Below are 50,369 nucleotides of genomic sequence, written 5' to 3' on the forward strand. Positions count from 1 at the left end.
GCGCCGGCCTGCGCGTCGGGCGGCACCCCGGCGCAGGGCGACGCGCCGCGCCTCGCCGCCGCCTTCGCGGCTCTCGCCCGGGAGGGCGCCACCGCCCACGTCTCCGGCTGCCCGAAGGGCTGCGCCCATCCCGGCCCTGCGGCGCTGACCCTGGTCGGGCGGCCCGACGGCCGCTACGGGGTGGTGCTGGACGGCCATGCCGGGAGCGACCCCGATCGCGTCCTGACTTTCGGTGCCGTGCTGGAGCGGCTAGAGAGCCTTCGCGAATTGTCCAGCCCACAGGCCGAGTCCGGCCTCAGAGACGCCTTCCGGGAGCCCGCATGACCCCGCGCCTCGACTACATCCGCGACGGCGCCGCCATCTACGCGCGCTCCTTCGCGATGATCCGCGCCGAATCCGACCTCAGCCGCTTCCACGGCGCCGCCGAGCGGGTGGCGGTGCGGATGATCCATGCCTGCGGCATGACCGACCTGCCGGCCGACATCGATCTGTCGCCGGATTTCGCCGACGCCGCCGAGGGCGCTTTGCGCCGCGGCGCCCCGATCCTGTGCGACGTCCGCATGGTCGCCGACGGCGTCACCCGGGCCCGTCTGCCGGCCGGCAACGAGGTGATCTGCACCCTGTCCGACCCGCGGGTGCCGGACCTCGCCAAGACCCTCGACACCACCCGGAGCGCCGCCGCGATGGAGTTGTGGCGCGACCGGCTCGCCGGGTCGATCGTCGCCGTCGGCAACGCGCCGACCGCGCTGTTTCGCCTGCTCGAGATGCTGGACGAGGGCGTGGCGCCGCCCGCCGCGGTGATCGGCATCCCGGTCGGCTTCGTCGGCGCCGCCGAATCGAAGGATGCGCTCGCCGCGGACGGGCGCGTGCCCTTCCTGGTGGTGCGCGGCCGGCGCGGCGGCAGCGCCATGGCGGCGGCGGCCGTCAACGCGCTCGCCAACGAGGTCGAGTGATGGACGGCCCGTCCGATTTCCCCAAGGCCGACCCGGCCGAGATCCCGTCCGCCCCGCCCGCGGCCGTCACCGGCACGCTCTACGGCGTCGGCATGGGGCCGGGCGACCCGGACTACCTCACCGTGCGGGCGGTGCGGGTGCTGGAGCGCGCCCACCACCTCGTGCATTTCTGCAAGGCGGGCAAGCGCGGCAACGCCCGCACCATCGCCGACGCGGTGGTGCACGACGCGGCCCGCGAATGGCCGCTGCCCTACCCCTACACCACCGAACTGCACCCCGAGGATCCGGCCTACGTGGCGGCGCTCGCGGCGTTCTACGACGAGGCGGCAGACGACCTCGCCGCGGTGCTGGCGGCGGGCCGCGACGTGGCGATCCTGTCGGAGGGCGATCCCTTCTTCTACGGCTCGTTCATGCATCTGTGGCGCCGCCTGAAGGACCGGTTTCCGGTCGAGGTGGTGCCGGGCGTCACCGGCATGTCTGGCTGCTGGACCCGGGCCAACACCCCGATCACCTGGGGCGACGACGTGCTGACCGTGCTCCCCGCCACCCTGCCGCACGCGACGCTGGTGGCGCGGCTGAAGACCACCGACGCCGCCGTGGTGATGAAGCTCGGCCGCCATCTGCCCAAGGTGCGCGCGGCTTTGGCCGAGGCCGGGCTGATCGACCGCGCGGTCTATGTCGAGCGCGGCACCATGGCGGGGGAGAGCGTGACGCCGCTCGGCCAGAAGCCGGACGACGCCGCGCCCTACTTCTCGATGGTGCTGGTACCGGGCGAGGGCCGCCGGCCGTGAACGGCTCCGTCACGGTGATCGGCCTCGGGCCGGGCGATCCGCGCTACCTCACGCCCGCCGCGCAAGCGGCGCTCGACGCGGCGCAGGACCTCATCGGCTATTTTCCCTACGTCGCCCGGGTGCCGGAGCGGCCGGGGCTGACGCGCCACGCCAGCGACAACCGGGTCGAGGTCGACCGGGCCCGCCACGCCCTCGAGCTCGCCGCCGCCGGCCGCCGGGTCGCGGTGGTGTCGGGGGGCGATCCGGGCGTCTTCGCCATGGCGGCGGCTTTGTTCGAGGCGCTGGAGGCGGGCGATCCGGCCTGGCGCGCGCTGTCCATCACGGTCGAGCCCGGCATCACCGCGATGCTGGCGGCGGCGGCGCGGATCGGTGCGCCGCTCGGCGGCGATTTCTGCGCCCTCTCGCTGTCCGACAACCTGAAGCCCTGGGAGGTCATCACCGCCCGGCTCGAAGCCGTGCTGACCGCCGACCTGGTGATCGCGCTCTACAACCCGATCTCCCGGGCCCGGCCCTGGCAGCTCGGCGCGGCGCTGGCGCTCGCCGCCGAGCACCGCGCGCCCGAGACCCCGGTGATCTTCGCCCGCGCCGTCGGCCGGCCGGACGAGGCGATCCGGATCCTGACGCTGGCCGAGGCCCGCGAGGCCTCCGCCGACATGGCGACGCTGGTGATGATCGGCGCGAGCGCGACCCGGCTGATCCCGCGGGAGGGCGCGGCGCCCTTCGTCTACACCCCGCGCTCGGTCGCCCGATGAACGTCGAGCCAGCCCAGCACGTCGTCGATCCGCGAGACCTGCGCCACCTCCGGCAGCGCGGGCTGGCGCACGATCACCACCGGCAGGCCGAGGCTGCGGGCCGCCGCGATCTTGCCGTAGGTCGCCGCCCCGCCGGAATTCTTGGTCGCCAGGATTTCGACGCCGTGGGCGCGCATCAGGGCGGCCTCGTCCTCGGCGCCGAAGGGCCCGCGGGCCTCGATCGCCGTCACGTCGATCCCGGGCAGCGCGTCGCCGACAGGCTCGATGGTGCGCACGAGGTAGCGGTGCTGGGGGGCGGCCGCGAAGGCGGCGAGTTCGAGGCGCCCGACCGTCAGGAACACCCTTTTCGGCACCTCGCCGAGCGCCGGCACGGCGTCGGGCACCGAATCGACCTCGCGCCAGTCGTCGCCGGGCGCGCGGGCCCAGGCCGGGCGCCGCACGGCGAGGAGCGGCACGCCGGCCTCGCGGCTCGCCGCCGCGGCGTTGCGCGAGATGAGTCTGGCGAAGGGATGCGTGGCATCGATCAAAGCCGCGATGCGGTGCTCGCGGAGATGAGCCGCCAGTCCTTCCGCTCCGCCGAATCCGCCGATGCGGGTGCGCACCGGCAGGGCGATGGGCGCCGTGGTGCGCCCGGCGAGCGACAGGGTGACGTCGTGGTCCGGCCGGTCGGCGAGCCGCCGCACCAGCGCGGCGGCCTCGGTGGTGCCGCCCAGGATGAGAATGCGCATGGCCGCCTTGTCGCCTGAGGTTCTCCCCGTGTCGAGCGTCGCTCCCTGGCTCGCCGTCGTCGGCATCGGCGAGGACGGGCGGGCCGGCCTGTCGCCGGCCGCGAGCGCCGCCCTCGATGGCGCCGGGCTCGTGATCGGCGGGCGACGCCACCTGGAACTGGCCGGCCCGCTCTCCGCCGAGACCCTGGCCTGGCCGAGCCCGCTCTCGGACGCATACCCGGCGATCCTCGCCCGGCGCGGGCAGCCGACCTGCGTGCTCGCCACCGGCGACCCGTTCCATTACGGCGTCGGCGCCGAGCTCGCCCGATTGGTGCCGGCCGGCGAGATCGTCGCCTATCCCCAGCCCTCGGCCTTCAGCCTCGCCGCCGCCCGCCTCGGCTGGCCGCTCGCCGAGGTGGCCTGCCTGACCCTGCACGGGCGGGCGCTGGAACGGGTGATCCCCCATCTCCAGCCCGGCGCCCGGCTCCTCGTCCTGTCCTGGGACGGCTCCACACCGAAAAAACTCGCGGCGCTGATGAGCGAGCGCGGCTTTGCCCGCTCGCGCCTCACCGTGCTCGAAGCGATGGGCGGGCCGCGGGAGCGCCGCCGCACCGGCCTCGCGGCGACGTTCTCTCAGGACGAGATCGACCCGCTCAACACGATCGCGGTCGAGGTCGTGGCCGAGCCGGACGCCCGGGTGATCCCGCTCAGCCCCGGCCTCGACGACGCCTGGTTCGAGAGCGACGGCCAGCTCACCAAGGCGGAGATCCGCGCCGTCACCCTGTCGGCCCTGCGCCCCCGCGCCGGCCAGCTGCTGTGGGATGTCGGCGCCGGCTCGGGCTCGATCGGCATCGAGTGGTGCCTGCGCCATCCGGCGAACCGCGCCGTCGCGATCGAGGCGCGCGAGGAGCGCGCCGGCCGCATCCGCCGCAACGCGCGCGCCCTCGGCGTGCCAGACCTCCAGGTCGTGGTCGGCCGCGCCCCGGACAGCCTCGCCGGGCTGCCGGCGCCGGACACCGCCTTCATCGGCGGCGGCGTCTCCGATCCGGCCCTGGTCGCGGCGGTGCTCGCCGCCCTGCCCCGCGGCGGGCGCCTCGTCGCCAACGCGGTGACGCTGGAGAGCGAGGCCCTGCTGCTGCGCTGCCACGCCGAGCATGGCGGCACCCTGCGGCGCCTCTCGATCGCCCGGGCCGAGCCGGTCGGCCACCTCACCGGGTGGCGCACCGCGATGCCGGTGACGCAATGGGCGCTGGCAAAGCCGTGATGGCCCCCATCCTGCACGCCCGGGTGCCGGGCTCGGCCCCGCCGCCCGCGATCCAGCACGGCCCCGGCCGCACGCCCGCTCCCGCGACGCCGCGCGCCCTCGTCGCGGGAATCGGCTTTCGCCACGCCACCACGGCGGACGAGATCCTGTCCCTGCTGGCCGAGGGCCTGCGCCAGGCCGATCGCCCCGGGGCGCACCTCGCGGCGCTGGCCACCGCCGAGGACCGGGCCGACGATCCGGCGATCCGGGCCGCGGCCGAGACCCTCGGCGTGCCCCTCGTCGCGATCGGGGTCGAAGCCCTGCGCGAGGCCGGCCGGCGGGTCGTCACCCGCTCGGTCCGCATCGAGGCCCTGCGCGGCGTCGGCTCGCTCGCCGAAGCCGCGGCCCTCGCGGCGGCCGGGCCCGAGGGCCGCCTCGTCCTGCCCCGCATCGCCTCGGCGGGCGCCACCTGCGCGCTCGCCGCCAGCGGAGACGCCCTTTCGTCATGATCCACTTCATCGGCGCCGGCCCCGGGGCCGCCGACCTCATCACCGTGCGCGGGCGCGACCTCATCGCCCGCTGCCCTGTCTGCCTGCATGCCGGCTCGCTGGTGGCACCGGAGATCCTGTCCTGGTGTCCGCCCGGCGCGCGGATCGTCGACACCGCCCCCCTGTCGCTCGACGCGATCATCGACGAGATGGCGGCGGCGCACGCGTCCGGCCGCGAGGTGGCGCGGCTGCATTCCGGCGACCTCTCAATCTGGAGCGCGGTGGCCGAGCAGACCCGCCGCCTCGACCGGCTCGGCATCCCCTACGACCTCACTCCCGGCGTCCCCTCCTTCGCCGCCGCCGCCTCGGTGCTCGGCCGCGAGCTGACGGTGCCGGAACTGGCCCAATCGGTGGTGCTCACCCGCACCAGCGGCCGCGCCTCGGCGATGCCCGACACGGAACGCCTCGCCGCCTTCGCGGCGACCCGGGCGACGCTGGCGATCCACCTCTCCATCCACGTCGTCGCGACGGTCGCGGCCGAGCTGATCCCGCATTACGGGCCGGACTGCCCGGCCGCCGTGGTCTTCCGCGCCACCTGGCCGGACGAGCGGGTCTTGCGCGGCACCCTGTCCACCATCGCCGATCAGGTCGCGGCGGCGGGACTGGAGCGCACGGCGCTGATCCTGGTCGGCCCGGCGCTCGGGGCGACGGAGTTCCGCGAGAGCGCGCTCTATGCGGTGGATTACGACCGGCGGTTCAGGACGGGCGGCGCCGTGACGGTACCCACCGGCCCTCGGTCGGCTTGACCCGGTTTCGCGACGGTTCCCGGCCGTTGCGGGTTTTGCACGCCGTCGGTGGAGTTCATTCATGCGGATGAGAATGGCCACCGACGCCGATGTAGCCGTGCTCGCCCGGATCCACACGGCGAGTTGGAGGGCCGCGTATCGCGGGATCCTCGATCCGGACTTTCTTTCCGGTCCGATCGAGGAGGAGCGGCTGGAAGCATGGACCGGCCGCCTCGGGCCGCACCAGCCGCACGTGACCGCCCTCATCGCCGAGGACGTCGACGGGCCGGTCGGCTTCGTCTGCGCGGTCGGGGCAGAGGACGAGCGCTGGGGAACGCTGATCGACAATCTCCATGTCCTCCCCACGGCGAAGGGGCGAGGCTTGGGGACGGATCTGCTCGGAGCCGCGGCCGACTGGTCCCTGCAAGGCTACCCCGATTCGGGGATCACCCTGTGGTGCTTCGAGCAGAACGAGCCGGCCCGTCGCTTCTACGAGCGGCGCGGAGGTGTCATCGTCGAGCGAAGCCGGCACTCCGTTCCCGGCGGTGGCGACCGGCCGGTGCTTCGCTATCATTGGCCCGATCCCGCCTCCGCAATCGGCCTGCAACGCCTCGCCGATCGCCTCTGACGCCCACCGAGACGATCGGTTCGATTGGGACTCGGCGCCGACTGTCCCAATAGTTGGCCTGCGACGCCCCTCACCCCACCGGATGGAACGGCGCCCGCCCGACCAGCCCGCCCTCCCGGTCGAACACCACCACCTCGAGCGAGCTGCCCGAGCCTGCCAATGCCCGCGCGGCGGTGGCCCAGGCGTAGCGGGCGACGAGGTCGGCGAGCGGCAGGGCGCTGCCTTGCGCGAGCCGCAGCACCTCGAGGGCGGTGTTGGCGCCTGCCGCCCGGCGGGCGAGGTCGGGGGCGCCCCCGGCCTCGACGACCCGCTCCGACAACCAAGCGAGGTCGACCGGGCCGGAGCGCGAATGCAGGTCGAGGAGGCCGTGGCCGAGTTTCGCCATCTTGGCGATGCCGCCCGCCACCGTGACCCGCGGCACCGGGTGGCGGCGCAGGTATTTCAGCATCCCGCCGGCGAAGTCGCCCATGTCGATCAGCGCCTGGGGGGGCAGGCCGTGCAGGCGCGCCACCGCCTCCTCCGAGGTCGAGCCGGTGGCGCCGGCGACGTGGTCGAGGGCGCCGGCCCGGGCGACGTCGACGCCGCGATGGATCGAATCGATCCAGGCGGCGCAGGAATACGGCACCACCACCCCGGTCGTGCCGAGCACCGACAGGCCGCCGAGGATGCCGAGCCGCGGGTTGAGGGTCTTCTGGGCCAGGGCCTCGCCGCCGGGGATCGACACCTCGACCACCACGTCGGGCGGTCCGCCGAGGCCGGCGGCGGCCTCGGCGATCGCGGCGGCGATCATCCGGCGGGGGGCCGGGTTGATCGCCGGCTCGCCGACCGGCAGCGGCAGCCCGGCTCGGGTCACGGTGCCGACGCCGGGCCCGGCCCGGAACGCGATGCCGGAGCCCGGCGGCCCCTTTCGGACCGTCGCCAGGACCAGGACCCCGTGGGTCACGTCGGGATCGTCGCCGGCATCCTTCACGACGCCGGCGAAGGCCCCGCCATCGACCAGCCCGCTCCGTGCCAGGGCGAAGGTCGGACGGGCGCCGCTCGGCAGCGGGATCTCGACCGGATCCGGGACGAGGCCGGTGACGAGGCCGGCATAGGCCGCCTTGGCGGCGGCCGCCGCGCAGGCGCCCGTGGTCCAGCCGCGGCGCAGGGTCTCCCGAGGTCGTGTCGCATCCATGCGGCGTGGTATCACCCCGCGGCGGCGCGGTGAATGCGCGCCGCGCGCTCGACAGATGGACGCCTTCGTGACCGTACGCCCCGCCCGTGGCCTTCTCGTCGCCGCCGCCCGCTCCGGGTCCGGCAAGACCACCGTGACCCTCGCCCTGCTGCGAGCCCTGCGCCGGCGCGGGCTGGCGGTGGCCGGGGCGAAATGCGGGCCGGACTACATCGACCCCGCCTTCCACGCCGCCGCGACGGGGCGACCGAGCTACAACCTCGACAGCTTCGCCATGGACGGCGCCCTCCTCGACGCGGTGGCGGGCCGGGCCGGCGAGGCGGCCGAGCTGGTCCTGGCCGAGGGCTCGATGGGGCTGTTCGACGGCGTCGTGGCGGAAGAGGGCCGCAGCGGCGCCAATGCCGACATCGCGGCCCGCTACGGCTGGCCGGTGGTGCTGGTGCTCGACGTCTCGGGGGCGGCGCAATCGGCCGCCGCGACGGCGCTCGGGGTGCGGGCCTACGACCCGCGCCTGCATCTGGCCGGGGTGATCCTCAACAAGGTCGCGAGCCCGCGCCACCGCCGCCTCGTCGAGGTCGGCCTCGCCCGGATCGGCGTTCGGGTCCTCGGCGCCGTGCCGCGGGAGGCGTCCCTGGTGCTGCCGGAGCGCCATCTCGGCCTGATCCAGGCCGGCGAGACCGAGGATCTGGAGGCCCGCCTCGACCGCCTGGCCGAGCTGGCCGAGGCCTCGATCGACATCGACGCGGTGGTGGCCGCCGCCGGCGGGCGGGTGCCCGACCCCGCGACCGGCATCCTGCCGCCGCCGCCCGGGCAGCGCATCGCGGTCGCGCGCGACGCCGCGTTCTCGTTCGTCTACCCGCATCTGGAGGCCGGCTGGCGCGCGGCCGGGGCCGAGATCGTGCCGTTCTCGCCGCTCGCCGACGAGGCGCCGCCGGCCGGCTGCGACGCCTGCTGGCTGCCCGGGGGCTACCCCGAATTGCATGCCGGGCGCATCGCCGCGGCGTCCCGCTTCCTCGACGGGCTGCACACCTTCGCCGGGACGCGGCCGGTCCACGGCGAGTGCGGCGGCTACATGGTGCTGGGCGAGAGCCTGGAGGATGCCGAGGGGACGACCCACCGCATGGCCGGGCTCCTGCCGGTGGCGACGTCCTACGCGCGGCGGCGCCTGCACCTCGGCTACCGGATCGCCACGCTCCTCGGAGCGGGCTCCCTCGGCACGACCGGCCAGGGCCTCGTCGGTCATGAATTCCACTACGCGAGCGAACTCACGCCGCCGCCGGGGACCGACGAGGCCCTGGCCGAGGTCACGGATGCGGAGGGGCGCCCCCTGGGGCTCGCCGGGCACCGGCGCGGCCGGGTCAGCGGCAGCTTCTTCCACCTCGTCGGGCTGCGCTGACCGCGACCGGACGAGAGTGTCGGAGGCCGGCTACTCGGCGGCGGTGGCCGTCGCCTCGACGCTCGCGGCGGCGGCGGCCGAGCGGCCGAGGCGGGCGGCCGAGCGCACGATCGCCAGCACCTCGCGGCGCAGCTGCTCGTCCTCGATCTGCACGTAGGCGCGCAGGAGTTCGATCGCGCCCTGGGCGCTCAGGAAGCCGAAGACGTTGTCGTCGCTGCCGTCACCGCCGGCCTGGTCCTCGAAGAAGGCCGAGACCGGGACCTCGAGCAGACGGGCGATCTCGCGCAGGCGGCCGGCGCCGACGCGGTTCTGGCCCTTCTCGTATTTCTGCACCTGCTGGAAGGTGACGCCGACGGCGTTGCCGAGGGCCGTCTGGCTCAGTCCCTTGGCCTTGCGCAGGGCCGTGATGCGGACTCCGACGAGCCGATCGACCTCAGTGGTTTGCTTGGGCATCGGTCCTCAACGTCTTCGTTCTGGCCTGTCGGAGGCTCCGGCCCGATCCCCGGGCTGCCGCCGTCCCGCGTCGTCCTTGCCCGCAAGGACAACCGGGGCGGTGACGCACCGGCGGCCTCGCGGCTTCCACTCGGGCCGGCGGCGAAGACGCCTCGCCTCCGGTCCGCCCTTCAATGCCTTCCGGGCTCGCGCCGGACGATCCGCCACTTGTGGCGCGTCCGGCGGGCCGATGACCAGTCATTCCGTCTGCCTAGGCCGCTTCGGTCACGGTCGAGGAAGCGGGCCTGGGTCTGACATGCAACCCAACGCACGTCTACACGCTCCGAGTGAATTCCCCAAGGGAACAGAGGTTAAAAAAATTACTGAGATCCCACCTAACCGGAGGTCGCGTGCCGGAGGTTCCGGGGCAGGCCCGAGCGGGTCACCTTGCCGGTCACCTTGCCGATAGCGACGGGGCCCCCATCTCAACGGCCGAGCCCGAGGAAGCCCGGAAGGATGCCCGCCATGTTCATCGCCATGAACCGGTTCAAGGTCTACAAGGACGCCGCGCAGGACTTCGAGCAGGTCTGGCTGGGGCGCGACAGCCACCTCGGCGAGATGCCGGGCTTCGTCGAGTTCCACCTGCTGCGCGGGCCGGAGGCCGAGGACCACATCCTCTACGCCTCGCACACGATCTGGTCCTCGAAGGCGGATTTCGAGGCCTGGACCCGCTCCGAGCAGTTCCGCAAGGCCCATAGCCGCGCCCCGGGGACGAAGCCGCTCTATCTCGGCCACCCGCAATTCGAGGGCTTCGAGACGATCCAGACCGTCGCCCGCAACGACTGAGCCGGAACCGTCCGGAGCGGGGATCCGACGGGCGGGGCCCCGAGCCCCGCCCGCGTCGTCAGGCGGCGCGGGGCGCCTCGAGCCGCGGCAGGAACGCCGCGAGCAGCCCGACCGCCGGCAGGAAGGCGCAGAGTCCGTACACGAACTCGATGCTGGTGCGGTCGGCGACCTCCCCCAGCACCGCAGCGCCGAGGCCCCCCATGCCGAAGGCGAAACCGAAGAACAGCCCGCCGACCAGGCCGACGCGCCCGGGCAGCAGCTCCTGGGCGTAGACCAGGATCGCCGGCATCGCCGAGGCCAGGATCAGGCCGATCGGCACCGTGAGCGCCACGGTCCAGAACAGGTTGGCGTGCGGCAGCGCCAGGGTGAAGGGCAGCACGCCGAGGATCGAGCCCCAGATCACCACCTTGCGGCCGAACCGGTCGCCGATCGGGCCGCCCGCCACCGTGCCGGCCGCGACCGCACCGAGGAACACGAACAGGTAGAGCTGCGATTCCTGCACCGACACGCCGAAGCGGTGGATCAGGTAGAAGGTGAAGTACGAGCTCAGGCTCGCCATGTAGAAGTACTTGGAGAAGATCAGCACCAGCAGGACCGCGATAGTGGCGACGACCTTGCCTCGCGGCAGGTCGCGCCCGCCGGCGCCGGCCTTGCGCGGGCGCGCCGCCCCGGTGCGCAGCCGCTCGCGGTACCAGCGCCCGACGAGGGACAGCACCACGAAGCCGGCCAGCGCCGCGACCGCGAACAGCGCGACGCTGGCCTGCCCGAGGGGTACGACGATGAAGGCCGCGAGCAGCGGCCCGAGGGCCGAGCCGGCATTGCCGCCGACCTGGAACACCGACTGGGCCAGGCCGTAGCGCCCGCCGGAGGCGAGGCGGGCGACCCGCGACGCCTCCGGGTGGAAGATCGCCGAGCCGAGGCCGACGCAGCAGGCGGCCAGGATCAGGAGCCCGTAGGTCCCGGCATGGGACAGGAGCAGCAGGCCGCAGAGCGACAGCAGCATGCCGGCGGCGAGGGAGAACGGCATCGGCCGCTTGTCGGTGACGAGGCCGACCACCGGTTGCAGCAGTGAGGCGGTGAGCTGGAACGCCAGGGTGAGCACGCCGATCTGGGCGAAGTCGAGCGCGTAGCTCTGCTTCAGGAGCGGGTAGATCGCCGGCAGCAGCGACTGGATCATGTCGTTGAGGAGGTGCGACAGGCTCAGGCCCCCGAGCACCAGGGCCGCCGGCCCGGTCGCGGCCGGAGCGACGATGGCCGTCGCCGGCGCGGCCTGCGGCGGCCCGGTCACCGGCGCCGCGACGGCCTCGATCGCCGCATTCTCCCCCGTCGCATTCACCCGCGCGCCGCTCGCCGTCGCATCCATCGCCTGACGCCTCCCCGGGCGGCCATCGAGCCGGCCGCCTCCCGCCGCGCCGCCTGTCGAACCAGGGGTTACGGCCGAGCGTCCCATACACCCGCCCGGCGCCCCCGTCCCGTCGCGGGCCGCAGGTCTGGAATGCCCGCGGTCCCGGGCTTGCTCACGCTTTCTGCAACCGCCGGTGACGGGATAGGGAATGTGCGATAACGGCACGCTCCCACCCGGCCCGTTCCGAGGCGGCACAGACGCGGTCACGGGTCATCTCGCCATGCGACACGAACGGTTCCCGGAGGACGGCGGCGCCAACCTCGCCTCGTCGGAGGCGCGCGCGGTCTGGAACGCGCTCCTCCCCCGGCGCGGACGGGCCGCCCTGCGCCTCGCGATCGCCGCCGCCGCCGCGCTGGCCGAGTTCGCCGCCGTGGCCATCACCGGGCTCGCCTGCGAGATAACCTACCATCTCGTCACCTACGAGCGGCAGCCCGAGCTCGGCCCGTCGCTCGCCGTCGGGCTGTTCCTCGGCCTGTTCGTGGTGCTGCCGAACGTCGCGCGCGGCGAGTACAGCATCGAGAACTACCTCGCCCGCGCCCCGCATTTCCGCCGGGTCGTGAGCCTGTGGCTCGCCGCCTGGGCGGTGGTGCTGGTCCTCGGCTTCCTCAGCAAGACCACCGGCGACCATTCCCGCGCGGCGGCGCTCGCCACCTTCCTCACCGGCCTGCCGGCCCTCGTCGCCACCCGCCTCGTCACCGTCGGGCTGGTGCGCCGGCTGATCACGCCGCGCTCCGATTCGGCCCGCCGCATCCACCTGATCGGCTACGAGGAGGACGTCGCGAGCTTCTACGCCACCCACGACACCGCGGCGCTCGGCCTGCGGGTGATCGGCGTCAGCACCCTGCGCAACGCCCCCGAGGGCGGCGACCAGGAGGCGCGCCGGACCCAGCTCGCGGAGGATCTCGACCTCAGCGTCTCGGTGGTGCGCTTCCTGCGGCCCGACGACGTGTTCGTGCTCGTGCCCTGGGCCGAGGTCGAGGATCTCGAGGCCTGCGTCGACGCCTTTTTGCGGGTCCCGGTCGCCCTGCACCTGCGGCCGGGCCGGGTGATGGACCGCTTCAGCGACGTCCGGGTCGGCCGGGTCGGCCTCCTCACCGGCATCAATGTCGGCCGCGCGCCGCTCTCCCCGGTCGAGATCGCCGCCAAGCGCACCTTCGACGTCGTGGTGGGCTCGCTCGCCCTGGTGGCGCTCTCCCCGCTGCTCCTGCTGATCGCGATCCTGATCCGCCTCGACAGCCGCGGCCCGAGCCTGTTCCGCCAGAAGCGCTACGGCTTCAACCAGGAGGCGTTCTGGGTGTTCAAGTTCCGCAGCATGCGGACCGATGCCGGCAGCGCCTTCCGGCAGGCGACCCGGGACGACGACCGCATCACCCGGATCGGCCGCATCCTGCGCCGCACCAACCTCGACGAACTGCCCCAGCTCCTCAACGTGATCCGGGGCGACATGTCGCTCGTCGGGCCCCGCCCCCACGCGGTCGCCCACGACCGCAGCTTCGAGCGCCGCATCGCCCTCTACGCCCGCCGCCACAACGTGCGGCCCGGCATCACCGGCTGGGCCCAGGTCAACGGCCTGCGAGGCGAGACCCTGACCGACACCGACATGCAGCGGCGCGTCGAGCACGACCTGTTCTACATCGACAACTGGTCGCTGTGGTTCGACCTGCGGATCCTGGTGATGACCGTGGTGGCGCGGAGCGCGTTCCGGAACGCGTATTGAAATCTCGGCCCTCAGGCTGGATATCATCGCACCGTGTTTTACGTTGGGTAAAATGCCTCCAGGCCGGAGGAACGACGGTTCGCGATGGACGATCACGAACCCTGCCGAGTGGAGTGGGATGTCGCGACGGGGAAAGGCCCTCGATTAGTCTCGCCCTCGCCCGACGAAAGGGGCCGATCGCCGGCCGCGCCTGCCCCTCTCTTCATGGGGTCAGCTCGTGAGATTCGTACCGCCAGTCCGGCCGACGAGGTGGTCTGACGAGGTGATCCATGGTCGTGAGAACCACCGCAGCTTTCGTTGCCGTCGCCCTGCTCGCATCACCCGCATGGGCCGACCCGTCGCCCGCGCCGAGTTCCGAGCCGAGCGCCGCGCCAAGTCCGGCGCCAAGTCCGGCGCGAAATCTCCCGCCGAGTCCCGCGCCCGCCGACTCGGCGTCGGCCCCGGCCGCCCCATCCCTCGGCGAGGCCTGCGATCAGGTCGCCGGCCTCCCATCGGAGATCGACGTCGCCACGCCGGACCGAACCCTCCTCGAAGGCGTGACGGAGCGGCGGCCCGACGCGCTCGCCGCGGCCGTGCGGGCCTGCGAGGCCGCCGCCCGGGAGGAACCGGACACGGCACGCTTCCCTCATCGGATCGGCCTCGCCCTCCTGGCGCTCGGGCGGCCCGCCGAGGCCCGGGCGCCGCTCGCCCGCGCAATGGAGCACGGCTATGCCGGCGGCTACCGGGAGATCGCCCTCGGGCGGGCGGAAGGGACCTTCGCGCCGGCATGGCCGAAGGACGAAGCCGATGCGATTTCGATCGCGAGCGAGGGCGTCGCCCGCACGGGAAGTCCCGAACTCAAGCGGGTCCTTGGCAGCCTGCTGCTCCGGGTCGCTCCGTCGAGCGGCGGCGATGCGGCGCGGGGCGAGGCCCTGCTCCGCGATGCCCTCGCCGCCGGCAATCAGGCCGCCGCCGCCGACCTCGCCGAGATTCGCGCCAGCCGCGTACCCGACGGTATCGAGAGCAAACTCGATAGCGCGGGGCTGCGCCCGCTCCTCGAAGGCGCCGTCGCGGCCGGAAGCAGAACGGCGGCCTACGTTTACGGCCGGCTCCTGGATCACGGTACCGGGCTGCCGCAGGATCTCCCGGCCGCGCGGCGTCTCTACCTCCTGGCTGCGGAGCGCGGAGACATGCGGGCGATGCAGGAGCTCGCCGCCATGATGCGCTTAGGTGACGGAGGCGAGAAGGATATCGACGGGCAGCGGCGCTGGCTCGCTCGGGCGAGCGCGCTCGGAAGCCTGAAGGCGCGACAAAACTTGGCCAATTCCTTCCTCGACGAGACACCGACGCGAAGCGACGCAGGAATCGTCCTTCTGGAGCGACTGGCCGATGACGGCTCGGTCGACGCGGCTCGTGGGCTCGGCATCCGGTTCCAGGAAGGCCATGGCGTCATGCGCGACTATGCCCGGGCGCTCGTCTGGTTCCGTCGCGCGGCCGATGCGGGTGACGGCCGCGCCATGAAGCAGATCGGGCAGGCCTACGACGACGGCGAGGGCGTGCCGGTCGATCATGCCGAGGCCCGTCGCTGGTACGATCGCGCGCGCGAGAAGGGCGTGGCCGAAGCCTATACGGCGATCGGCATGCAGTACGACCACGCCCAGGGCGTGCCGCGCGATTACGCCCGCGCTTTCGAGTGGTACCGGCAGGGCGCCGAGCACGGCGCGTCGGCCGCGATGAACAATCTCGGCTACGCCTACGCCAACGGGCGCGGCGTTCCGGTCGACCTGAAGCAGGCGGTGCGGTGGTATCAGGCCGCGGTCGATCAGAACGACAGGACTGCGCAACTCAACCTCGCGAACCTGTACTTCAAGGGGCGCGGCGTCGCACAGGACAAGGTCCGAGGCCTGAAGCTCCTGCAGCAGGCGGCGGAGCAGGGCCTACCCCAGGCCCTCAACGACCTCGCCCTGATGGAGTACCGGCGTCCCGGCGGAAGCGGGGCCCGCGCGGTCAATCTCCTGCGGCAGGCCGCGGCCGCAGGAGCGGCGGTGGCCTACAACAACCTCGGCATGGCGTTGACGCAGGGCTGGGACGGCGCGCCGGACTACGTCGAGGCCAGCTACTGGTTCCGCCAGTCAATCGATCACCGGTCCGACCTCAATCCGCTGGCCTTCTCGGAATCGCAGTTCCAGCTCGGCTACAACCTCCTCACCGGACGGGGCGGCACCGAGGACGTGCCGGCGGCGCGCACGCTGATCCTCTCGGCCGCGCAAGCCCGCAACCCGACCGCGCTCGCCTTCCTCACCCACGCGAGCAGGGCGATGAAAGCCATGCCCGGGAAGCGGACGGCACCGGGCAAGGTCGTCCGGAAGGGCGGCGCGGGGCCGCGGTCGCGGCACAGGTGAAGCCGGACGGCCCGCGGCTCCCCGCGGCCGGCCGGTCTCCTGGAGCCGGTTCCGCCCGTCGAGCGGCCGGGATCCCGCCACCGCGGCGGGTCCCGCCTGGGCGTCAGCTCACCAGACGTCGGCCTTGGCGGCGGCTCTCCTCGAAGGCCTGGAGGTCGAGGGCGAGGGCGACGACCTGCTCCGACTTGAGCCGGGTCGGGTCGATCGGGCCGCCGAAACCGTGGGCGAGATAGATCTCCTGGACGTCGGGTGTGCGCATCGCGCCGCCCATGGTCCAGTTCGGGAAGAGCCGGGCGGGGACGTCGCGGACGTTGAGGATCGTCGCGCTCGCGTGGCGCGGGTCGCGGGCGATGCGGTTGTAGGTCTCCGTCACCTTGCCGCGCTCGCCCTCCAGGATCTGCACGAACCACTGGGTGTCGAAGATCAGGAAGCCCGTGATCGCGTCGCGGGCATTGTTGCGCTGGGACACCGAGAGGATCTCGCGCATGTTGGTCAGCATGGCGCGGTCGCCGCCCGGCACGGTGTTGTGGCTGTAATAGACGAGCTGATGGATCATCGACGCTTCACTCCACCGGCCCGAGGGCGGAGCGCTCGGGTGAGCGTCCGGGGCCGTCATCGCGGGCCGGTCACGATGTGCGCGTCCGGCATGAGTGGGAACATGGGGCGGGACGATCGAGTGACGACAGGAAGTCGTTCGACAGCATTAACGGTTCCTGCCGATCGACGAACGAAGTCGATTGGGCGAACTTAACATGGAGCAAACAGCGCGAGAACTGGGGATGAGGTGCCGGATTACCCGGCCTCCGACCGCCCCTGGCATGCCCCGCACTCGCCCTCGATCTCGACGATCCGGCTCGCCGGCTTGAACCCGGCCTCGGCCAGCGTGCGGTCGAGGCTGCGCTCGATCTCGGCCGAGATCGTCTCGTCGACGCTGCCGCAGCTGCGGCAGATCAGGAAGACCGCGCTCTCGCCGGCGCCGTGGCCGTGCTCGCAGGGCACGAAGGCGTTGCGGCTGGCGATGCGGTGGACGAGGCCGTGCTCGGTGAGGAAGTCGAGGGCACGGTAGACCGAGACCGCGGCGACGCGCTTGCCCGGGACGCTCAGGCGCTCGGCGATGTCGTAGGCGCCGAGCGGCCGGCCCTCCTCGGCGACGACCTCCAGGGTGCGCCGGCGCAGGGCGGTGAATTGCAGGCCGAGGTCCTGCGCCAGCCGCTCGGCCCGGGCCACGAGGTCGGCCGTGCGGGCCGGGCCGTGAGCGTCGTGCGCGTGGCCGTGATGCCCGCAGGTTTCGTGCTCGTCCATGCGCTTCCCCGCCTCCATGCGCTTCCCCGCCGCGTTCCCCGCCCCCGAGCCGCCGCGTGCGGCTGGCCTACCGCAACCCGGCGGCGGTTGACAGGCCCTGCCTGTTACAGTGTAACGCTCGGCGCTTGGGCGGCACCCGGCCGTCCCCCATATGGGGTCCGCGACGACGCCCGCCGAGGGCGCGCCCCGGACCCGAAGCGACGAATCGCCGATGCCGCACGATCATGGCCCCGCCGCGCCGGCCGACACTGCCGTCCCGCGCCGCCTGCCGGCGCCGTTCTCCCTGCTGCGGCAGGGACTCGGGCCGCGCCTCGCCCTGGCAACCCTGCCGGCCCTCGCGGTCTGGGGCCTGATCGGCTGGGCGACGGCGTGATGGCGCCCCTCCCCCGCCCCGCGCCCGGCGGCGCCCTCGCCTTCCGCGGCCTCACCCTCGGCTATGCCCGACATCCGGCGGTCCACCACCTCGACGGCACGTTCCGCCCCGGTTCGCTCACGGCGGTGGTCGGGCCGAACGGCGCCGGCAAGTCGACCCTGCTCAAGGGCATCATGGGCGAGATCGGCCCGCTCGAGGGCGAGGTCGTCCGTTCGGGCCTGTCCCGCCAGGACATCGCCTATCTGCCGCAGGCGGCCGAGATCGACCGCGCCTTCCCGATCAGCGTCTTCGACCTCGTGGCGATGGGGCTGTGGCGCCGGGTCGGGCCGTGGCGCTCGCTCGGGCGGCATCGCGGCGCCGTCGAGGCGGCGCTGGCGGCGGTCGGTCTCACCGGCTTCGAGCGCCGGCCGATCGGCACCCTGTCGGGCGGCCAGCTGCGCCGGGCGCTCTTTGCCCGGGTCCTGCTCCAGGACGCCCGGGTGATCCTGCTCGACGAGCCCTTCGCGGCGATCGACGCCCGCACCACCGACGAATTGCTCGCCCTGGTCCACGGCTGGCACGGCGAGGGCCGCACCGTGGTGGCGGTGCTGCACGACCTCGACCAAGTCGCCCGCCACTTCCCCGAGACGCTGCTGCTCGCCCGCGAGGCGGTGGCCTGGGGCGCCACCGCCACCGCGCTCACGCCCGAGAACCTGCGGCGGGCTCGCCGGCTCTGCGAGGCCTGGGACGAGGAGGCGCCGGTCTGCCGCGCTCCGGCGCAGCCCCATGCCCACGGGCCGCAAGACCACGGATCCCACGATCACGCATCCCACGACAACGGCCCTCACGGCCGCCACAACCACGGGCACGCCGCGTGATCGACCTCCTGACCGCGCCCTTCGTCGAGTTCGCCTTCATGCGCCGGGCGCTCGCGGGCTGCGTCGCCCTGTCGGTGGGGGCCGCCCCGGTCGGGGTCTTCCTCACCCTGCGGCGCATGAGCCTGATGAGCGAGGCCATGAGCCACGCCATCCTGCCGGGCGCGGCGGTCGGCTTCCTGTGGGCCGGGCTGTCCTTGCCCGCCATGACCCTCGGCGGCCTCGTCGCCGGCCTCGCGGTGGCGATGCTCTCGGGCCTCGTCGCCCGCTCGACGGTTCTGCGCGAGGATGCCAGCCTCGCGGCCTTCTACCTGATCTCGCTGGCTGGCGGCGTACTGCTGATCTCGGCCCGCGGCTCGTCGATCGACCTCCTGCACATCCTGTTCGGCACGGTGCTGGCGCTCGACGACGATGCGCTGGTGCTGCTCGGCGGCATCTCCACGGTGACGCTCATCGGCCTCGCGGTCGCCTACCGGCCGCTGGTGATGGAATGCGTCGATCCGCTCTTCCTGCGCTCGGTCGGCCGGGCGAGCGGGCCGGTGCACTACGCCTTCCTGGCGCTCGTGGTGCTCAACCTCGTCGGCGGCTTCGCGGCGCTCGGCACGCTGCTCGCCGTCGGGCTGATGCTGCTGCCGGCGATCACCGCCCGGTTCTGGGCCGTCGACCTCAGCGGCCTCCTGCCGGCCTCGGTGGTCCTGGCGCTGATGGCGAGCGTCGCGGGGCTCCTGGTTTCCTACTACGCCAGCCTGCCGACCGGTCCGGCGATCGTGCTCGCGGCCGGCGCGCTCTATCTCGCCTCGATGCTGCTCGGGCCCCGCGGCGGCCTCGTCTGGCGGCTGATCCCGGCCCGCCACCTGGAGGCGTGAGCGGCGCTACCGGTCGCCTTGCGGCGCCTTCGCCGGCTCGCCCCGGTGGGCGGCGCGCCGGCAGGCGTCGGAGCAGTAGCGGACCTCGTCCCAGACCCGCTCCCACTTCTTGCGCCAGGCGAAGGGCCGGCCGCATCGGACGCAGACCTTCTGCGGCAGGTCGCCCTTGCGGCGCATCTTCGGCATCGGTTCAGCGCCCGGTCTTGCCGGCATCGGCCAGCGGAATCGCGCTCCAGCGGGTGATCTGCACGTAGCCGTCGCGGGCCGCCACCAGGATCTGGCGGCGGTAGGAATGCACCACCGTGCCGGGGGCGTGGCGGTGGGCCTCGGTCCAGCCCTGGGCCTCCTGGACGAAGACCCGGCCGTCGTTGATCCGCGCCAGGGTCTCGATGGCGCCGAAGGCCCGGACGCGGCGCAGGATCGCCTCGACCGGCTGGCGGAAGTCGAGGGTGCGGTCGAGGTCGCTCACCCGCGGCCAGTAGGCGCCGTCGCCCTGGGGCTCGGCCCGGCGCCACAGGGCGGGCAGGTCGCGGGCGATCGGCCCGCGGGCGAGCCGCACCGCCGCCATCTGGCAGCGGGCGAGCAGGGTCTCGTGTGTCTCGGCGCCCGAGATCGGGAAGAGATCCTGGGCCAGGATGTCGCCGGTGTCGAACCCGTCCTCGGCCAGCACGTGGACGGTGACGCCCCAGCTCTCGTAGGAATCCAGGATGGCGCGAAACAGCGGGTAGGGCCCGCGCCCGTCCGGCAGCGGCGAGGGATGGAAGTTGAGGGCGTAGCGCACCCGGCCCGGCCAGCCGGTGATCAGCCAGGGGTAGCCCGCCACCACCAGCGCCCAGTCGCGGCCGTGCTCGGCCGACAGCGCCTCGATGTCCGACACCCGCAGGCGGGAGAGCTGCATTGGCACCCGGTGGCGCCGCGCCAGGGCCACCACCGCGTCGTTCTGGTCGTAGATCCCGTCGCAGGGGCGGGTGAACAGCTTGATCGGCTGCCAGCCCGACGCGACCAGGGCCTCGAACACCCCGCCGAGGAAATCGATGCCCGCGAAGGCGAATTTCACGTCACGGCTCCTTCCGATCCGCAGGCCCGCGCCGCCCGCCGCTCCCTGCGTCAGTTCGGCCCGGCCCCGGCGCCCCCGAACGCCCTAGCTAGCGTTATGGGCAGGCGGAAGGGAGCCGCAATGGCGCGCGAGACGATTCACGGTGCGGCCCGCCGCCGCCGATCTCCCGTGCGCCACCTGCGCCTCGTCCTCGGCGACCAGCTCCATCCCCGGCTCGCCACCCTCACCGACCTCGATCCCGACGCCGATACGGTGCTGATGGTCGAGGTCATGGACGAGGCGACCTACGTGCGCCACCACAAGCAGAAGCTGGTGCTGGTGTTCTCGGCCATGCGCCATTTCGCGGCCGAGCTGCGCGAGCGCGGCATCCGGGTCGATTACGTGGAGCTGGAGGACCCGGACAACACCGGCTCGTTCACCGGCGAGGTCGCCCGCGCGCTCGCTCGCCACACGCCCGACCGGATCGTCGTCACCGAGGCCGGCGAATGGCGGGTCGAGGCGATGATGCGCGACTGGGAGGAGACGTTCGGCCTGCCCGTCGAGATCCGCGACGATACCCGCTTCCTGTGCCCGCGCCCGGTCTTCGCCCGCTGGGCGGAGGGGCGCGAGGCCCTGCGGATGGAGACGTTCTACCGCGCCATGCGCAAGCGTACCGGCTTCCTGATGGAGGGACGCGACCCGGTCGGCGGCCAGTGGAACTTCGACCACGACAACCGCCGCCGCCTGCCCGCCGGCCACGCCGTGCCGGAGCGCCGCCGTTTCGCGCCCGACGCCGTCACCCGGGAGGTGATGGCCCTCGTCGCCCGCCGCTTTCCCGACCATTTCGGCGACCTCGACGGCTTCGAATGGCCGGTGACCCGCACCGAAGCGCTCGCGGCCCTGCGGCACTTCCTCGACGACTGCCTGCCGGAGTTCGGCGACTACCAGGACGCCATGCGTTCGGGCACGCCGTTCCTCTATCACGGGCTGATCGCGCCCGCGCTCAACCTCGGCCTCCTCGACGCCGAGGAGGTCTGCCGCGCGGCGGAAGACCGGTGGCGCGACGGCGCGGCGCCGCTCAACGCGGTCGAGGGCTTCATCCGCCAGATCCTCGGCTGGCGCGAATACGTGCGCGGGCTCTACTGGGCCCGGATGCCGGACTATCCCGAGACCAACGCGCTGGAGGCGACCCGCGACCTGCCGTGGTTCTACTGGTCGGGCGAGACCGCTATGGCCTGCCTCGCCGAGTGCGTGCGCGACACCAAAGCCCATGCCCACGCCCACCACATCCAGCGGCTGATGGTGCTCGGCAACTTCGCGCTGCTCGCCGGAATTGCGCCGCGCCAGGTCGAGGAATGGTTCCTGGTGGTCTATGCCGACGCCTACGAGTGGGTGGAGCTTCCCAACGTCCACGGGATGGCGCTCTGGGCCGATGGCGGGCTCCTCGGCTCCAAGCCCTACGCCGCCTCGGGGGCCTATATCGACCGGATGTCGGATTACTGCCGGTCCTGCACCTACGACGTGAAGGCGAAGAGCGGCGAGACGGCCTGCCCGTTCAACTACCTGTACTGGAACTTCCTGATCACCCACGAGGAGCGGCTGGGCCGCAACCCGCGCATGGCCATGCCCTACCGGACGCTCGCCAAGATGGCGCCGGCGCGCCGGTCCGAGGTTGTGGCGGATTCGGCCCGTTTCCTCGACGGCTTGAGCGCTTCAGAGGGGGAGCCAGGCGGTCAGCGTGCCGTAGACGCCCGGGCGCCGGATCTGTTCCTCGTAGACCCAGCCGGCTGAGACCCGCAGGCGCAGGTCGGCCGGGAGCGCGGCGGGCAGCACGACGTCGGTGGCGTGCAGGCCGAGGCTCCATTTCCGGTAGCCGGCAAGGTCGGCGTAGAGTGCGGCCTCCGGCCTGAGATAGGCCGCGCCGAGGCCCGCCCCCTGCAAGGCAACGACCTGCATTCCCCAGGACACCCGGCCCCAGGCGCTGCCGCGGGCGGTGCCGGCGATGAACGTGGCCGTGACGAGGGTCGCCTCGCTCGGCCGGGCCCACAGCTCCGCCTGGACCCTGGCCCCGAGCCGCGGCGCCGGCAGCCGCTTCGTCCCGGGACTGTCCAGCACCTCGAAGGCGAGTTCCGGCCCGGCGAACACCGCGACGACGCCCCAATCGTGCATCCATTGCCGGCCGGCCACGGCGCCGGCCAGGACGGTGTGGCGAGAGACCCGGGGCGGGCGCCCGCCCGCGGCGGCGCGCGGATCGCCCCACCAGTCGCGTTCGGTCCGCGTCCCGTAGCCGAGGGTCGCCAGGGCGACGACGCCGTCCCGGTCCACGCCGTCGGGGGCGTACTTGGCGCCGGCACTGACGAATGTGGAGCGACCGGCATCCAGGCTGCCGAACAACACCGTCCGGACCTCGTCCCGTTCGTCCGCACGCACCCCGCCGGCGCAGCCGAGGCACGCCGCCGTGTAGATCAGGGCGGGGCGAGCCGAGGGAAATGGCACGGCGACCGGGCGATCGTTGCGAAGATGGAAATATCTTTTCCATCGAACTCAGCGTCAACCACGAATGCTCGCCGCCGCACAGGCAAGCGCCGACCACCTCTCGTCCATCCTCGACATCCGGGATGCAGGCCTGCTTGGGGGATCGCAGGCCTATCGCCCGAGCCGTGCCCCACGGGACGGCCGAGGAACTGTCAGCACTCGTCGAGTTCGGCTGCCAATGCTTGAAAAAACAACGGTTTAGCGGTCATTTCCGCTTGAGCTTAACCATCGATTAACCGCACCATCGGACGCTTGGCCGGCAAAGCGCTTCGCATCCCGAGAAGGATCTTCGACACACGAGGAGGTTCCATGGTCTCGAAGGAGTTCAAGCAGCAGATCGAGGGTTACGGCCTGACCACGGCCCACATCCTCTACCGCATCCCCGATCACCCCGGCGTCCTCCAGACCTTCATCTGGCAGGAATACGACCTCGCGCCGCGCTTCCCCGTCCTCACCGGCTTCCTCGAGTTCTGGAAGCGCGAGCTCGACGGTCCCCTGCACTCGGTCCGGGTGGCGCATTCCCGGCTGATCAAGCCGGCGGAATTCCGCGCCGTGAACGGCGTGCTGACGCTGCATTGAGCCCGGGACGGGCCGAAGAATTTTCGGCCCCTGCCCTACGATTGCCGCCTTGGCCGTGTGTGAGACCCGCTACGGCCGCACCCTCACGGGCGCGGCGCTCACGTCGGTGAACCATGCACAGGCGCCTCCTCTCCGCCGCCGGCCCGCTTCGACGGCGGCTCGCGCCCCTTGCCGCCGGTCCGGCCCATCCGGACCGGGCCACGGCCTCCCACGCACGCGGGTTGGCCCGCGCGGCGGAGTGGGCTAGAGGGGGCCGCGCGACCCCGGCCAGGGCCGCAGCGACTCCGCCGGCGAGCGTCGCGCCCTCGATCGAGGAGGCCGCGATTTCCCCCGGGAGCGCCTCCCCGGCACCGGACGACCAGAGCCCCGTGACGCAATCCGCCCGCACCTCCGAGATCCTGACGGTCCTCGCCGCCCAGGACACCGAGCGGCTGACCGTCGGCGAGATCGTGGCGGTCCTGCGCGACCGGGCCTTCGCGCTCCTCGTCGTGCTGCTCGGCCTGCCCAACTGCCTGCCGATGCCGCCGCCGATCCCGCTGATCTGCGGCCTGCTCCTCGCCCTCGTGGCGGCGCAGATCGCCGCCGGCATGTCGGCGCCGTGGCTGCCGCGCTCGCTCCTCGGCCGCTCGATCGCCCGCTCCGACCTGCAACGGGCGGTCTCCCGCGCGGTGCCGCTGCTGCGCCGGCTCGAGCGCTGGTCGCGGCCGCGGCTGCGGGTGTTCGAGAACGACATCGGCATGCGCACCATGGGCGTGCTGATCCTCGCCCTGTCGCTGGTACTGATCGTCGCCGCGCCTCTGGTCGGCCAGATCCCGCTCGGGCTGGCGGTCACGCTGGTCGGCCTCGGCCTCGTCGAGCGCGACGGCGTCGTGGTGGCGGCCGGCCTCGGCATCGGCGTGCTCGGCGTGCTGCTCAACCTCGGCTTCGTCTACGCGGTCTTCACCGCCGTGGTGGGCCTCCTCAACCTCGGGGCGGCCGCGGCGGCGTGAGGTCCTCTCACATCCAAGTGAGGGACGGTGCCCGGCGCGATCCATGCCGGGACCCGCGCCGAGGGCGGCGCGGGCGCCGGGATGCCGTCGGAGCCCGGCGTTACGGCCAATCCAGGCGCAGGCGGACGGTGCGATGTCCCTCTCGATCAACCTTCCGCTGATCCTCTCGGCAGCCTTCGTCGCCAGCGCGAGCCCCGGGCCCGCGACCCTCGCGATCGCCGACACCGCGATGCAGGCCGGGCGCCGGACCGGCCTTGCGCTTGCGCTGGGCGTCGTGACCGGCTCGCTCGCCTGGTCGATCGCCGCGGCCCTCGGGCTTGCGGCCGTCATGGCGTCGAGCGCCTGGATGCTCGAGGCGATGCGCTATTGCGGCGGCGCCTACCTGCTGTATCTCGCCTACCGGTCGGCCCGCAGCGCGATCCGCGGGTCCGTGGCGCGGACGCCCGAGGTCGCCGACCTCTCCGCGCCGCGGGCCTACGCCAAGGGCCTCGCCCTGCACCTCACCAACCCGAAGGCGATCCTGTTCTTCGGCTCGCTCTACACGCTCGGGCTGTCGCCGCGGACCTCCGCCGCCGAGCTGATCCTTGTGATCGCCGCCGTCGGCCTGCAGAGCGCCGCGATCTTCACCGGCTACGCGCTGCTGTTCTCGCACGGCCGCATCGCCCGGGCCTACCTGCGCCTGCGGCGCTGGTTCGAGGGGGCCTTCGCCCTGCTCTTCGCCGGGGCCGGCCTGAGGGTGCTGACGACGCGCCTGCCGGTCTGACCGGCTCAGACGAGACCGGCCAGGGCCGCCGGCGTATCGACGTCGATCAGCACCCCGGCCTCGTCCACCGCCAGTTCGAGCACGTCGTCGCGCCGCGCCAGCAGCGGGCCGGCGCCGCGGTCGCCGGTGAGGCCGGCGATGCCGGCCGAGAGGAGACGGCGGTTGAGCAGGACCGGGTTGCCGCGCCGGCCGTCCTTCACCGGCACCACCGCCGCGGGCGCGACCGGGGCGGCACGGAATGCCTCGGCGAGCCGGACGGGCAGGCCGGATCCGACCCGGGGCATGTCGCCGAGGAGCACGATCGCCCCCGTGACGGCCTCCGGCAGGGCCGCGAGCCCGGCGCGGAGCGAGGTGGAGAGGCCGGCGGCGTAATCAGGGTTGTCGACAATGGTCAGCGGCAGCCCGGCCAGCGCCTCGCGCACCTGCGCGCCGGCGTGACCCAGCACCGCCACGACCGGGCCGAGGCCGGCCTGCACCGCCGCCTCGGCGGCGTGGCGCACCAGCGGCTTGCCGTCGAGGACGCTCAGGAGCTTGGGGCTCGCCCCGAAGCGGGTGCCGCGCCCGGCGGCGAGCAGCACGGTGCCGACCGGGTCACGCATCGTCGGCGCTCTCCCCGCCGTCCCGCGGCTGGGGCCGCGACACGATCTCCATCAGGAGCCCGCCGACCCCGAACCCGACGATGTCGTCGCGGGTGACGGGCAGGCCGGCGAGCAGCCGCTGCAGCACCCAGTCGAAGCCGTTCTCCTTCGGGGAGCGGGCGCAGCCCGGCGCCCCGATCACCGGCACGGGGTTCGCCGTACCCGGGCCGAGCCGGCCGAGCAGCAGCAGGTTGCCGGGATCGACCGGCATGCCGAGATGGTCGACCGTGCCGCCGGCGGCCTCGATTCCCGCCGGGATCACGTCGCGCCGGTCAGCGATGGCGGAGGCGCCGAACACCACTGCCAGTTCCGCACCGTCGCGCTCCACCGCGTCCCGCAGGGCGTCCGCCACCGCGCCGGCCTCGTGCGGCACCCGGGCCTCGCCGACGATGCGGGCCCCGGCGGGGGCCAGGCGCGCGTCGAGGGTCCGCAGGGTCTTGTCGACGACGCTCGGCTTCAAGCCCGGCAGCAGGGTCGAGATCGCCGCCACACGGCTCCGGCGATAGGGCGCAACCCGGATCGCCGGGGCGGCGACGGCGAGCGCCCGGTCGAGCACCTCGCCCGGCACCGCGTAGGGGATGATCTTGACGGTCGCCACCATCTCGCCGGGCACCACCGGCTTGAACGGCACGAGGGTCGCGAGGGTGACCGCCTCGTCGACCCTGTTCACCGCGCCGATCACGCCTTCGTCGAGGCAGAGCAGGCCGGCCTGCGCGGCATGGAGGTTGGCCCGGCCGGTGAAGGGCGGCTCGGCGCCGACGCCCGGTCCCGCGACGGCCGCGGCGAGCCTTTGCGCCGCCTCATCCTCGCCGACGTCGCCCGGCTCGAGGACGACCGCCACCACCTCGCCGACGCCGGCGGCTTCGAGGCGCGCGGCGTCGTCCGGGGCGATCGGCCGGCCCTTCCTCACCACCGCGTCGCCGGCCCGCACGGAGTGCGCCGCGATGAGGCCGGCGGCCTCTCCGATCGGGACCGGGCCGAACCTCATGCCGGGGCCCGGCGGCGATCCTGCCGCAAGGCCGCGATCACCTGGGCCAGCACCGAGACGGCGATCTCGGCCGGGCTGACCGCGCCGATGTCGAGGCCGATCGGCGCGGCGATGCGGGCGATCCGCTCCTCCGTGAGACCGGCGGCGGTCAGGCGCTCGACGCGCCTGCCGTGCGTCTTCCGAGAGCCGAGCGCCCCGACATAGAAGCACTCGGCCTTCAGCGCCGCGATCAGCGCCGGATCGTCGATCTTCGGGTCGTGGGTCAGGGCCGCGACCGCGGTGTAGCGGTCGAGGGCCGGCAGCTGCGCCAGGGCGTCGTCGGGCCAGAGCGGCAGCAGGGCGACGTTCGGAAAGCGCTCCGGCGTCGCGAAGGCGGTGCGCGGGTCGATGATGGTGACGTCGAGGTCGGTCGCCTGCGCCATCGGCGCCAGCGCCTGGCTGATGTGGACGGCGCCGATCACCACGAGCCGCGGCGGCGGCACCTGCACGGTGAGGAACAGCGAGCGGCCGTCCGCCTCGACGATCCCGCTCTTGCCCGAGCGGAATCGGGCGCCGAGTTCGGCAGCCAGCGGATCGGCCGCGGCCTCGGCCTCGCGCACCAGGCGCTGCGTGCCGTCGACCGTGTCGGTGACCAGGATGACGGCGCGGCGGGCGGCGCGCTCCCGGTTCATCTCCCGCAGGATGTCGAGCTTCACGCGACCGGCTCGACCAGCACGCGGATGCGCCCGCCGCAGGACAGGCCGACCCGCCAAGCGGTCTCGTCGGCGACGCCGAACTCGAGTACCCGGGGTTGGCCGTCCTCGATCACGTCGGCGGCCTCGGCGATGACCGCGCCCTCGACGCAGCCGCCCGAGACCGAGCCGAGGAAGTTGCCCTCCTGGTCGATGATCAGGTGCGAGCCGACCGGGCGCGGGGCCGAGCCCCAGGTCTCGATCACGGTGGCGAGCGCCACGCCGCGGCCGGCCTCGCGCCAGGCCTCCGCGGTGGCGAGGATGTCGGTGTCGGTCGAGAGCATCGGACAAACGTCTCCAGGGCCGTTAGCCCCTCACAGGAGGTAGGATCTAGCCGGCCTCGCGCAACCACGTCTTCGGCGAGCGGCCGCGCGGCTGCTGCGCACTGAGCGCGCGGCAGAGGTCGGCCATCGCCGACAGGCTGTGGATCGGCCGGAAATCGTCGACATGCGGCAGCATCGCCCGGATGCCGCTCGCTCGCGCGGAAAAGCCCTCGAAGCGCAGGAGCGGGTTGAGCCACACCAGCCGCCGGCACGAGCGCCGCAGCCGGTCCATCTCATGGGTCAGCTCCGGCGTCACCTCGCGCTCGAGCCCGTCGGTGAACAGCAGCACCACCGCGCCGCCGCCGAGCACCCGGCGCGACCAGTGCCGGTTGAACAGGTGCAGCGCCTCGGCGATGCGGGTGCCGCCCTCCCAATCCTGCACCCGGGCGCTGGCGCGCGACAGCGCCTCGTCGGGGTCGCGGCGTGTCAGCTCGCGGGTGATGTTGGTGAGCCGCGTCGCGAAGACGAAGCTGTGCACCCGGCGCTGCTCGCTCATGGCGTGCAGGAAGTGCAGGAACAGGCGGGAATACTCCGCCATCGAGCCCGAGATGTCGCAGAGCGCCACGATCGGCGGCGGCCGCTCGCGGGGTGCCCGGAAGGCGAGATCGATCGCGCCGCCGGCCCGCACCGTACGCCGGAAGCTGCGGCGCGGATCGATGCGCCCGCGCGGCCGGGCCTCGAACCGCCGGGTCCGGGTGGCGTCGTCGGGAAGCCGCAGGCTCGCGATCAGGCGGCGGGCCTGCGCCACCTCCTCCGCGCTCATCTGGGCGAAGTCCTTTGCCTTCAGCACCTCGGCCTGCGACACCGACAGGGTGACGGTGGTGAGGTCTTCCTCGGCGATCTTGGGCTTGGGCTTCTCCGTCTTCGGCGACAGCGCCTCCTGCACCCGCAACGCCCCGGCATTCGGGGGTTTGGGCGGCGCCTTGTCGGGGGCGACCGGCGACATCTGGGCGATCATCTTCTCGATGAGGTCGCGCCGGCGCCAGAACAGCCGGAAAGCCTCGGCGAACAGGGCCGAATGCTCGCGCCGGCGCACCAGCACGGCGTGCAGCGTCCAGTAGAGATCCTCGCGGGTGCCGATGGCGGCGGCCTCGACCGCCGCGACGGCGTCGATCACGTCGCCGGGCCCGACCGGCACCCCGGCCGCGCGCAGGGCCCGGGCGAAGTAGGCGATGTTGTCCGGGAGCCGGCCGGAGCCCGCTTGCGCCTCGCTCATCCGGCGGAGGACCGCACCTCGTCGAGGAGCGCCTTCGCCCGCCCGCCCTGCATCGCCTGGATGTCGTCCTGGTACTTCAGGAGAACGCCGAGCGTGTCGATGACGAACGCCGGATCGAGGGCGACGGCGTCGAGTTCCACGAGGGCGGTCGCCCAGTCCAGCGTCTCGGCGACGCCCGGCGCCTTGAACAGGTCCTCCTTGCGGATCGCCTGCACGAAGGCGACGACCTGGCGCGACAAGGCCTCCGGCGCATGCGGCAGGCGGGTGCGCAGGATCTGCAATTCACGCTCTGCGTCCGGGTAGTCGACCCAGTGGTAGAGGCAGCGGCGCTTCAGCGCGTCGTGGATCTCGCGGGTGCGGTTCGAGGTCAGGATCACCAGCGGCGGCTCGGGCGCGCGGATCGTCCCGAGCTCGGGGATCGTGACCTGGAAGTCGGACAGCACCTCCAGCAGGAACGCCTCGAAGGCCTCGTCGGTGCGGTCGAGCTCGTCGATCAGCAGCACCGGCGCCCCGCCCTCGCCGGGCTCCAGCGCCCGGAGCAGCGGCCGGCGGATCAGGTAGCGTTCGGAGAAGAGGTCGGATTCGAGCCGCTCGCGGTCGACGCCGCCGCCGGCCTCGGCCAGCCGAATCGCCATCATCTGGCCGGCATAGTTCCACTCGTAGACCGCGGCCGCGACGTCCAGCCCCTCGTAGCATTGTAGGCGGATCAGCGGCCGGCCGAGAGATTTGGCCAGCACCTTGGCGATCTCGGTCTTGCCGACGCCCGCCTCGCCTTCGAGGAAGAGCGGACGCTGCAGCTTGAGCGACAGAAAAACCACCGTGGAGAGCGCCCGGTCGGCGACGTAGCCGGCCGACGTGAGCATCGCCTGGGTGGCGTCGATGGAGGGGGGCAGGGTCATTCGGCGGAGGGGGCTTCTCGCGGGTGATGGATGGCTTCCGCCAGCTTGCTTTGACGATAGCTATTTGGAGCGGAACGCCGCCGATCAAACCCTCCCCCCTCTGCGGGGGAGGATGGCCGCCGCTTCAGCGGGGATCGGGAGAGGGGACGCCGCTTCCGGAGAGGCCGCGCGCCTCATGACAGTCGCCAGCTGGAGCAGCGTCGCGCTGCCCCTCTCGGCGGGACTGCGTCCCGCTGCGCCTACTCCGTAGGCCACCCTCCCCCGCAGAGGGGGGAGGGTTGGGGTGGTGCCCTACCGATCCGCCGCCTTCTGCACCGCGCGGCGCGCCATCACGCCGATCAGGTGGGCCCGGTAATCGGCGTCCGCGTGGATGTCGCTGTTGAGCCCGCTCGCCGACGGCGACATCCCCTCCAGCGACTTCGCGGCGAAGCGCTTGCCCAAAGCCTCCTCGGCCTCGGTCCAGCGAAACACGCCGTTGGACCCGGAGCCGGTCACCGTGACGCGGATGTCGCTCGGGCGCTTGGCCACGAACACGCCGACGAGGGCGTAGCGCGAGGCCGGGTTGCGGAATTTTTCGTACGCCGCCTTGTGGGGGATCGGGAACGAGACGCCGGTGACGATCTCGCCCTCCTCGAGCGCGGTCTCGAACAGGCCGGTGAAGAACTCTTCCGAGCTGAGCTTGCGCTTGTTGGTGCTGATCGTGGCGCCGAGCGCGAGGCAGGCGGCCGGGTAGTCCGCCGCCGGATCGTTGTTGGCGACCGAGCCGCCGATCGTGCCGCGGTGGCGCACCGCCGGGTCGCCGATCAGCGCCGCGAGCTCGGCGAGCGCGGGGATCGCCTCCTTCACGTCGGCCGAATCGGCCACCGCGCCGTGGGTGGTCATCGCCCCGATGGTGATCGAGCGCGGGCTGCGCTCGATGCCGACGAGGTCCGGCACCTTGCCGAGGTCGATCAGCGTGCCGGGGGCGGCCAGGCGCTGCTTCATCGTCGGGATCAGGGTGTGGCCGCCGGCGACGAGCTTGGCGTCCTCGCCGGCGAGCAGGCTCGCGGCGTCCTTGAGGCTGGTCGGCTGGTGATAGGCGAAAGCGTACATGATGCTCTCCAGACTTGATCTTATTCGGCGGCTTCCGGGCGCAGGTGGGGGCTGGCCTGCGCCGCCCGCCACACCGCCAGCGGGGTCGCCGGCATCGCGATGTTCTCGTGGCCGAGCGCGTCGGTGAGGGCATTCATCACGGCGGCAGGCGCCGCGATGGCGCCGGCCTCGCCGCAGCCCTTGATGCCGAGCGGATTCGACGGGCACGGCGTCACCGTCATGCCGACCTCGAACGAGGGCAGGTCGGCCGCCCGCGGCATGCGGTAATCCATGAAGCTCGCGGTGACGAGCTGGCCGTCGGAATCGTACAGCGCGCCCTCGAACAGGGCCTGGCCGACGCCCTGCGCGATGCCGCCATGGACCTGGCCCTCGACGATCATCGGGTTGATGACGTTGCCGAAATCGTCCACCGCCGTGAACTTCTCGATGGTGACGACACCGGTATCGGGATCGACCTCGAGCTCGCAGATGTGCATGCCGGCCGGGAAGGTGAAGTTGGTGGGATCGTAGAACGCTCCCTCCTTCAGGCCGGGCTCGAGCTGCGCACCGCTGAACTTGTGGGCGACGTAGGCCTGCAGCGCCACCTCCCCGAAGGCGAGCGACTTGTCGGTGCCGGCGACCGAGAAGCGGCCGTCCTTGAACTCGATGTCGTCCTCGCCCGCTTCCATCGCGTAGGCCGCGACCTTGCGGCCCTTGGCCACCACCTTGTCGATCGCCTTGGCGATGGCCGACATGCCGACCGCGCCGGAGCGCGAGCCGTAGGTGCCCATGCCGAACTGCACCTTGTCGGTGTCGCCGTGCACGATGGTGACGCTCTCGATCGGCACGCCGAGCCGGTCGGAGACGAGCTGGGCGAAGGTGGTCTCGTGCCCTTGCCCGTGGCTGTGCGAGCCGGTCAGCACCTCGATCGACCCGGTCGGGTTCACCCGCACCTCGGCCGATTCCCACAGGCCCACGCCGGCACCCAGCGACCCCACCGCCTGCGACGGAGCGATGCCGCAGGCCTCGATGTAGGACGAGAACCCGATGCCGCGTAAGCGGCCGTTGCGGGCGCTCTCGCGCCGGCGGCGGGGAAAGCCCTTGTGGTCGGCGATCTCCAGCGCCTTGTCGAGGGAGGCGGCATAGTCGCCGCCATCGTACATCATGATGACGGGCGTCTGGTGCGGGAAGCTCTTGACGTAGTTCTTGCGCCGGAACTTCGCCGGGTCCTGGTTCAGCTCGCGCGCCGCGACCTCGACCAGCCGCTCGATGACGAAGGTCGCCTCCGGCCGACCGGCGCCGCGATAGGCGTCGACCGGCGCGGTATTGGTGTAGACGCCATCCACCTCGCAGTAGATCGCCGGGATGTTGTACTGGCCCGACAGCAGCGGCGCGTAGAGGTAGGTCGGCACCGACGACGAGAACGTCGACAGGTAGGCGCCGAGATTGGCGATGGTGTGGACCTTCAGCGCCAGGATCTTGCCGCCCTCGTCCATCGCCATCTCGGCGTGGGTGACGTGGTCGCGGCCGTGGGCGTCGCACAGGAAGGCCTCGGTGCGGTCGCTCGTCCACTTCACAGGCCGGCCGACCTTCTTGGCCGCCCAGACGCAGACCGTCTCCTCGGCGTAGATGAAGATCTTCGAGCCGAACCCGCCGCCGACGTCGGGCGCCACCACCCTCAGCTTGTTCTCCGGCGCGATGCCGATGAAGGCCGAGAGCACGAGGCGGGCGACGTGCGGGTTCTGGCTCGTGGTGTAGAGGGTGAAGGCTTCTTCCGCCTCGTCGTACTCGCCCACCGCCGCGCGGGGCTCGATCGGGTTCGGCACCAGGCGGTTGTTGACGATGTCGAGCTTGGTGACGTGCGCCGCGCGGGCGAAGGCCGCCTCGACGTCCGACGGGTTGCCGAGATGCCAGTTGAAGACGGTGTTGTCCGGGGCGACGTCGTGCACCACCGTGCCGGCGCCCGCGGCCTTCGCCGTCTCGACCACGGCGGGCAGCACGTCGTAATCGACCGTGATGGCCTCGGCGGCGTCCTTGGCCTGGGCCAGGGTCTCGGCGATGACCACCGCGACGTGGTCGCCGACGTAGCGCACCTTGCCCTGCGCCAGCGCCGGGTGGGCGCCGGCCTTCATCGGCGTGCCGTCCTTGGAATGGATCATCCAGCCGCAGATCAGGCCGCCGACCTTGTCGGCCGCCAGGTCCTCGCCGGTGAGGATGCCGACGACGCCGGGCATCTCCGACGCGGCCGCGGTGTCGATGCCGCGGATCGTGGCATGGGCATGGGGGGAGCGCAGGAAGTAGGCGTGGGCCTGGCCCGGACGGTTGTAGTCGTCGACGTAGCGGCCCTTGCCGGTGATGAAGCGCTGGTCTTCCTTGCGGCGCACCGAGGCGCCGATACCCGTGGCGGTCATGGCGTTGAGTCTCCCGGATCTGGCCTGGTGGGCCGGCGCGTCGGGGCCGGCCTCGTTCTTGGATGGCGTGTTGTTGGTCCGGATGGCGCGGACGATTTTTGTAGAGCGCAGGTTGCAAACCCTCCCCCTCCGCGGGGGAGGGTGGCGAGCGCAGCGGGACGAAGTTCCGCCGAGAGGGGCTGCGCGATGCTGAGACAGTGGGCGCCCTTCATAGAGCGCGCGACCTCCGCGGAAGCGTCGCCCCCTCTCCCGCCCGGCTCCGCCGGGCACCCTCCCCCCGCGGAGGGGGAAGGGTTCAGGGCAGTGCTACTCCGCCGCGACCTTCTGCGGCTCGGCCGCCATGTTCTCGGCGCCGGCCGCGATCGCCTTGACGATGTTGTGGTAGCCGGTGCAGCGGCAGATGTTGCCCTCCAGCTCGTGCCGGATGGTCTGCTCGTCCAGCGCGTTGCCCTTGCGGCGCACCAGGTCCACGGCGGTCATGATCATGCCGGGGGTGCAGTAGCCGCACTGGAGGCCGTGGTGCTCGCGGAAGGCCGCCTGCATCGGGTGCAGCTCGCCGCCGGAGGCCAGGCCCTCGATGGTGGTGACCGACCGGCCGTCGCACTGCACGGCGAGCACGGTGCAGGCCTTGATCGCCTCGCCGTCGAGGTGGACCACGCAGGCGCCGCACTGGCTGGTATCGCAGCCGACATGGGTGCCGGTGAGGCGAAGGGTCTCGCGCAGGTACTGCACCAGCAGCGTGCGCGGATCGATGTCGGCGGTCACGGCCTTGCCGTTCACCGTCAGGCTGACAGCGCTCATGGGTGACGTCCTCCTCCTGGACCAGGACACCTTGGCCGAAGACCCGCGGGCCCTTCTGGTGGACCCTGTCGCTCGTGGTGGCCGGGCCGGCCGTGCCTCTCTGGAATCGCTCGAATTCGAGTGTCGACCGCCCGCAAGCGCCGGTCAAGGCGCGACGCCCCGGCTTTTTGGCGCCCAAACCGGCCGTTTCCGGCCGATTCCGGTCACGGTGCCCATTCGCCTCGCAACAAGTTGATCGCGGACGATCGAAAACCGCCTCAGGCCGCCGAGGTCTCGTCCGCAGCGCCGCCCTGGACCTCCTTGGCGAACGTGTCGAAGAAGTTGTCGGCGTACTTCTTCGCCACGCCGTTGATCAGGCGTCCGCCGAGCTGGGCGATCTTGCCGCCGACGCTGGCCTCGACGTCGTAGGTCATCTTGGTCTGGCCGCCCTCGGCGGGCTCCAGCCGCACCACCGCCCCGCCCTTGGCGAAGCCCGCGACGCCGCCCTGGCCCTCGCCGCTGATGCGGTAGCCGTTCGGCGGGTCGATGTCGGTGAGCGTCACCTTGCCCTTGAAGGTCGCCTTGACCGGGCCGACCGCGATCTTGGCCGACGCCTGGAGCTCGTTGTCCCCAACCTTCTCGAGCGTCTCGCAGCCCGGAATGCAGCGCTTGAGCACGTCCGGATCGTTGAGCTTCTCCCAGACGGTCTGCTGGTCGGCGGGCAGCACGACCTCGCCGGTCATCGTCATCGCCATGGCGGCGTCCTCCTCCCCAATGTGGTTGCCGGTCTCGTAACCGGGCGTCGCCGGGAAGGGTAGCGGAGCCGTAGCGTCAGGACCAGCCGATCAATCGCACACCTACCCGGCGGCACCGGATTGTAGAGTGGTGCGGTGCTTGCTAAGCCTCGCCGCAAGGGACGGCCGTGACACCCGGATGACGGGGCGCGGCTCGGGGAGGTCCGGGCCGCGAGGCCCGCGAACGGAGAACGTGACCGCATGGAGGTCTTCGCGCAGCAGCTCATCAACGGGCTGACGCTAGGGTCGATCTACGGCCTCATCGCCATCGGCTACACGATGGTGTTCGGCATCATCGGCATGATCAACTTCGCCCACGGCGACGTGTTCATGCTCTCGGCTTTCATCGCGCTGATCACCTTCCTGATCGTCACGACCTGGCTCGGCATCTCGTCGATCGCCCTGGCGCTGCTGATCGTGCTGATCGTCGCGATGGCGCTCACCGCCCTGTGGGGCTGGTCGATCGAACGGATCGCCTACCGGCCGCTGCGCGGCTCGTTCCGCCTGGCGCCGCTGATCTCGGCGATCGGCGTCTCGATCTTCCTGTCGAACTTCGTCCAGGTGGTGCAGGGCGCCCGCAACAAGCCGACCCCGCCGATGATGCGCGACGTGATCACGCTGTGGACCGGCGAGAACGGCTACGCCGTGGCGCTGTCCTACAAGCAGATCATCATCATGCTGACGACGGTCGTGCTGCTCGCCGGGTTCTGGTACCTGGTGCAGAAGACCCCGCTCGGCCGCGCGCAGCGCGCCTGCGAGCAGGACCGCAAGATGGCGGCGCTTCTCGGCATCGACGTCGACCGCACCATCTCGCTTACCTTCGTGCTCGGTGCGGCGCTGGCCGCGGTCGCCGGCACGATGTACCTCCTCTATTACGGCGTCGTCTCGTTCTCGGACGGCTTCACGCCCGGCGTGAAGGCCTTCACGGCCGCGGTGCTCGGCGGCATCGGCAGCCTGCCCGGCGCGGTGCTCGGCGGTCTCCTCATCGGCCTGATCGAGACCTTCTGGTCGGCGTACTTCTCCATCGAGTACAAGGACGTCGCGGCGTTCTCGATCCTCGCGATCGTGCTCATCTTCATGCCCTCCGGCATCCTCGGCCGGCCCGAGGTCGAGAAGGTCTGATGGCGAACCCGGCCAACACCCTGGCGGCTACGCCCGCCGCCGACCGCACCGCCCCCGACATGGCGGCGATCGTCAAGGACGCGGCGCTGTTCGCGCTCGTCACCTTCGGCCTGTGCGTGCCGATCATCGCCTTCCGCACCGATCTGAGCCAGACGGCGGCCCTCGACCTCGTGCCGCGCTGGGGCCTCGTCGCGATCCTGTGCGGGCTCGTGTTCGCGGCGCGGCTCGCCCAACGGCTCATCGTCGCCAACCGCGACGCCCGACGGGCGCTGACCCCCTCGCCGACCCAGGCGACGGAGGCGGTCCACGCCGAGCCGAACGCCTCGCAGAAGGTCTCGTCCTACGCGCTGCCCGCCTTCCTCGGCGTGACGCTCGCCTTCCCGCTGCTGGCGGTGCTCGGCACCGGAGGCCTCGGGGAGTCGCGCTACTGGATCGACCTCGGCATCCTGATCCTCACCTACGTGATGCTGGGCTGGGGCCTCAACATCGTGGTCGGGCTCGCGGGCCTCCTCGATCTCGGCTACGTCGCGTTCTACGCGGTGGGCGCGTATTCCTACGCCCTGCTGTCGACGGTGTTCGGTCTGTCGTTCTGGGTCTGCCTGCCGCTCGCCGGCCTGTTCGCGGGCCTGTGGGGCATGGTGCTGGGCTTCCCGGTCCTGCGCCTGCGCGGCGACTACCTCGCCATCGTGACGCTCGCCTTCGGCGAGATTATCCGGCTGGTGCTCATCAACTGGACCGATTTTTCCGGGGGCGCCGCCGGCATCTCGTCGATCCCGCGCGCCACCTTCTTCGGGGTCCCGTTCACGGCGGACGAGGACGGGTTCGCGGCCAAGTTCGGGCTCGACTTCAGCCCGATGCACCGGGTGATCTTCCTCTACTACCTGATCCTGGCGCTGGCGCTGATCACCAACGGCGTCACCCTGCGGCTGCGCCGCCTGCCGATCGGCCGGGCCTGGGAGGCGCTGCGCGAGGACGAGATCGCCTGCCGCTCGCTCGGCATCAACACCACCAACACCAAGCTCACGGCCTTCGCGCTCGGCGCGATGTTCGGCGGCTTCGCCGGCTCGTTCTTCGCCGTGCGCCAGGGCTTCGTCAGCCCGGAGAGCTTCAACTTCCTCGAGAGCGCGATCATCCTGGCGATCGTGGTGCTCGGCGGCATGGGCTCGCAGATCGGCGTCGCCATCGCCGCGGTGGCGATGGTTGGCGGTCCCGAGCTCCTGCGCAACCTCGGCTTCCTCAAGGCGGTGTTCGGCGACGGGTTCGATCCGAGCGAGTACCGCCTGCTCCTGTTCGGCCTCGCCATGGTGGTGATGATGATCTGGCGCCCCCGCGGCCTGATCTCGGAACGCGCGCCCTCGATCGTCCTCAAGGAGCGCAAGCGCATCTCGGGCTCCCTCGTGAAGGAGGGCCACGGCTGATGTCGGCCCCGATGTCCTCCTCGTCCCTCGCCTCCCCCCGCATGGCCGACCCGGTCCTGACGGTGGACCACGTCACCATGCGGTTCGGCGGCCTCGTCGCCGTCAACGACCTGTCGTTCAAGGTCGGCCGCGGCGACATCACGGCCTTGATCGGCCCGAACGGCGCCGGCAAGACCACGGTGTTCAACTGCATCACCGGCTTCTACAAGCCGACGGAAGGCATGATGACCCTTCGCCACCGCGACGGGTCGGAATACCTCCTGGAGCAGCTGCCGGGCTACGCGGTGAACCGGACGGCGCGGGTCGCCCGCACCTTCCAGAACATCCGGCTGTTCACCGGCATGACCGTGCTGGAGAACCTGCTGGTGGCCCAGCACAACCCGCTGATGGTCTCGTCGGGCTTCACGATCGGCGGGCTGCTCGGCCTGCCGTCGTACCGGCGGGCCGAGGCGGCGGCGGTGGAGCGGGCCAAGGACTGGCTGACGCGCATCCACCTGATGGACCGGGCCGACGATCCGGCCGGCGCCCTGCCCTACGGCGACCAACGCCGGCTCGAGATCGCCCGCGCCATGTGCACCGACCCGGTCCTGCTCTGCCTCGACGAGCCGGCCGCCGGCCTCAACCCGCGGGAATCGCTGCTGCTCAACGACCTGCTGCGGGCGATCCGCGACGACCACGACACCTCGGTCCTGCTGATCGAGCACGACATGTCGGTGGTGATGGAGATCTCCGACCACGTCGTGGTGCTCGATTACGGCACCAAGATCGCCGATGGTACGCCGTCGGAGATCCAGAGCGACCAGAGCGTGATCGCCGCCTATCTCGGCGTCGAGGACGACGAGGTGGAGCAGGTCGACGCGGAGGTGGGAGTATGAGCGTCGCCGGCATCAACGTCCTTCAGGACGAGACCCGCGCCCGGGCCGCCGGCACCCGGGCCCCGCTCCTCACGGTGCGGGGGGTCAAGACCTATTACGGCAACATCATCGCGCTCAAGGGCGTCGACCTCGACGTCAACGAGGGCGAGATCGTTACGCTGATCGGCGCCAACGGCGCCGGCAAGTCGACCCTGATGATGACGATCTTCGGCAGCCCCCGGGCGCGCGAGGGCACGATCACCTATGCGGGCCGGGACATCACGAAGATGCCGACCCACGAGATCGCCCGCCTCAACCTGGCGCAGTCGCCGGAAGGGCGGCGGATCTTCCCGCGGATGACCGTCTACGAGAATCTGCAGATGGGGGCGGCCGTCAACGGCGGCGCGCATTTCGAGCAGGACCTGGAGCGGGTATGCGTGATGTTCCCGCGCCTCAAGGAGCGGCTCTACCAGCGCGGCGGCACCATGTCGGGCGGTGAGCAGCAGATGCTGGCCATCGCCCGTGCCCTGATGAGCCGGCCGCGGCTGCTCCTCCTCGACGAGCCGTCGCTGGGGCTGGCCCCGCTCATCGTCAAGCAGATCTTCTCCGCCATCAAGGAGCTCAACGAGCGCGACGGCATGACGGTGTTCCTCGTCGAGCAGAACGCCTACCACGCCCTCAAGCTCGCGCATCGCGGCTACGTCATGGTGACGGGCACCATCACCATGTCGGGCACCGGCAAGCAGCTCCTCGACGACCCGTCGGTGAAGGCCGCCTATCTCGAGGGAGGACGGCACTGATGCAGGGGATCCTCTACGAGGAGAGCACGATCTGGCTCTTCCTCCTCGTCACGGTGGTGATGGGCGGCTGGATGGCCTGGATGATCGGGCGCGGCATCGCGCTCGGCTGGAAGCCGTACTGGCAGGCGATCCTGTCGCTGCTGCTGCTGGGCGTCGCCGTGCGCTTCATCCACCACGCCCTGTTCGAGGGCTCGTTCCTGTCGCCGCACTACTACGTGGTCGACACGATCGTGCTCCTGCTCATCGGCTCGGCCGGCTACCGCGCCACCCGCGCCCGGCAGATGACGACCCAGTACCGCTGGCTCTACGAGCGCAGCGGTCCCCTCTCCTGGCGGGCGAAGGCCTAGGGCGCTTCACGATCGCGCTGCAATCGGGAAGCTCTCTAAGTCTTTGTCTTGTCGCATTTTTTCGACGAACCGGTTTCCACTTCGTCGGGAAATGCTCCGGGAGCCGGAGCCCCGCGCCCCGCACGGGGCGCGCCGCCATAGATCCGGGACGCGCCGCGTCGTCCCGGCACCACGATCCGGGGTCCCCACACCCCGGTCTTCCGGCCGAAAGGGCCCGAAAGCCCGACGTTACCGTCGATCCAGAGGAGTACTGAGATGAAGCGCACGCTGTTGGCCGGCTTCGCCCTCGCGGCCACCTTCGCCTTTGCCGGATCGGCGCAGGCGCAGATCAAGATCGGCGTGGCCGGCCCGATCACCGGCAACAACGCCGCCTTCGGCGCCCAGCTCAAGAACGGTGCCGAGCAGGCGGTCGCCGACATCAACAAGGCCGGCGGCATCAACGGCCAGAAGATCGTCCTCGTCATCGGCGACGACGCCTCCGACCCCAAGCAGGGCGTCTCGGTCGCCAACAAGTTCGCCGCCGACGGCGTGAAGGCCGTGGTCGGCCACTTCAACTCCGGCGTCTCGATCCCGGCCTCCGACGTCTACGCCGAGTCCGGCATCGTCGAGATCACCCCGGCCTCGACCAACCCGAAATACACCGACCGCAAGCTGTGGAACACCTTCCGCACCTGCGGCCGCGACGACCAGCAGGGCGCGGTCGCCGGCGCCTGGCTTGCCGAGAAGTTCAAGGGCAAGAACATCGCCTTCGTCCACGACAAGACCCCGTACGGCCGCGGCCTCGCCGACGAGACCCTCAAGGCCCTGAAGGCCAAGGGCGGCAAGGACGTGGTGTTCGAGGGCATCAACCCGGGCGAGAAGGACTATTCGGCCCTGGTGTCGAAGCTGAAGCAGGCCAAGGCCGACGTGGTCTATTACGGCGGCCTGCACACCGAGGCCGGCTTGATCGTGCGCCAGATGCGCGACCAGGGCCTCAACGCCCCGCTGATGAGCGGCGACGGCATCACCGACAAGGAGTTCGCCCAGATCGCCGGCCCGGGCGCCGACGGCACGCTCATGACCTTCTCGCCGGACGCCCGCAAGAATCCGAACGCCAAGGACGTGGTCGCGGCCTTCAAGGCCAAGAACATCGATCCCGAGGCCTACACCCTCTACTCCTACGCCGCCGTCCAGATCCTGAAGGCCGCGATGGAGGCCACCAAGTCGACCGACGGCAAGAAGGTCGCCGGCTACATGCTCGAGGGCAAGCCGTTCAAGACCGTGATCGGCGACATCTCGTACGACAAGAAGGGCGACATCACCCGTCCCGACTACGTCATGTACATGTGGAAGAAGGGTGCCGACGGCCGGATCGACTACACCGGCAACGAGCAGACCCAGTAAAGTCCGGTCTCTCCGGACCGGCCCGGCGCGCCCGCGCGCCGGGCCTTTTTCCGTTGACGAAGCCGTGCGTTCGTCACGTCCACGGCTTGCGCGTCCCAACGCCTCACCTTACATGCACGGGTAAGCGTTAGAAGGCCATCAGCGCGCCCGGCACCTCGGCCGAGCACCCGTACGGCCGGCCGCGTCGCGACCCAGTTTCGAAGATGTGCTCCCGGCGGCGCCGACCGCGACGGCGACCCGGGTGGAGAGTGTGAATGGCGAAAGAAGAGTTGATGCAGTTCGACGGTCTCGTGCTCGAGATCCTGCCGGACGCGCGTTACCGCGTGCAGCTCGACCAGGGCCACGAGATCGTGGCCTACACGGCCGGCAAGATGAAGAAGAACCGCATCAAGACTCTGGCCGGCGACCGCGTCACCGTCGAGATGTCGCCCTACGACCTCGAGAAGGGCCGTCTGGTGTTTCGCCACAAGGACGAGCGTTCCTCGGGCCCGCGTCCGCCCTTCCGCGGCGGCAGCCAGTTCCGCCGGCGCTGATCCGTCCATCCATAGACCTGTGTCTGCGCTGGGCTGGGGTGTGAACCCTGGCCTTTTGCGCGTTTGCGTCCCTGCGTCCCTACCCTTGCGAGGCCCGCCATGACCCGTCCCCTGGTGATCGCCCCCTCGATCCTCTCGGCCGACTTCGCGCGGCTCGGCGAGGAGGTCCGCGACGTGGTCGCGGCCGGGGCCGACTGGGTTCATATCGACGTGATGGACGGGCATTTCGTGCCCAACCTCACCTTCGGCCCGGTCGTGGTGAAGGCTCTGCGCCCGCACACCAGCGCGGTGTTCGACGTCCACCTGATGATCGCCCCGGCCGACCCCTACCTCGCGGCCTTCGCGGAGGCCGGCGCCGACATCATCACGGTCCATGCCGAGGCGGGCCCCCACCTGCATCGCTCGCTGCAGACCATCCGGGCGCTCGGCAAGAAGGCGGGCGTGGCCATCAATCCGGGCTCGCCGGCGAGCCTGATCGAGCCGGTGCTCGACATGGTCGACCTCGTGCTGTGCATGACCGTCAATCCCGGCTTCGGCGGCCAGAGCTTCATCGGCTCGGTCTGCGAGACCGTCTCGCGCGTGCGCGCGATGGTCGGTGGCCGGGACATCGACATCGAGGTCGATGGCGGCGTGACCGCGGAGACCGCGCCGGCCGTCGTGAAGGCGGGCGCGAACGCGCTGGTCGCCGGCTCGGCCACATTCAAGGGCGGGCGCGAGGCCTACGGCCCCAACATCGCGGCGATCCGCCGAGCGGCGGAGGGGGCCATGGGGCAGTGGGTGTGAAGCCGGCTCGCGGGCGGATCGTCACTGGCCGCAGGTAATCGCCGGCTCTCGGTTTCGGACTGCGCCGTGACGATCCGGTTCATCGCACTCGATGCCGTAGCGGAATGTCCGCCTGGCATGCTCGATCGAATCGTCGGGTGCCTGGACACCGCAGCCGCCGGGATCGTCCCACATCTCGGCCTCGACCGGGTCGATGTCGTCATCGCTCCGACCCACTGGCTCATCCCGGGCTGGAACCTCAATGCCTACGCGCATGGCATCGCGCGCCTGACGATCGGCGTCGATACGGCGGACCTGGACGCCTGGACTCCCTCCTGATCGGAACAGCTGACGACGACGCTGGCCCACGAACGGCATCACCTGCGCCGATTCCCTGGGCCGGGTCCGCCCGGCACGCTCGGCGCCAATCTCCTGGCCGAAGGGCTGGCGCAATGCTTTCAGGAGGAGATCGGTTGCCCGATACAACTACGCCCTCGCAGTGCGCGGTCCTCGCCTGGCGGCACATGCCGGCCTCGCACGCGAGGGGTGGGCTAGGTCCAGGCACGATTACGACCCTAACCGCTGCTTCTACGGCGACCGTTCCGATCCCGCCCGGCCGTGGAGCGGCGGCTACTCGCTCGGCTACGAGCTGGTCCGGCGGTACCTCGCTACACGAGGCATGACCGCCTCGGAGGCCGCGACGCTATCGGCCGAGGAGGCGTGGCCGGTGCTCGCGCCGATCTTGGTGCTCGTGCCGATCTTGGAAACGCTGGCGGTGGAGCAGCGGGACCTGCACTGGCTGCGTCGTGAACGGTGCTGAGACGGACGAAGATTCGACTACGCCGACGATGCCTTGGTCCGCTGCCAGCGTCGCGCGAGTCCGGCTAGCAGGAGCGGCGTGAGGAGCAATGCCGCGGCCATCGCTCCGCTCTCCCAAAGCAGAGCCGACTCCCCTTCCCGCCTGATCTCGCCGGACCATTCCCAAACCGTCCAGAACACGATCGAGCTCCAGATCGCGGTGACCGGCCATAGCAGCAACGCCCGGCGCCATCCGCTCGCTGCCGCAACCGCGGTCATCGCGAGAAGGGCCCAAGTGACGTTCCACTGACCCGCGCGTGTCTCCTCAACTTTGTCCGAGACTTCGGCGAATGCCGTCGCGACCGGAAGGACGACGGCCAGGACGGCCGCTGCGAGACGGGCCGTCCGCATCCCGACGGTCAGCGCCCGATCGCCCGCCGGACTGCCCCCGGATTCACCCGCGGGGTCCGGGGCGGGGCGGCCTCCACCGCGACCTTTGCCGCCCGCCGGTCGAGCCGGGCGGCGGAGCGGCGGAGCGTCATCAGGCCGAGCGCCGCGGTGCCTGCAACGAGGCACGGCACCAGGACCAGGGCGTAGGTCGTCAGGCTCATCATCGCAGGGTCGTCAACGTCAGCCTCGCACCGAAGTGTAGACCAACGCCGAGCACGAACCAAACGGCCATCAGCGCCAGGGCGGGCGCAGTGACGCGGCCCGTCGCCGCCATGGCGGCGGTGAGCGGGGCGACGATGCCCGTGATGGTGAAGCCCGCCGCTCCGATATTCATCAGGTTGGCGGTCAGCTTCACCTGCTCGTTGTGGACGAGGATGTCGCGGGCGAGCTCGGCCCTCTCGCGCGCCTCGTCGGATTCCGGGTCACCCTCCCGGTCGCCGTCCCCTCGGGGTCGCGGTCCACCCACCATGCGCGATCCGGGCCTCCGTCACGGACGACCGGCCTTGCTCGGATCGACCTTGGGATAGCCCCGGGGCGCCATCGTCCCGGCGCCCCCGCGATGGCCGATCCACTTCGCCAGCTCCTCGCCCGCCACAGTCCGGGTGCGCCCGGCGCTGTCGGGCCAGGTGAGGCCGTCGGCGAGGCGGAAGATGACGACGGAGTCGAGGGCGCCGTCGCGGTACTTCTGCAGCCGCACGCCCTTGCCGCGGACCATCTCGGGAATTTCCGCCAGCGGGAACACCGTCATGAGCCGGTTGGTGCCGCAGGCGGCGACGTGGTCGCCCTCCCCCACCTCGACGACGAGGCTCGCGGTGGCCGGCTCGTCGAGGCCGATCACCTGCTTGCCCTTGCGGGTGTTGGCGACGAGCCCGTCTGCCGGGGTGACGAAGCCGCGCCCGTCGGTGGTGCAGAGCAGGAGCTTCACCCCGGGCTTGTGGGCCCAGACGGTGACGATCTCCGAGCCCTCGTCCATGTCGACCATCAGGCGGACCGGATCGCCGAAGCCGCGCCCGCCCGGAAGCTTGGCGGCCTCCAGCGTGAACACCTTGCCGTTCGAGGCCAGCACCAGGATCTTGGCGGTGGTCTCGGTCGGGAAGCTCACCTTCAGGGTGTCGTCACCCTTGAACTGCACCGCCGAGAGGTCGGCGACGTGGCCCTTGAGCGCGCGGATCCAGCCCTTCTGCGACACGATCACGGTGATCGGCTCGCGCTCGACCATCGCCTCGGAGAAGTCGATGCCCGAGGTGTCGGGCGGGTTTTCGAGCGTGGTGCGGCGCCGGCCGAGTGGGGTCTCGGGACCGTAGGTCTTGCGCACGCCGCGGATCTGCTTGGTGATCGCCTTCCACTGCAGGTCGTCGGAACCGAGCAGGCCGTCGAGGTCGGCCTTCTCGGCGGTCAGCGTGTCGAACTCACGCTTCAGCTCCATCTCCTCGAGCTTGCGCAAGCTGCGCAGGCGGGTGTCGAGGATGGCGTTGGCCTGCAGCTCGGTGAGTTCGAAGACCCGCATCAGCTCGGCCTTCGGCTCGTCCTCCTCGCGGATGATCTGGATCACCCGGTCGAGGTCTAGATAGACGATGAGCAGGCCGCCGAGGATCTCGAGCCGCCGCTCGATCTGGGCGAGGCGGTGGCGCGAGCGGCGCTGCAGCACGACACGGCGATGGTCGAGCCACTCGCGCAGCGCCTCGGCGAGGCCGATCACCCGCGGCACCGTCCCGCCGACGAGCACGTTCATGTTGAGCGAGATACGGCTCTCCAGCTCGGTGAGCCGGAACAGCGATTCCATCAGCACCACGGGGTCGACGGTGCGCGAGCGCGGCTCGAGCACCACCCGCACGTCCTCGGCCGATTCGTCGCGTACGTCGGCGAGCAGCGGCAGCTTCTTCTCGTGGAGAAGCTCGGCCATCTTCTCGATCAGCCGGGCCTTCGGCACGCCGTAGGGAATCTCGGTGACGACCACCACCCAGGTGCCGCGGCCGAGATCCTCCTTCTGCCAGCGCGCCCGGACCCGAAAACCCCCGCGCCCGGTGCGGTAGGCCTCGGAGATCGAGGCGGCGGAATCGATGACGATGCCGCCGGTCGGGAAGTCCGGTCCCTTGACGAAGGTGGTCAGCTGCTCCGACGTCGCGTCGCGGTGGCCGATGAGGTAGAGCGCCGCGTCGCACAGCTCCGCCACGTTGTGGGGCGGGATCGAGGTCGCCATGCCGACGGCGATGCCCTGCGAGCCGTTGGCGAGCAGGTTCGGGAAGGCCGCCGGCAGGACCACCGGCTCCTCTTCCTGCCCGTCGTAGTTCGGGCGGAAATCGACCGCGTCCTCGTCCATCCCCTCGAGGAGGAGGCGGGCGACCTCGGTCATCCGGCACTCGGTGTACCGCTGCGCCGCCGGGTTGTCGCCGTCGATGTTGCCGAAATTGCCCTGGCCGTCGACCAGCGGGTAGCGCTGGGCGAAGTCCTGCGCGAGGCGCACGAGCGCGTCGTAGACCGCGACGTCGCCGTGGGGATGGTACTTGCCGATCACGTCGCCGACGACGCGGGCGCACTTCTTGTAGGCGCTGCCGGGATCGAGGCGCAGCAGCCGCATCGCGTGCAGGATGCGCCGGTGCACGGGCTTGAGGCCGTCGCGGGCATCCGGCAGCGCCCGGTGCATGATGGTCGAGAGCGCGTAGGCGAGGTAGCGCTCCTCGAGCGCCGCCTTCAGGTCGACGTTCTCGATCCCGTCGCGATCGGAGGGTGGCTCGAAGGGCTTTCCCATGGGCGCAGATCAACTCACGATTTCGGCGGTCTCAAGACCAGAACATAACACGAACATCGACCGATGGCCAGGAACGCGGCCAGGGTCGGGACTGCGGGTCAGTCCGCCCCGGCGGTCCCCAAGGCCACGAACCGCACCCGCTCTTCCGGCTCGGCGAGATCGTTCGGCCTCCAGATGTGCTGGTCGAGGAAATAACCCGTTAAGGTAAAGCCTTGCTTGACCTCCCGGGGCGTCGGCACGTTGAGGCCGCGCCGGTCCGGCCGGTCGACCAGGAAGTCGGGCAGCGCCAGGAGCCGGTCGCGCCAGGGCTCGCCGGCCGCCGCGCTCACCGCCCGCCCGCTCCGCGGCGAGACATAGGCGAGGTACTCGTTGGCACCGGTGGCGGCGCAGGCCGACAGGTCGAGGCCGAAGCCGAGTTCGGCGAGCATCGCCAGTTCGAAGCGGACCATCAGGGCGGGGGCCAGCTCGGGTTCGTGCAGATGCTCGATCAGCACGCGCGCGGCGGCGAACAGGGCCGGGTGCGGATCGCGCTCGGGCAGGAGCCGCATCAGCCCGGCGGCGTAACCGACCCCGTAGAGGGCGATCCGCGAGCCGATCAGCCGGGCGCTGGCGCTCTCGATCGGCTCGACCGCGTAGGCGCCGAGCGACTCGTCGAGCCGCGCCCGCCACACCGCCCGCACGAGGTTGCCGGGCTGGAGCACCGGTTGCATCCGGCGCGAGCGCCCGCCATGGACGAGCCCGAGATGGCGGCCGTGCTCGGCCGTCATCAGTTCGAGGACGACGCTGGTCTCGCCGTGCCGCCGCGCCCCGAGGACCAGCCCGTCATCCGTCCACTGCATCGACGCTAGATAGCGTCTCGCGGGCGAAAAGCCGAACGGGCTTCATGCGGGCGCCCGTCTTCGATCCACATCGGCCGTCAGGCCGGCGGCAGCATCACGGCGAACCAGATGCGGGTGCCGCGCCCGGGCTCGCTCGCGACGTCGATCCGGCCGCCCATCAGTTCGACGAGGTGGCGGCAGATCACCAGGCCGAGGCCGCTGCCGCCGTAGCGGCGCCGGATCGACTCGTCGCCCTGGCCGAAGGGCACGAACAGCCGCTCCTGCTGCGCCGCCGACATGCCGATGCCGGTGTCGCTGACCGCGAACAGGATCCGCCCCTCCCCGCTCCGCCCGGTCTCCGGGCTCACCGACAGGACGACCCGCCCGGCCGGCGTGAACTTGACCGCGTTGGTCAGGAGGTTGAGCAGCACCTGGCGCAGGCGCCCGACATCGCCGAGCACCATGGGCGGGGTCGCGGGGTCGCGCACCACCTCCACCGCCACGCCCTTGCGGGCGGCGGCGCCCCGAGCCACGGCGGCGGTGCCCTCCAGCAGGTCGGCGAGCAGGAAGGCTTCCGGGTCGAGGACGACCTGGCCGGCCTCGATCTGCGCGACGTCGAGCACGTCGTCGACGACCCGGATCAGGATCTCGCCGGCCTCCTGCACGGCGGCGAGGTGGCGCAGGGTCTCGGGCTCGCGCGAGCGGGTGAGCATGTGCTCGGTGTAGCCGAGGACCGCGTTGAGCGGGTTGCGGATCTCGTGGCTCATCATCGCCAGGAAATCCGACTTGGCGCGGTTGGCCTGCTCGGCGCCCTCCTTGGCGGTCGAGAGGGCCTGCTCGGCCCGCTTGCGCGGGGTGATGTCGAGGGTGAGGCCGACGATGCGCCCGCTCATGCCGTGGGCGTCGTCGAGAACGCGACCGAGGCTCTGGATCCAGCGGGTGCCACCGAGCTCCGAGGTCACCCGCACGTCGACCGAGAACGGGGTGCGGGTGGTGACCGCCCGGGTCACCGCGTCCCACAGCATGGCGCGGTCGTCGGCGTGGACCAGCCCGGTCCAGGCCGAGGAGGTGATGGTGCAGGCCTGGGCCGAGAGGCCGTGCAGCCGGGCGCCCTCGGCCGAGAGGGAGAGCGCGCCGGTGCGCATGTTCCAGTCCCACAGCCCGACGCCGGCGGCCTTGTGGGTGAGGAGCAGCAGGTTGGTGGTGGCCTCGAGCGCCTGGTTGTCGGCCACGACGTCGTCGACGTCGGCGGCGGTCATCATCCAGCCGGTGACGGCGGCGCCCTCGCGGACCGGCACCAGGTCGGTCTGGTGCCAGTGCCAGCGCCCGCTGGCGTCGCGCAGGCGGATCGTGAGGTCGTAGGGCTGGCCGGAGCGGATCGCCGAGGCGCGGGCCGCCGCGACGCGGTGGCGGTCCTTGGGATGGACGGCGCCGTCCCAACCGTCGGGCTCGCCGTGGCCGGACCCGATCTCCCGCGCCGCCCGGTTGGCGAAGCTGACCGCACCGGCCTGATCGAGCACCCAGACCTTCTGCGGCAGGGCGTCGAGCAGCGCGTGCGACGCCGGGGAGGCTGGTCCCGGCGGGCGCTCCGGCGGCGCACGGCCGAGGGCGTCGTCCGGTCCGGCGACCGGTACGCCCTCGATCGGATGCGCGGTGCGCGCCGTCATCTGCTCTCCTCTCCGATCGCCCGCGGTGGGGAGACCGGCGTCCGCCTCGGCGGCTGCCACGCGGCCGGACGCCTTTCGCGTCCCGCCGAATCGGGTAAATCCCGACACAGGCTTCTGCTAACCTAGGGGCGCGTTTTGTCCAAGAGCATTACGGAGACTCCCAAAGCTTTCCCGGGTAAATTCGCCGCGATGTCATGACCTGTCGCCGGGGCTCCGACATCACGCGGGCACTTGCGGCCCTCCTGCCGGAAATAGGCTGGGCGAGCGAGGTCCGAACCAGGCTCTGCAGTCTCCGGGCGGCGCCCGGCAGGCAACGGCGCACCCGTTGAAGTAGAGGCGGGGCCTGTCATGGCCTCGCTGCTTGCATCCTGCCCGGTTACGGCGCGCGGGCGGCGAGCCCCGGGCAGGCGGCGGTCTCGATCCGCCCAGCGACGCGGTCGCGGGACCGCGCATCGAGGCCGAGATGGACCCCGTCCGGCGACAGCCGCATCCCGGCCGGGTCGCGCAGGTCCGCGAAGGCGTCGACGAACCGGCAGCCGGCCCGGCGGCACTCCTCCTCGATGATGCCCGAATAGGTGCCGGCGGCGGCGACGTCGTAGAAATGCGTCACGCCGGGGCGCCCGGCATCGAGGGGCGGGATCGGCGTCGCCACGACGGCCTGCGCCCGGGGCGCCAGCTCGGCGAACAGCGCCCGCACCTCCGCCCGGAACTGCTCGGCCGCCCCGGGATGGCCGGCGCGCTGGCGCTCGGTGAGGTCGTTGGTGCCGATCGTCACCACGATCGCGTCCGGGGGCCGCGGCAGCGTGATCCAGCCGGCCACGGCCCGCAGGCCCGAGGTCCGCGTGCCCGCGATGGCGCCGTTGACGGCGGGGTGCCCGCACAGGGTCGGCAAGTAGAGCCGCTCCATCTGCGAATCCCCGAGGAGCAGGCTGTAGGGCCCCACGATCTGCTTGAGCACCCCGGAGACCGCGAAGGCCCGCGCCTCCCGGAACGCGGCCACGCCCTGGCCGCCATCGGACCGATGGCCGACCAGCAGGTATCCGCCGAGCCCCACCGCCACCAGGACGGCCGCCGCGGCGACTCCCAAAATTCTTTTTCGCACCCGCCGCGTCCGATCCCGACGCCCCCGATGCGGGCGCACAAGCGCTGACGGACGCGGGCCTGTCAATCGCGACGCACGCCGGCTGCCGGCTCGTCATCCGCCGGTTATCCACAGGCACGGCGTTTTCCCCCGACATCTTCACGCCTGATTCGGTGGTTCAGATCATGGTTGAGGGCAGGTCAACGGAGAGCCCGCGCCATGAAGCCTGTGGAGATCGACCCGTCCGAGGTGCGCGCACCCCGCCAGGACGCGTCCGGGCGCGCGATGCCGCGCCTCGGGCGTCCGGCGGTGCTGGCCGCCCTGGCCGTGGCCGGGATCGGCGGCTGCGCGGGGCTGGCCGTCGCGTCCTATCCGACGATCAGCGCGCTGCTGCGGCCCAAGCCGACCGAGGTCCATTTCGGCCGCGTCGCCGACATGCCCGAGATCAAGGACGGCATCCCGGCCCTGCGGACGGGCCCGGCTCCGACCGTGCGCAAGGTCGAGATCCCGCCGGCGACGCCGCCGGCCGCAGCCGTCGCCCTGCTCGATCCGAAGCCGGCCGCGCCGCCGGCCTCCCTCTCCGTTCCGGCGTCCTCCGCCGACGTGGCCGCGACCGGGACCGCCCTGGTCGCGCCGCCCCCGGCCCCCGCCAAGGTCCCGGAGACGCCCCGTCCGGTGCCGGCGGCCAAGCAGGGCGTCGCGGCCCGGGAGGTGGCGACGCCCCGCGAGACCCCGGCGCCGGTG

53 protein-coding genes and 2 pseudogenes are annotated in these 50,369 nt (G+C 71.8%); 30 read left to right on the forward strand and 25 right to left on the reverse strand.

Annotated features, from left to right (window positions below):
• The 4 genes and pseudogenes from HPY23_RS17990 to cobJ form a co-directional block, all read left to right on the forward strand.
• A pseudogene (locus HPY23_RS17990) lies at positions 1 to 324 on the forward strand (nitrite reductase); the annotation flags it as partial.
• A complete protein-coding gene (locus HPY23_RS17995) occupies positions 321 to 953 on the forward strand; it encodes a precorrin-8X methylmutase (RefSeq protein WP_060846555.1) in 633 nt (210 codons plus the stop codon). The pseudogene HPY23_RS17990 and the gene HPY23_RS17995, both read left to right, overlap by 4 nt.
• Positions 953 to 1,744, forward strand: a complete 792-nt coding sequence (locus HPY23_RS18000; protein ID WP_060846556.1) for a precorrin-2 C(20)-methyltransferase — start codon at positions 953 to 955, stop codon at positions 1,742 to 1,744. The genes HPY23_RS17995 and HPY23_RS18000 overlap by 1 nt, the downstream gene beginning before the upstream one ends.
• A complete protein-coding gene (gene cobJ / locus HPY23_RS18005) occupies positions 1,741 to 2,496 on the forward strand; it encodes a precorrin-3B C(17)-methyltransferase (RefSeq protein ID WP_091888677.1) in 756 nt (251 codons plus the stop codon). The genes HPY23_RS18000 and cobJ overlap by 4 nt, the downstream gene beginning before the upstream one ends.
• On the opposite strand, the gene HPY23_RS18010 is transcribed toward cobJ, so the two are convergent.
• Positions 2,469 to 3,224 (reverse strand): cobalt-precorrin-6A reductase, encoded by a 756-nt coding sequence (locus HPY23_RS18010; protein WP_091888675.1) that lies wholly within the window; start codon positions 3,222 to 3,224, stop codon positions 2,469 to 2,471. The genes cobJ and HPY23_RS18010 overlap by 28 nt on opposite strands.
• Between HPY23_RS18010 and cbiE the strand changes: the two genes are divergently transcribed.
• From cbiE to HPY23_RS18030, 4 genes are all read left to right on the forward strand, one after another.
• Complete coding sequence (gene cbiE / locus HPY23_RS18015; RefSeq protein ID WP_091888673.1) at positions 3,223 to 4,467, forward strand: precorrin-6y C5,15-methyltransferase (decarboxylating) subunit CbiE; 1,245 nt, start codon at positions 3,223 to 3,225, stop codon at positions 4,465 to 4,467. The genes HPY23_RS18010 and cbiE overlap by 2 nt on opposite strands.
• On the forward strand, positions 4,467 to 4,955 hold the full coding sequence (locus HPY23_RS18020) for a cobalamin biosynthesis protein (RefSeq protein WP_082742449.1): 489 nt from the start codon (positions 4,467 to 4,469) through the stop codon (positions 4,953 to 4,955). Before cbiE ends, HPY23_RS18020 begins: the two co-directional genes overlap by 1 nt.
• A complete protein-coding gene (gene cobM / locus HPY23_RS18025) occupies positions 4,952 to 5,740 on the forward strand; it encodes a precorrin-4 C(11)-methyltransferase (protein ID WP_091888671.1) in 789 nt (262 codons plus the stop codon). The genes HPY23_RS18020 and cobM overlap by 4 nt, the downstream gene beginning before the upstream one ends.
• A gap of 73 nt (positions 5,741 to 5,813) precedes the next feature.
• Positions 5,814 to 6,347, forward strand: a complete 534-nt coding sequence (locus HPY23_RS18030) for a GNAT family N-acetyltransferase (protein WP_175540020.1) — start codon at positions 5,814 to 5,816, stop codon at positions 6,345 to 6,347.
• 70 nt (positions 6,348 to 6,417) lie between these two features.
• On the opposite strand, the gene HPY23_RS18035 is transcribed toward HPY23_RS18030, so the two are convergent.
• Positions 6,418 to 7,521, reverse strand: a complete 1,104-nt coding sequence (locus HPY23_RS18035) for a cobalt-precorrin-5B (C(1))-methyltransferase (RefSeq protein WP_060846561.1) — start codon at positions 7,519 to 7,521, stop codon at positions 6,418 to 6,420.
• Positions 7,522 to 7,576: 55 nt separating this feature from the next.
• Between HPY23_RS18035 and HPY23_RS18040 the strand changes: the two genes are divergently transcribed.
• On the forward strand, positions 7,577 to 8,914 hold the full coding sequence (locus HPY23_RS18040; RefSeq protein WP_091888668.1) for a cobyrinic acid a,c-diamide synthase CobB: 1,338 nt from the start codon (positions 7,577 to 7,579) through the stop codon (positions 8,912 to 8,914).
• 30 nt (positions 8,915 to 8,944) lie between these two features.
• Here HPY23_RS18040 and HPY23_RS18045 read toward each other — a convergent pair whose 3' ends face one another.
• Entirely contained in the window at positions 8,945 to 9,367 is a 423-nt protein-coding gene (locus tag HPY23_RS18045; protein WP_060846563.1) for a helix-turn-helix domain-containing protein, read from the reverse strand.
• 504 nt (positions 9,368 to 9,871) lie between these two features.
• Here HPY23_RS18045 and hmuQ point away from each other — a divergent pair.
• Positions 9,872 to 10,192, forward strand: coding sequence for a heme-degrading protein HmuQ (gene hmuQ, locus HPY23_RS18050; protein WP_048425756.1), 321 nt, complete (start codon positions 9,872 to 9,874; stop codon positions 10,190 to 10,192).
• 58 nt (positions 10,193 to 10,250) lie between these two features.
• Here hmuQ and HPY23_RS18055 read toward each other — a convergent pair whose 3' ends face one another.
• Entirely contained in the window at positions 10,251 to 11,555 is a 1,305-nt protein-coding gene (locus HPY23_RS18055) for an MFS transporter (protein WP_091888666.1), read from the reverse strand.
• A 262-nt stretch (positions 11,556 to 11,817) separates the two neighbouring features.
• Between HPY23_RS18055 and HPY23_RS18060 the strand changes: the two genes are divergently transcribed.
• Positions 11,818 to 13,314 carry an undecaprenyl-phosphate glucose phosphotransferase gene (locus HPY23_RS18060; protein ID WP_200601745.1) on the forward strand — a complete coding sequence of 499 codons (1,497 nt, stop codon included), beginning with the start codon at positions 11,818 to 11,820 and terminating at the stop codon, positions 13,312 to 13,314.
• Positions 13,315 to 14,009: 695 nt separating this feature from the next.
• On the forward strand, positions 14,010 to 15,695 hold the full coding sequence (locus HPY23_RS18065; protein WP_200601746.1) for an SEL1-like repeat protein: 1,686 nt from the start codon (positions 14,010 to 14,012) through the stop codon (positions 15,693 to 15,695).
• Positions 15,696 to 15,798: 103 nt separating this feature from the next.
• Here HPY23_RS18065 and HPY23_RS18070 read toward each other — a convergent pair whose 3' ends face one another.
• On the reverse strand, positions 15,799 to 16,251 hold the full coding sequence (locus HPY23_RS18070) for a BLUF domain-containing protein (RefSeq protein ID WP_091888660.1): 453 nt from the start codon (positions 16,249 to 16,251) through the stop codon (positions 15,799 to 15,801).
• A 236-nt stretch (positions 16,252 to 16,487) separates the two neighbouring features.
• Entirely contained in the window at positions 16,488 to 16,997 is a 510-nt protein-coding gene (locus tag HPY23_RS18075) for a Fur family transcriptional regulator (protein ID WP_091888737.1), read from the reverse strand.
• A 211-nt stretch (positions 16,998 to 17,208) separates the two neighbouring features.
• Between HPY23_RS18075 and HPY23_RS18080 the strand changes: the two genes are divergently transcribed.
• Genes HPY23_RS18080 through HPY23_RS18090 form a run of 3 tightly spaced genes read left to right on the forward strand, consistent with a single transcriptional unit; the run spans position 17,209 to position 19,090 of the window.
• A complete protein-coding gene (locus tag HPY23_RS18080; RefSeq protein WP_167543864.1) occupies positions 17,209 to 17,370 on the forward strand; it encodes a hypothetical protein in 162 nt (53 codons plus the stop codon).
• A complete protein-coding gene (gene aztA, locus HPY23_RS18085; protein WP_091888658.1) occupies positions 17,370 to 18,227 on the forward strand; it encodes a zinc ABC transporter ATP-binding protein AztA in 858 nt (285 codons plus the stop codon). Before HPY23_RS18080 ends, aztA begins: the two co-directional genes overlap by 1 nt.
• A gap of 38 nt (positions 18,228 to 18,265) precedes the next feature.
• A complete protein-coding gene (locus HPY23_RS18090; RefSeq protein ID WP_091888735.1) occupies positions 18,266 to 19,090 on the forward strand; it encodes a metal ABC transporter permease in 825 nt (274 codons plus the stop codon).
• Between the two features lie 6 nt (positions 19,091 to 19,096).
• Here HPY23_RS18090 and HPY23_RS18095 read toward each other — a convergent pair whose 3' ends face one another.
• Both HPY23_RS18095 and HPY23_RS18100 read right to left on the reverse strand, forming a co-directional pair.
• Positions 19,097 to 19,276 (reverse strand): DUF2256 domain-containing protein, encoded by a 180-nt coding sequence (locus HPY23_RS18095; RefSeq protein WP_091888656.1) that lies wholly within the window; start codon positions 19,274 to 19,276, stop codon positions 19,097 to 19,099.
• A gap of 4 nt (positions 19,277 to 19,280) precedes the next feature.
• Positions 19,281 to 20,147: a methionyl-tRNA formyltransferase gene (locus HPY23_RS18100; protein WP_091888654.1), complete on the reverse strand. Its 867-nt coding sequence runs from the start codon at positions 20,145 to 20,147 to the stop codon at positions 19,281 to 19,283.
• A gap of 120 nt (positions 20,148 to 20,267) precedes the next feature.
• On the opposite strand from HPY23_RS18100, the gene HPY23_RS18105 reads away from it, so the two are divergent.
• The gene (locus HPY23_RS18105) at positions 20,268 to 21,917 is read left to right on the forward strand and encodes a cryptochrome/photolyase family protein (protein ID WP_175540018.1); all 1,650 of its coding nucleotides are present in this window, start codon (positions 20,268 to 20,270) and stop codon (positions 21,915 to 21,917) included.
• Here the strand turns inward: HPY23_RS18105 and bcsS are convergent.
• Entirely contained in the window at positions 21,840 to 22,622 is a 783-nt protein-coding gene (gene bcsS / locus HPY23_RS18110) for a cellulose biosynthesis protein BcsS (protein WP_091888649.1), read from the reverse strand. The genes HPY23_RS18105 and bcsS overlap by 78 nt on opposite strands.
• Before the next feature lie 348 nt (positions 22,623 to 22,970).
• On the opposite strand from bcsS, the gene HPY23_RS18115 reads away from it, so the two are divergent.
• The 3 genes from HPY23_RS18115 (at position 22,971) to HPY23_RS18125 (ending at position 24,992) form a co-directional block, all read left to right on the forward strand.
• Positions 22,971 to 23,240 (forward strand): usg protein, encoded by a 270-nt coding sequence (locus tag HPY23_RS18115; RefSeq protein WP_091888647.1) that lies wholly within the window; start codon positions 22,971 to 22,973, stop codon positions 23,238 to 23,240.
• Positions 23,241 to 23,608: 368 nt separating this feature from the next.
• Entirely contained in the window at positions 23,609 to 24,229 is a 621-nt protein-coding gene (locus tag HPY23_RS18120) for an exopolysaccharide biosynthesis protein (protein ID WP_091888645.1), read from the forward strand.
• A 133-nt stretch (positions 24,230 to 24,362) separates the two neighbouring features.
• Complete coding sequence (locus tag HPY23_RS18125; protein WP_091888643.1) at positions 24,363 to 24,992, forward strand: LysE family translocator; 630 nt, start codon at positions 24,363 to 24,365, stop codon at positions 24,990 to 24,992.
• Positions 24,993 to 24,997: 5 nt separating this feature from the next.
• Here the strand turns inward: HPY23_RS18125 and HPY23_RS18130 are convergent, their stop codons facing one another.
• The 10 genes from HPY23_RS18130 to HPY23_RS18175 all read right to left on the reverse strand — a co-directional run bounded on the left by HPY23_RS18130 (position 24,998) and on the right by HPY23_RS18175 (position 34,804).
• Positions 24,998 to 25,591, reverse strand: a complete 594-nt coding sequence (locus HPY23_RS18130; RefSeq protein ID WP_091888641.1) for a nucleotidyltransferase family protein — start codon at positions 25,589 to 25,591, stop codon at positions 24,998 to 25,000.
• Positions 25,584 to 26,618: a molybdopterin-binding protein gene (locus tag HPY23_RS18135; protein WP_091888639.1), complete on the reverse strand. Its 1,035-nt coding sequence runs from the start codon at positions 26,616 to 26,618 to the stop codon at positions 25,584 to 25,586. Before HPY23_RS18135 ends, HPY23_RS18130 begins: the two co-directional genes overlap by 8 nt.
• Positions 26,615 to 27,313 (reverse strand): XdhC family protein, encoded by a 699-nt coding sequence (locus HPY23_RS18140; protein ID WP_091888637.1) that lies wholly within the window; start codon positions 27,311 to 27,313, stop codon positions 26,615 to 26,617. Before HPY23_RS18140 ends, HPY23_RS18135 begins: the two co-directional genes overlap by 4 nt.
• Positions 27,310 to 27,633 carry an XdhC family protein gene (locus tag HPY23_RS18145; protein ID WP_091888635.1) on the reverse strand — a complete coding sequence of 108 codons (324 nt, stop codon included), beginning with the start codon at positions 27,631 to 27,633 and terminating at the stop codon, positions 27,310 to 27,312. Before HPY23_RS18145 ends, HPY23_RS18140 begins: the two co-directional genes overlap by 4 nt.
• Before the next feature lie 46 nt (positions 27,634 to 27,679).
• Positions 27,680 to 28,888 (reverse strand): vWA domain-containing protein, encoded by a 1,209-nt coding sequence (locus HPY23_RS18150; RefSeq protein WP_091888633.1) that lies wholly within the window; start codon positions 28,886 to 28,888, stop codon positions 27,680 to 27,682.
• The gene (locus tag HPY23_RS18155) at positions 28,885 to 29,787 is read right to left on the reverse strand and encodes an AAA family ATPase (RefSeq protein ID WP_091888631.1); all 903 of its coding nucleotides are present in this window, start codon (positions 29,785 to 29,787) and stop codon (positions 28,885 to 28,887) included. Before HPY23_RS18155 ends, HPY23_RS18150 begins: the two co-directional genes overlap by 4 nt.
• A gap of 291 nt (positions 29,788 to 30,078) precedes the next feature.
• Positions 30,079 to 30,879 (reverse strand): FAD binding domain-containing protein, encoded by an 801-nt coding sequence (locus HPY23_RS18160; RefSeq protein ID WP_091888629.1) that lies wholly within the window; start codon positions 30,877 to 30,879, stop codon positions 30,079 to 30,081.
• Between the two features lie 20 nt (positions 30,880 to 30,899).
• Positions 30,900 to 33,269 (reverse strand): xanthine dehydrogenase family protein molybdopterin-binding subunit, encoded by a 2,370-nt coding sequence (locus HPY23_RS18165; protein WP_091888627.1) that lies wholly within the window; start codon positions 33,267 to 33,269, stop codon positions 30,900 to 30,902.
• Between the two features lie 306 nt (positions 33,270 to 33,575).
• Positions 33,576 to 34,070, reverse strand: coding sequence for a (2Fe-2S)-binding protein (locus tag HPY23_RS18170; RefSeq protein ID WP_091754170.1), 495 nt, complete (start codon positions 34,068 to 34,070; stop codon positions 33,576 to 33,578).
• Positions 34,071 to 34,327: 257 nt separating this feature from the next.
• On the reverse strand, positions 34,328 to 34,804 hold the full coding sequence (locus HPY23_RS18175) for an SRPBCC family protein (RefSeq protein ID WP_091888625.1): 477 nt from the start codon (positions 34,802 to 34,804) through the stop codon (positions 34,328 to 34,330).
• 240 nt (positions 34,805 to 35,044) lie between these two features.
• On the opposite strand from HPY23_RS18175, the gene HPY23_RS18180 reads away from it, so the two are divergent.
• The 10 genes from HPY23_RS18180 (at position 35,045) to HPY23_RS33620 (ending at position 42,882) form a co-directional block, all read left to right on the forward strand.
• Positions 35,045 to 35,965: a branched-chain amino acid ABC transporter permease gene (locus tag HPY23_RS18180; protein ID WP_048429299.1), complete on the forward strand. Its 921-nt coding sequence runs from the start codon at positions 35,045 to 35,047 to the stop codon at positions 35,963 to 35,965.
• The gene (gene livM / locus HPY23_RS18185; RefSeq protein WP_091888623.1) at positions 35,965 to 37,383 is read left to right on the forward strand and encodes a high-affinity branched-chain amino acid ABC transporter permease LivM; all 1,419 of its coding nucleotides are present in this window, start codon (positions 35,965 to 35,967) and stop codon (positions 37,381 to 37,383) included. Before HPY23_RS18180 ends, livM begins: the two co-directional genes overlap by 1 nt.
• The gene (locus tag HPY23_RS18190) at positions 37,383 to 38,258 is read left to right on the forward strand and encodes an ABC transporter ATP-binding protein (RefSeq protein ID WP_276530191.1); all 876 of its coding nucleotides are present in this window, start codon (positions 37,383 to 37,385) and stop codon (positions 38,256 to 38,258) included. Before livM ends, HPY23_RS18190 begins: the two co-directional genes overlap by 1 nt.
• The gene (locus tag HPY23_RS18195) at positions 38,255 to 39,037 is read left to right on the forward strand and encodes an ABC transporter ATP-binding protein (RefSeq protein ID WP_091888621.1); all 783 of its coding nucleotides are present in this window, start codon (positions 38,255 to 38,257) and stop codon (positions 39,035 to 39,037) included. The genes HPY23_RS18190 and HPY23_RS18195 overlap by 4 nt, the downstream gene beginning before the upstream one ends.
• Positions 39,037 to 39,384, forward strand: a complete 348-nt coding sequence (locus HPY23_RS18200) for a DUF6867 family protein (protein WP_060846586.1) — start codon at positions 39,037 to 39,039, stop codon at positions 39,382 to 39,384. The genes HPY23_RS18195 and HPY23_RS18200 overlap by 1 nt, the downstream gene beginning before the upstream one ends.
• Positions 39,385 to 39,639: 255 nt before the next feature.
• Positions 39,640 to 40,767, forward strand: a complete 1,128-nt coding sequence (locus HPY23_RS18205; RefSeq protein ID WP_060846587.1) for a branched-chain amino acid ABC transporter substrate-binding protein — start codon at positions 39,640 to 39,642, stop codon at positions 40,765 to 40,767.
• Between the two features lie 254 nt (positions 40,768 to 41,021).
• The gene (gene infA, locus HPY23_RS18210; protein WP_048429304.1) at positions 41,022 to 41,300 is read left to right on the forward strand and encodes a translation initiation factor IF-1; all 279 of its coding nucleotides are present in this window, start codon (positions 41,022 to 41,024) and stop codon (positions 41,298 to 41,300) included.
• A 99-nt stretch (positions 41,301 to 41,399) separates the two neighbouring features.
• On the forward strand, positions 41,400 to 42,083 hold the full coding sequence (gene rpe, locus HPY23_RS18215; RefSeq protein WP_091888619.1) for a ribulose-phosphate 3-epimerase: 684 nt from the start codon (positions 41,400 to 41,402) through the stop codon (positions 42,081 to 42,083).
• Positions 42,084 to 42,149: 66 nt separating this feature from the next.
• A complete protein-coding gene (locus tag HPY23_RS18220; RefSeq protein WP_139234995.1) occupies positions 42,150 to 42,401 on the forward strand; it encodes a hypothetical protein in 252 nt (83 codons plus the stop codon).
• 160 nt (positions 42,402 to 42,561) lie between these two features.
• Positions 42,562 to 42,882 (forward strand): DUF2268 domain-containing putative Zn-dependent protease, encoded by a 321-nt coding sequence (locus HPY23_RS33620; protein ID WP_200601747.1) that lies wholly within the window; start codon positions 42,562 to 42,564, stop codon positions 42,880 to 42,882.
• Positions 42,883 to 43,279: 397 nt separating this feature from the next.
• On the opposite strand, the gene HPY23_RS18235 is transcribed toward HPY23_RS33620, so the two are convergent.
• The 6 genes from HPY23_RS18235 to HPY23_RS18260 all read right to left on the reverse strand — a co-directional run bounded on the left by HPY23_RS18235 (position 43,280) and on the right by HPY23_RS18260 (position 49,631).
• Entirely contained in the window at positions 43,280 to 43,474 is a 195-nt protein-coding gene (locus HPY23_RS18235) for a hypothetical protein (protein ID WP_060846591.1), read from the reverse strand.
• A complete protein-coding gene (locus HPY23_RS18240) occupies positions 43,471 to 43,779 on the reverse strand; it encodes a hypothetical protein (protein ID WP_060846592.1) in 309 nt (102 codons plus the stop codon). The genes HPY23_RS18235 and HPY23_RS18240 overlap by 4 nt, the downstream gene beginning before the upstream one ends.
• A gap of 18 nt (positions 43,780 to 43,797) precedes the next feature.
• Complete coding sequence (gene parC, locus HPY23_RS18245) at positions 43,798 to 46,059, reverse strand: DNA topoisomerase IV subunit A (RefSeq protein ID WP_060846593.1); 2,262 nt, start codon at positions 46,057 to 46,059, stop codon at positions 43,798 to 43,800.
• 98 nt (positions 46,060 to 46,157) lie between these two features.
• Complete coding sequence (gene recO / locus HPY23_RS18250) at positions 46,158 to 46,898, reverse strand: DNA repair protein RecO (protein WP_091883302.1); 741 nt, start codon at positions 46,896 to 46,898, stop codon at positions 46,158 to 46,160.
• A 77-nt stretch (positions 46,899 to 46,975) separates the two neighbouring features.
• Positions 46,976 to 48,544 (reverse strand): PAS domain-containing sensor histidine kinase, encoded by a 1,569-nt coding sequence (locus tag HPY23_RS18255; RefSeq protein WP_091883305.1) that lies wholly within the window; start codon positions 48,542 to 48,544, stop codon positions 46,976 to 46,978.
• A gap of 376 nt (positions 48,545 to 48,920) precedes the next feature.
• Positions 48,921 to 49,631 carry an SGNH/GDSL hydrolase family protein gene (locus HPY23_RS18260; RefSeq protein ID WP_091883308.1) on the reverse strand — a complete coding sequence of 237 codons (711 nt, stop codon included), beginning with the start codon at positions 49,629 to 49,631 and terminating at the stop codon, positions 48,921 to 48,923.
• A 213-nt stretch (positions 49,632 to 49,844) separates the two neighbouring features.
• Between HPY23_RS18260 and HPY23_RS18265 the strand changes: the two are divergent.
• Positions 49,845 to 50,369 (forward strand): annotated as a pseudogene (locus tag HPY23_RS18265) (hypothetical protein); the annotation flags it as partial.

The sequence above is a fragment of the Methylobacterium ajmalii genome (genome assembly GCF_016613415.1).
GTDB classification, from domain to species: domain Bacteria; phylum Pseudomonadota; class Alphaproteobacteria; order Rhizobiales; family Beijerinckiaceae; genus Methylobacterium; species Methylobacterium ajmalii.

Coding starts and splice junctions, on each gene's coding strand:
- HPY23_RS17995 (WP_060846555.1), top strand. CDS start 321: ATGACCCCGCGCCTCGACTACATCCGCGACGGCGCCGCCATCTACGCG.
- HPY23_RS18000 (WP_060846556.1), top strand. CDS start 953: ATGGACGGCCCGTCCGATTTCCCCAAGGCCGACCCGGCCGAGATCCCG.
- cbiE (WP_091888673.1), top strand. CDS start 3,223: ATGGCCGCCTTGTCGCCTGAGGTTCTCCCCGTGTCGAGCGTCGCTCCC.
- HPY23_RS18010 (WP_091888675.1), bottom strand. CDS start 3,224: ATGCGCATTCTCATCCTGGGCGGCACCACCGAGGCCGCCGCGCTGGTG.
- HPY23_RS18020 (WP_082742449.1), top strand. CDS start 4,467: ATGGCCCCCATCCTGCACGCCCGGGTGCCGGGCTCGGCCCCGCCGCCC.
- cobM (WP_091888671.1), top strand. CDS start 4,952: ATGATCCACTTCATCGGCGCCGGCCCCGGGGCCGCCGACCTCATCACC.
- HPY23_RS18030 (WP_175540020.1), top strand. CDS start 5,814: ATGGCCACCGACGCCGATGTAGCCGTGCTCGCCCGGATCCACACGGCG.
- HPY23_RS18035 (WP_060846561.1), bottom strand. CDS start 7,521: ATGGATGCGACACGACCTCGGGAGACCCTGCGCCGCGGCTGGACCACG.
- HPY23_RS18040 (WP_091888668.1), top strand. CDS start 7,577: ATGGACGCCTTCGTGACCGTACGCCCCGCCCGTGGCCTTCTCGTCGCC.
- HPY23_RS18045 (WP_060846563.1), bottom strand. CDS start 9,367: ATGCCCAAGCAAACCACTGAGGTCGATCGGCTCGTCGGAGTCCGCATC.
- hmuQ (WP_048425756.1), top strand. CDS start 9,872: ATGTTCATCGCCATGAACCGGTTCAAGGTCTACAAGGACGCCGCGCAG.
- HPY23_RS18055 (WP_091888666.1), bottom strand. CDS start 11,555: ATGGATGCGACGGCGAGCGGCGCGCGGGTGAATGCGACGGGGGAGAAT.
- HPY23_RS18060 (WP_200601745.1), top strand. CDS start 11,818: ATGCGACACGAACGGTTCCCGGAGGACGGCGGCGCCAACCTCGCCTCG.
- HPY23_RS18065 (WP_200601746.1), top strand. CDS start 14,010: ATGGAGCACGGCTATGCCGGCGGCTACCGGGAGATCGCCCTCGGGCGG.
- HPY23_RS18070 (WP_091888660.1), bottom strand. CDS start 16,251: ATGATCCATCAGCTCGTCTATTACAGCCACAACACCGTGCCGGGCGGC.
- HPY23_RS18075 (WP_091888737.1), bottom strand. CDS start 16,997: ATGGACGAGCACGAAACCTGCGGGCATCACGGCCACGCGCACGACGCT.
- HPY23_RS18080 (WP_167543864.1), top strand. CDS start 17,209: ATGCCGCACGATCATGGCCCCGCCGCGCCGGCCGACACTGCCGTCCCG.
- aztA (WP_091888658.1), top strand. CDS start 17,370: ATGGCGCCCCTCCCCCGCCCCGCGCCCGGCGGCGCCCTCGCCTTCCGC.
- HPY23_RS18090 (WP_091888735.1), top strand. CDS start 18,266: ATGCGCCGGGCGCTCGCGGGCTGCGTCGCCCTGTCGGTGGGGGCCGCC.
- HPY23_RS18095 (WP_091888656.1), bottom strand. CDS start 19,276: ATGCCGAAGATGCGCCGCAAGGGCGACCTGCCGCAGAAGGTCTGCGTC.
- HPY23_RS18105 (WP_175540018.1), top strand. CDS start 20,268: ATGGCGCGCGAGACGATTCACGGTGCGGCCCGCCGCCGCCGATCTCCC.
- HPY23_RS18115 (WP_091888647.1), top strand. CDS start 22,971: ATGGTCTCGAAGGAGTTCAAGCAGCAGATCGAGGGTTACGGCCTGACC.
- HPY23_RS18125 (WP_091888643.1), top strand. CDS start 24,363: ATGTCCCTCTCGATCAACCTTCCGCTGATCCTCTCGGCAGCCTTCGTC.
- HPY23_RS18130 (WP_091888641.1), bottom strand. CDS start 25,591: ATGCGTGACCCGGTCGGCACCGTGCTGCTCGCCGCCGGGCGCGGCACC.
- HPY23_RS18135 (WP_091888639.1), bottom strand. CDS start 26,618: ATGAGGTTCGGCCCGGTCCCGATCGGAGAGGCCGCCGGCCTCATCGCG.
- HPY23_RS18145 (WP_091888635.1), bottom strand. CDS start 27,633: ATGCTCTCGACCGACACCGACATCCTCGCCACCGCGGAGGCCTGGCGC.
- HPY23_RS18150 (WP_091888633.1), bottom strand. CDS start 28,888: ATGAGCGAGGCGCAAGCGGGCTCCGGCCGGCTCCCGGACAACATCGCC.
- HPY23_RS18155 (WP_091888631.1), bottom strand. CDS start 29,787: ATGACCCTGCCCCCCTCCATCGACGCCACCCAGGCGATGCTCACGTCG.
- HPY23_RS18160 (WP_091888629.1), bottom strand. CDS start 30,879: ATGTACGCTTTCGCCTATCACCAGCCGACCAGCCTCAAGGACGCCGCG.
- HPY23_RS18165 (WP_091888627.1), bottom strand. CDS start 33,269: ATGACCGCCACGGGTATCGGCGCCTCGGTGCGCCGCAAGGAAGACCAG.
- HPY23_RS18170 (WP_091754170.1), bottom strand. CDS start 34,070: ATGAGCGCTGTCAGCCTGACGGTGAACGGCAAGGCCGTGACCGCCGAC.
- HPY23_RS18175 (WP_091888625.1), bottom strand. CDS start 34,804: ATGGCGATGACGATGACCGGCGAGGTCGTGCTGCCCGCCGACCAGCAG.
- HPY23_RS18180 (WP_048429299.1), top strand. CDS start 35,045: ATGGAGGTCTTCGCGCAGCAGCTCATCAACGGGCTGACGCTAGGGTCG.
- livM (WP_091888623.1), top strand. CDS start 35,965: ATGGCGAACCCGGCCAACACCCTGGCGGCTACGCCCGCCGCCGACCGC.
- HPY23_RS18190 (WP_276530191.1), top strand. CDS start 37,383: ATGTCGGCCCCGATGTCCTCCTCGTCCCTCGCCTCCCCCCGCATGGCC.
- HPY23_RS18195 (WP_091888621.1), top strand. CDS start 38,255: ATGAGCGTCGCCGGCATCAACGTCCTTCAGGACGAGACCCGCGCCCGG.
- HPY23_RS18200 (WP_060846586.1), top strand. CDS start 39,037: ATGCAGGGGATCCTCTACGAGGAGAGCACGATCTGGCTCTTCCTCCTC.
- HPY23_RS18205 (WP_060846587.1), top strand. CDS start 39,640: ATGAAGCGCACGCTGTTGGCCGGCTTCGCCCTCGCGGCCACCTTCGCC.
- infA (WP_048429304.1), top strand. CDS start 41,022: ATGGCGAAAGAAGAGTTGATGCAGTTCGACGGTCTCGTGCTCGAGATC.
- rpe (WP_091888619.1), top strand. CDS start 41,400: ATGACCCGTCCCCTGGTGATCGCCCCCTCGATCCTCTCGGCCGACTTC.
- HPY23_RS18235 (WP_060846591.1), bottom strand. CDS start 43,474: ATGATGAGCCTGACGACCTACGCCCTGGTCCTGGTGCCGTGCCTCGTT.
- HPY23_RS18240 (WP_060846592.1), bottom strand. CDS start 43,779: ATGGTGGGTGGACCGCGACCCCGAGGGGACGGCGACCGGGAGGGTGAC.
- parC (WP_060846593.1), bottom strand. CDS start 46,059: ATGGGAAAGCCCTTCGAGCCACCCTCCGATCGCGACGGGATCGAGAAC.
- recO (WP_091883302.1), bottom strand. CDS start 46,898: ATGCAGTGGACGGATGACGGGCTGGTCCTCGGGGCGCGGCGGCACGGC.
- HPY23_RS18255 (WP_091883305.1), bottom strand. CDS start 48,544: ATGACGGCGCGCACCGCGCATCCGATCGAGGGCGTACCGGTCGCCGGA.